The organism is Kitasatospora sp. NPDC002543 (assembly GCF_053594915.1).
On the sequence record NZ_JBSFWR010000002.1, the window covers coordinates 1 to 57,671 of the forward strand.

44 protein-coding genes and 2 pseudogenes (1 of these 46 running past the window's edge) are annotated in these 57,671 nt (G+C 71.9%); 29 read left to right on the forward strand and 17 right to left on the reverse strand.

Going from position 1 to position 57,671, the window contains the following annotated elements; all coding sequences use genetic code 11:
- Positions 1-329 precede the first annotated feature (329 nt).
- The gene (locus ACWD4P_RS01110) at positions 330-1,835 is read left to right on the forward strand and encodes an AI-2E family transporter (protein WP_449778158.1); all 1,506 of its coding nucleotides are present in this window, start codon (positions 330-332) and stop codon (positions 1,833-1,835) included.
- 127 nt (positions 1,836-1,962) lie between these two features.
- On the opposite strand, the gene ACWD4P_RS01115 is transcribed toward ACWD4P_RS01110, so the two are convergent.
- Both ACWD4P_RS01115 and ACWD4P_RS01120 read right to left on the reverse strand, forming a co-directional pair.
- Positions 1,963-2,499 carry an alkyl hydroperoxide reductase gene (locus ACWD4P_RS01115; protein ID WP_359824174.1) on the reverse strand — a complete coding sequence of 179 codons (537 nt, stop codon included), beginning with the start codon at positions 2,497-2,499 and terminating at the stop codon, positions 1,963-1,965.
- A 3-nt stretch (positions 2,500-2,502) separates the two neighbouring features.
- Positions 2,503-3,054, reverse strand: a complete 552-nt coding sequence (locus tag ACWD4P_RS01120; protein WP_359824171.1) for a peroxiredoxin — start codon at positions 3,052-3,054, stop codon at positions 2,503-2,505.
- A 191-nt stretch (positions 3,055-3,245) separates the two neighbouring features.
- Between ACWD4P_RS01120 and ACWD4P_RS01125 the strand changes: the two genes are divergently transcribed.
- On the forward strand, positions 3,246-4,196 hold the full coding sequence (locus ACWD4P_RS01125; protein WP_449778159.1) for a LysR substrate-binding domain-containing protein: 951 nt from the start codon (positions 3,246-3,248) through the stop codon (positions 4,194-4,196).
- Between the two features lie 34 nt (positions 4,197-4,230).
- Here the strand turns inward: ACWD4P_RS01125 and ACWD4P_RS01130 are convergent, their stop codons facing one another.
- On the reverse strand, positions 4,231-4,854 hold the full coding sequence (locus ACWD4P_RS01130; RefSeq protein ID WP_359824166.1) for a TetR/AcrR family transcriptional regulator: 624 nt from the start codon (positions 4,852-4,854) through the stop codon (positions 4,231-4,233).
- Between the two features lie 124 nt (positions 4,855-4,978).
- Here ACWD4P_RS01130 and ACWD4P_RS01135 point away from each other — a divergent pair, with 124 nt between their 5' ends.
- Positions 4,979-7,165 (forward strand): MMPL family transporter, encoded by a 2,187-nt coding sequence (locus tag ACWD4P_RS01135; protein ID WP_449778160.1) that lies wholly within the window; start codon positions 4,979-4,981, stop codon positions 7,163-7,165.
- A 137-nt stretch (positions 7,166-7,302) separates the two neighbouring features.
- Here the strand turns inward: ACWD4P_RS01135 and ACWD4P_RS01140 are convergent, their stop codons facing one another.
- From ACWD4P_RS01140 to ACWD4P_RS01150, 3 genes are all read right to left on the reverse strand, one after another.
- Positions 7,303-9,027: an ATP-binding SpoIIE family protein phosphatase gene (locus ACWD4P_RS01140; protein WP_449778246.1), complete on the reverse strand. Its 1,725-nt coding sequence runs from the start codon at positions 9,025-9,027 to the stop codon at positions 7,303-7,305.
- Between the two features lie 260 nt (positions 9,028-9,287).
- Positions 9,288-9,959, reverse strand: a complete 672-nt coding sequence (locus ACWD4P_RS01145) for a class I SAM-dependent methyltransferase (protein ID WP_449778247.1) — start codon at positions 9,957-9,959, stop codon at positions 9,288-9,290.
- Positions 9,960-10,533: 574 nt separating this feature from the next.
- Positions 10,534-13,488: a BTAD domain-containing putative transcriptional regulator gene (locus tag ACWD4P_RS01150; protein ID WP_449778161.1), complete on the reverse strand. Its 2,955-nt coding sequence runs from the start codon at positions 13,486-13,488 to the stop codon at positions 10,534-10,536.
- A 213-nt stretch (positions 13,489-13,701) separates the two neighbouring features.
- On the opposite strand from ACWD4P_RS01150, the gene ACWD4P_RS01155 reads away from it, so the two are divergent.
- Positions 13,702-13,986 carry a hypothetical protein gene (locus ACWD4P_RS01155; protein ID WP_449778162.1) on the forward strand — a complete coding sequence of 95 codons (285 nt, stop codon included), beginning with the start codon at positions 13,702-13,704 and terminating at the stop codon, positions 13,984-13,986.
- A 183-nt stretch (positions 13,987-14,169) separates the two neighbouring features.
- Here ACWD4P_RS01155 and ACWD4P_RS01160 read toward each other — a convergent pair whose 3' ends face one another.
- Positions 14,170-14,445 carry a hypothetical protein gene (locus ACWD4P_RS01160; protein WP_449778163.1) on the reverse strand — a complete coding sequence of 92 codons (276 nt, stop codon included), beginning with the start codon at positions 14,443-14,445 and terminating at the stop codon, positions 14,170-14,172.
- 137 nt (positions 14,446-14,582) lie between these two features.
- Here ACWD4P_RS01160 and ACWD4P_RS01165 point away from each other — a divergent pair, with 137 nt between their 5' ends.
- Positions 14,583-15,341: a GntR family transcriptional regulator gene (locus tag ACWD4P_RS01165; RefSeq protein ID WP_359824149.1), complete on the forward strand. Its 759-nt coding sequence runs from the start codon at positions 14,583-14,585 to the stop codon at positions 15,339-15,341.
- Positions 15,342-15,407: 66 nt separating this feature from the next.
- On the opposite strand, the gene ACWD4P_RS01170 is transcribed toward ACWD4P_RS01165, so the two are convergent.
- Complete coding sequence (locus tag ACWD4P_RS01170) at positions 15,408-17,075, reverse strand: fumarate hydratase (protein ID WP_359824146.1); 1,668 nt, start codon at positions 17,073-17,075, stop codon at positions 15,408-15,410.
- Between the two features lie 147 nt (positions 17,076-17,222).
- Here ACWD4P_RS01170 and ACWD4P_RS01175 point away from each other — a divergent pair, with 147 nt between their 5' ends.
- Together ACWD4P_RS01175 and ACWD4P_RS01180 are read left to right on the forward strand one after the other, a co-directional pair.
- A complete protein-coding gene (locus ACWD4P_RS01175) occupies positions 17,223-17,987 on the forward strand; it encodes a DUF1707 SHOCT-like domain-containing protein (protein ID WP_359824143.1) in 765 nt (254 codons plus the stop codon).
- 263 nt (positions 17,988-18,250) lie between these two features.
- Entirely contained in the window at positions 18,251-18,679 is a 429-nt protein-coding gene (locus tag ACWD4P_RS01180) for a WhiB family transcriptional regulator (protein WP_359824140.1), read from the forward strand.
- A gap of 87 nt (positions 18,680-18,766) precedes the next feature.
- On the opposite strand, the gene glpX is transcribed toward ACWD4P_RS01180, so the two are convergent.
- A complete protein-coding gene (gene glpX / locus ACWD4P_RS01185) occupies positions 18,767-19,807 on the reverse strand; it encodes a class II fructose-bisphosphatase (RefSeq protein WP_359824138.1) in 1,041 nt (346 codons plus the stop codon).
- Positions 19,808-20,022: 215 nt separating this feature from the next.
- On the opposite strand from glpX, the gene ACWD4P_RS01190 reads away from it, so the two are divergent.
- Positions 20,023-20,559 (forward strand): DUF4245 domain-containing protein, encoded by a 537-nt coding sequence (locus ACWD4P_RS01190; RefSeq protein ID WP_449778164.1) that lies wholly within the window; start codon positions 20,023-20,025, stop codon positions 20,557-20,559.
- Between the two features lie 100 nt (positions 20,560-20,659).
- Here ACWD4P_RS01190 and ACWD4P_RS01195 read toward each other — a convergent pair whose 3' ends face one another.
- From ACWD4P_RS01195 to ACWD4P_RS01210, 4 genes are all read right to left on the reverse strand, one after another.
- The gene (locus ACWD4P_RS01195) at positions 20,660-21,259 is read right to left on the reverse strand and encodes a malonic semialdehyde reductase (RefSeq protein WP_359824133.1); all 600 of its coding nucleotides are present in this window, start codon (positions 21,257-21,259) and stop codon (positions 20,660-20,662) included.
- 111 nt (positions 21,260-21,370) lie between these two features.
- Complete coding sequence (locus tag ACWD4P_RS01200; RefSeq protein ID WP_359824131.1) at positions 21,371-21,634, reverse strand: exodeoxyribonuclease VII small subunit; 264 nt, start codon at positions 21,632-21,634, stop codon at positions 21,371-21,373.
- Between the two features lie 36 nt (positions 21,635-21,670).
- Entirely contained in the window at positions 21,671-22,945 is a 1,275-nt protein-coding gene (xseA, locus tag ACWD4P_RS01205) for an exodeoxyribonuclease VII large subunit (RefSeq protein ID WP_359824129.1), read from the reverse strand.
- A gap of 60 nt (positions 22,946-23,005) precedes the next feature.
- Entirely contained in the window at positions 23,006-24,382 is a 1,377-nt protein-coding gene (locus ACWD4P_RS01210; RefSeq protein ID WP_359824127.1) for an APC family permease, read from the reverse strand.
- Positions 24,383-24,492: 110 nt separating this feature from the next.
- Between ACWD4P_RS01210 and ACWD4P_RS01215 the strand changes: the two genes are divergently transcribed.
- A complete protein-coding gene (locus ACWD4P_RS01215; protein ID WP_359824124.1) occupies positions 24,493-25,467 on the forward strand; it encodes a 4-hydroxy-3-methylbut-2-enyl diphosphate reductase in 975 nt (324 codons plus the stop codon).
- A gap of 151 nt (positions 25,468-25,618) precedes the next feature.
- Positions 25,619-26,365, forward strand: coding sequence for a polyphosphate--glucose phosphotransferase (gene ppgK, locus ACWD4P_RS01220; protein ID WP_449778165.1), 747 nt, complete (start codon positions 25,619-25,621; stop codon positions 26,363-26,365).
- Between the two features lie 82 nt (positions 26,366-26,447).
- On the opposite strand, the gene ACWD4P_RS01225 is transcribed toward ppgK, so the two are convergent.
- On the reverse strand, positions 26,448-27,086 hold the full coding sequence (locus ACWD4P_RS01225; RefSeq protein ID WP_449778166.1) for a DUF6542 domain-containing protein: 639 nt from the start codon (positions 27,084-27,086) through the stop codon (positions 26,448-26,450).
- Between the two features lie 175 nt (positions 27,087-27,261).
- On the opposite strand from ACWD4P_RS01225, the gene ACWD4P_RS01230 reads away from it, so the two are divergent.
- The 3 genes from ACWD4P_RS01230 (at position 27,262) to ACWD4P_RS01240 (ending at position 30,915) form a co-directional block, all read left to right on the forward strand.
- Positions 27,262-27,651, forward strand: coding sequence for a VOC family protein (locus ACWD4P_RS01230; protein ID WP_449778167.1), 390 nt, complete (start codon positions 27,262-27,264; stop codon positions 27,649-27,651).
- An 84-nt stretch (positions 27,652-27,735) separates the two neighbouring features.
- Complete coding sequence (ychF, locus tag ACWD4P_RS01235; RefSeq protein ID WP_359830649.1) at positions 27,736-28,809, forward strand: redox-regulated ATPase YchF; 1,074 nt, start codon at positions 27,736-27,738, stop codon at positions 28,807-28,809.
- Between the two features lie 285 nt (positions 28,810-29,094).
- Positions 29,095-30,915 carry a DUF262 domain-containing protein gene (locus ACWD4P_RS01240; RefSeq protein WP_449778168.1) on the forward strand — a complete coding sequence of 607 codons (1,821 nt, stop codon included), beginning with the start codon at positions 29,095-29,097 and terminating at the stop codon, positions 30,913-30,915.
- A gap of 330 nt (positions 30,916-31,245) precedes the next feature.
- On the opposite strand, the pseudogene ACWD4P_RS01245 reads toward ACWD4P_RS01240, so the two are convergent.
- The 3 genes and pseudogenes from ACWD4P_RS01245 to ACWD4P_RS01255 all read right to left on the reverse strand — a co-directional run bounded on the left by ACWD4P_RS01245 (position 31,246) and on the right by ACWD4P_RS01255 (position 34,559).
- Positions 31,246-32,220 (reverse strand): annotated as a pseudogene (locus ACWD4P_RS01245) (IS5 family transposase).
- Between the two features lie 460 nt (positions 32,221-32,680).
- A complete protein-coding gene (locus tag ACWD4P_RS01250) occupies positions 32,681-33,343 on the reverse strand; it encodes an HAD-IA family hydrolase (protein WP_359830653.1) in 663 nt (220 codons plus the stop codon).
- A 74-nt stretch (positions 33,344-33,417) separates the two neighbouring features.
- Positions 33,418-34,559: pseudogene (locus tag ACWD4P_RS01255) on the reverse strand (dihydrofolate reductase family protein).
- 165 nt (positions 34,560-34,724) lie between these two features.
- On the opposite strand from ACWD4P_RS01255, the gene ACWD4P_RS01260 reads away from it, so the two are divergent.
- The 16 genes from ACWD4P_RS01260 to ACWD4P_RS01335 all read left to right on the forward strand — a co-directional run.
- Positions 34,725-35,543 (forward strand): methyltransferase domain-containing protein, encoded by an 819-nt coding sequence (locus ACWD4P_RS01260; protein ID WP_449778169.1) that lies wholly within the window; start codon positions 34,725-34,727, stop codon positions 35,541-35,543.
- A gap of 371 nt (positions 35,544-35,914) precedes the next feature.
- Positions 35,915-37,276 carry a DUF4190 domain-containing protein gene (locus ACWD4P_RS01265; RefSeq protein WP_449778170.1) on the forward strand — a complete coding sequence of 454 codons (1,362 nt, stop codon included), beginning with the start codon at positions 35,915-35,917 and terminating at the stop codon, positions 37,274-37,276.
- A 239-nt stretch (positions 37,277-37,515) separates the two neighbouring features.
- Positions 37,516-37,710 carry an SPOR domain-containing protein gene (locus ACWD4P_RS01270; protein ID WP_449778171.1) on the forward strand — a complete coding sequence of 65 codons (195 nt, stop codon included), beginning with the start codon at positions 37,516-37,518 and terminating at the stop codon, positions 37,708-37,710.
- A 20-nt stretch (positions 37,711-37,730) separates the two neighbouring features.
- On the forward strand, positions 37,731-38,243 hold the full coding sequence (locus ACWD4P_RS01275; RefSeq protein ID WP_449778172.1) for an NUDIX domain-containing protein: 513 nt from the start codon (positions 37,731-37,733) through the stop codon (positions 38,241-38,243).
- 139 nt (positions 38,244-38,382) lie between these two features.
- Positions 38,383-41,163: a SpoIIE family protein phosphatase gene (locus tag ACWD4P_RS01280; protein WP_449778173.1), complete on the forward strand. Its 2,781-nt coding sequence runs from the start codon at positions 38,383-38,385 to the stop codon at positions 41,161-41,163.
- A gap of 228 nt (positions 41,164-41,391) precedes the next feature.
- On the forward strand, positions 41,392-43,986 hold the full coding sequence (locus ACWD4P_RS01285; protein ID WP_449778174.1) for a SpoIIE family protein phosphatase: 2,595 nt from the start codon (positions 41,392-41,394) through the stop codon (positions 43,984-43,986).
- 94 nt (positions 43,987-44,080) lie between these two features.
- Positions 44,081-45,898: an ABC transporter family substrate-binding protein gene (locus ACWD4P_RS01290; protein ID WP_449778175.1), complete on the forward strand. Its 1,818-nt coding sequence runs from the start codon at positions 44,081-44,083 to the stop codon at positions 45,896-45,898.
- A gap of 271 nt (positions 45,899-46,169) precedes the next feature.
- Positions 46,170-48,077, forward strand: coding sequence for a translational GTPase TypA (gene typA, locus ACWD4P_RS01295; protein ID WP_359823916.1), 1,908 nt, complete (start codon positions 46,170-46,172; stop codon positions 48,075-48,077).
- 431 nt (positions 48,078-48,508) lie between these two features.
- The gene (locus tag ACWD4P_RS01300) at positions 48,509-50,146 is read left to right on the forward strand and encodes a peptide ABC transporter substrate-binding protein (RefSeq protein WP_359823919.1); all 1,638 of its coding nucleotides are present in this window, start codon (positions 48,509-48,511) and stop codon (positions 50,144-50,146) included.
- Positions 50,147-50,286: 140 nt separating this feature from the next.
- On the forward strand, positions 50,287-51,213 hold the full coding sequence (locus tag ACWD4P_RS01305; protein WP_359823921.1) for an ABC transporter permease: 927 nt from the start codon (positions 50,287-50,289) through the stop codon (positions 51,211-51,213).
- On the forward strand, positions 51,206-52,150 hold the full coding sequence (locus tag ACWD4P_RS01310; protein ID WP_359823923.1) for an ABC transporter permease: 945 nt from the start codon (positions 51,206-51,208) through the stop codon (positions 52,148-52,150). Before ACWD4P_RS01305 ends, ACWD4P_RS01310 begins: the two co-directional genes overlap by 8 nt.
- A 19-nt stretch (positions 52,151-52,169) precedes the next feature.
- Complete coding sequence (locus tag ACWD4P_RS01315) at positions 52,170-53,219, forward strand: ABC transporter ATP-binding protein (RefSeq protein ID WP_449778176.1); 1,050 nt, start codon at positions 52,170-52,172, stop codon at positions 53,217-53,219.
- The gene (locus tag ACWD4P_RS01320) at positions 53,212-54,228 is read left to right on the forward strand and encodes an ABC transporter ATP-binding protein (RefSeq protein WP_359823929.1); all 1,017 of its coding nucleotides are present in this window, start codon (positions 53,212-53,214) and stop codon (positions 54,226-54,228) included. The genes ACWD4P_RS01315 and ACWD4P_RS01320 overlap by 8 nt, the downstream gene beginning before the upstream one ends.
- A gap of 241 nt (positions 54,229-54,469) precedes the next feature.
- Positions 54,470-56,095, forward strand: coding sequence for a peptide ABC transporter substrate-binding protein (locus tag ACWD4P_RS01325; protein ID WP_359823932.1), 1,626 nt, complete (start codon positions 54,470-54,472; stop codon positions 56,093-56,095).
- Positions 56,096-56,221: 126 nt separating this feature from the next.
- Positions 56,222-57,148: an ABC transporter permease gene (locus ACWD4P_RS01330; RefSeq protein ID WP_359823934.1), complete on the forward strand. Its 927-nt coding sequence runs from the start codon at positions 56,222-56,224 to the stop codon at positions 57,146-57,148.
- A 76-nt stretch (positions 57,149-57,224) separates the two neighbouring features.
- Positions 57,225-57,671, forward strand: partial view of an ABC transporter permease gene (locus ACWD4P_RS01335; protein ID WP_359823949.1) — the start only. The gene runs 468 nt beyond the window's last position; only the first 447 of its 915 coding nucleotides appear in the window; its start codon is at positions 57,225-57,227; the stop codon falls past the right edge of the window.

Here is a 57,671-nt window from a genome sequence, read left to right on the forward strand (position 1 = left end):
GAGTACGGCGGCCAGTGGCTGCGCGCCGCCGGCGAGGAGCCTCGGCTGCTGCGCCGCCACCGGGACTGGTACCTGGGCGTCGCCACCTGGGGCGACCTCGGTGGTTCGGCCCCGGGGTCTCGTCCCGACTCCTCCCCCGCGATCCGCGTCCGAAACCGGATGGAACCTGGCGTTTTGTCCGGTTCATCGGGATGGGACGTTCGAATCGAACGGGTCGGCGGCCGGACTCGCCGCGCCCTCGGCGGGTAGCGTCTCCCTGACGGCCGCGGCAGGACCCGCGGCGTACCGCCGGGCACGGCGGATTCGGCAGGGGAGTGGTGGTAGCGAGGATGGCGCGGGGCGGAAAGGCCTTCAAGGCCGTGGCCAAGGGCATGGCCGTGGTGGCGAGCGCGGCCGCCGTGATCGAACGGCGCCGGCGTGCCGCGATGGCGGCCGACCCGCACGAGCCGGCCCTGCCGGCGCCGGCCGACGGGCAGGGGCCCGCGCTGGTGGGCGGGCACGTCCCGGCGCTCGCCGAGGCACCCGGCCCGGTGCCGGTCCCGCGGTCCGACCCGGCCCCGGCGGCCGGGACGGCCCCGCCGTCCGCCGCGGCGGCTCCGGCCGCGCCGCCCGCGCCGGCCGCGCACGCCGGGCTCGGGCGGGAGTACCACCCCGGCCGCCCGGCCACCCCCGCCGAGGCGGTGCCGTGGGGGCTGCGGGTGGCCGCCGAGTCGACCTGGCGGCTGCTGCTGCTCGGTGCCGCGCTCTACGTCGTCTTCTACGTGGTCGACATGCTGCGGCTGGTCGCCTTCTCGGTGCTGGCCTCGCTGCTGATCACCGCGCTGCTGGAGCCCTCGGTCTCCTGGCTGCGCCGCCGCGGGGTGCCGCGTTCGCTGGCCGCCGGCGGGGTGTTCACCAGCGGCCTGGCCGGAATCGGGCTGGTCGGCTGGTTCGTGGTCTGGCAGGTGTCGACCAACCTCTCGGACGTCACCACCCAGGTGAAGACCGGCGTCAACCAGCTCCGGGACTGGATGGTCACCGGGCCGCTGCACCTGACCCAGCAGCAGATCACCGACTTCGCCAACCAGATCACCAAGGCCATCACGACCAACACCGATCAGCTCACCTCGGCCTCGATCACCGGCGCGCAGATCGCCGTCGAGGTGCTGACCGCGCTGCTGATGACCTTCTTCACCACCTTCTTCTTCCTCTACGACGGCGCGAAGATCTGGAACTGGGCACTGCGCGGCCTGCCCCGGCACTCCCGCTTCGCGATGGCGGGGGCCGGCCCGAAGGCCTGGGCGACGCTCACCGCGTACGTGCGGGGCACCGTCTGCGTGGCCTTCATCGACGCGCTCTGCATCGGCATCGGCGTCGACCTGCTGGGCGTGCCGCTGGCCCTGCCGCTGGCCGTGATCATCTTCCTGGGTGCCTTCGTCCCGCTGGTCGGAGCCCTGGTCACCGGGACCGTCGCGGTGCTGATCGCGCTGGTCACCCAGGGGCCGTGGACGGCGCTGATGGTGCTGGTGGTGCTGGTGGTGGTGATGCAGGTGGAGAGCCACATCCTGCAGCCGCTGATCCTCGGCCGGGCCGTCCGGGTCCACCCGCTCGGCGTGGTGCTCGGGGTCGCGGCCGGCGGCATCATCGGCGGCATCGGTGGCGCGGTGGTCGCCGTCCCGCTGATCGCCGTCACCAACACCGTGGTCACCCACCTGCGCCGCCGCAACGAGGCCGGCCAGGCCGTCTTCACCGCGCTCGAAGCCGCCCGTGAGGCCGCCGAACGGACGGCCGAACGCACCGTCGAGGGGACGGCCGACCGCACCGCCGCCCCGCAGGCCGCACCCGTCGCCGACTGATCCCCCCCCGGCCGGCCACCCCGCCACCGGCCGCCCCACCGGTCGGGGTGCCGCTCGGAGGGAGAACGACGACGGGCCCCGCACGGACACGAAGTCCGTACGGGGCCCGTCGGGGCACCGGGGTGCGTCAGGCGTCGGCGAGGGCGGCCTCGGAGTCGAGGACGCCGGCCACGGCCTGGAGGACGGCGGCGATCTTCATCGAGGCCTGGACGACCTCGCGCTCGACGCCGGCCTTGCGCAGCACGGCCTCGTGCGAGTCGAGGCACTGGCCGCAGCCGTTGATGGCCGAGACCGCGAAGCACCAGAGCTCGAAGTCGACCTTCTCGACGCCCGGGGTGCCGATGATGTTCATCCGCAGACCGGCCCGCATCGTGCTGTACTCCTTGTCGGAGAGCAGGTGCAGCGTCCGGTAGTAGACGTTGTTCATCCCCATGATCGCGGCCGCGCCCTTGGCGGCGGTGTACGCCTCCGGGGAGAGGTTGGCCTTGGCCTCGGGCTCCAGCTCGCGCAGCAGACCGGGGCTGCGGGTGGCCATCGCGCAGGACAGCACGGTGCCCCAGAGCTGCTGGGCGGGGAGGTCGGAGTTGCCGATGACCGAGCCCAGGTTGAGCTTGAGGTCCTTGGCGTAGTCCGGGAGGGCGGCCTTCAGGTCGTCGAGAGCCATGGGTCAGCCCGCCAGCAGGGCCTGGGCGTCGAGGGTGTCCTCGCCCTTGCTCCAGTTGCACGGGCACAGCTCGTCGGTCTGCAGGGCGTCCAGCACCCGCAGGACCTCCTTGGGGTTACGGCCGACGGAGCCGGCGGTGACCATGACGAACTGGATCTCGTTGTTCGGGTCGACGATGAAGACGGCGCGCTGGGCGGTGCCGTCCGCGTTCTCGACGCCGCAGTCGCGCATCAGGTCGTGCTTGATGTCGGCCAGCATCGGGAAGGGCAGGTCGCGCAGGTCCTTGTGGTCCTTGCGCCAGGCGTGGTGCACGAACTCGGAGTCGCCGGAGACGCCGAGGATCTGGGCGTCGCGGTCGGCGAACTCGTCGTTCAGCTTGCCGAACGCGGCGATCTCGGTCGGGCAGACGAAGGTGAAGTCCATCGGCCAGAAGAAGACGACCTTCCACTTGCCCTCGTAGGACTTGTGGTTGATGTCGGCGAAGGCGCTCGCGGCGTCCAGGTCGACACAGGCCTTGAGGTCGAACTCGGGGAACTTGTCACCGATCGTGAGCACGTTCGCTTCTCCTGAAGTGAGATGAGGGGAGCTTTGTCCGGAATCCGGACACCACTCACGATTCCACATCGTGGACTGATCAGGGAAATAGCTACACTGGATGTGTCTGATCGGAGATTGTTATCAGTACCGAATCCCCCACGTCGCGGCCGGGTCCCCGCCGGAACGGCGGCACCAGGACGGAGCCGACTGTGGCGAGCGCCACAGTGCGCGGCCCGCGCACCCCGACCGTCGCCCAGCTGCGGGCCTTCGTCGCGGTGGCCGAGCACCGGCACTTCCGGGAGGCCGCCGCCGCCACCGGGACCAGCCAGCCCGCGCTGTCCGGGGCGGTCGCGGCGCTGGAGGAGTCGCTCGGGGCGCAACTGGTCGAGCGTACGACGCGCAAGGTGATCGTCACCCCACTGGGGGAGCGGGTGCACCGGCACGCCCGCACCGTGCTCGCCTCGCTGCAGGCCCTCACCGAGGAGGTGGAGGCCGCCCGCCGCCCGTTCACCGGGCCGCTGCACCTCGGTGTCATCCCGACCGTCGCGCCCTACCTGCTGCCCACCGTGCTGCGGCTGGTCCGCGACCGCTTCCCGGACCTGGAGCTGCACGTCCACGAGGAGCGCACCCCCTCGCTGCTGGAGGGCCTGGCCGCCGGGCGGCTGGACGTCCTGCTGCTCGCGCTGCCGGCCGGCGGGGCCTCGCCGACCAGGGACATCCCGCTGTTCGACGAGGACTTCGTCCTGCTCACCCCGCCCGGCCACCCGCTCGCCGGGCGGATCGACGTGCCGCGCGACGTGCTGCTCGACCTGGACGTGCTGCTGCTGGAGGAGGGGCACTGCCTGCGCGACCAGGCGCTGGACATCTGCCGCGAGGTCGGCGCCGACCCGACGGGCTCGACCACCCGCGCGGCCGGCCTGTCCACCCTGGTCCAGCTGGTCGCCGGCGGGCTCGGGGTGACCCTGCTGCCCGCCACCGCGCTGGACGTCGAGGCCGGCCGCACCGACCGGCTGGCCGCCGTCCGCTTCGCCGCCCCGGCCCCCGGCCGCCGGATCGGGCTGGCCGTCCGGCCGGGCTCGGCCCGCAGCGCCGAGTACGAGCGCTTCGCGGCCGCGCTGCGCGAGGTGCTGGCCGAGCTGCCGGTCCGGATCGTGTCCTAGAGGCCGGGATCCGGGGCCTGGGGCCGCCGGGCCCCTAGCTCTCCGCCGGGGTGCCCAGGCAGAGCCCGACCGTGGTGGCGACCAGCAGTTCCAGGGCCTCCAGGGTGTCCTGGTCGGGCCGGTCGCCGCCCTGGCGCAGGGTGAGGTGGCGGGCCGTCAGGCCGTCGAAGCCGCTGAGGAAGTGGACGGCGATCCGGCGGGCGGGCAGCGCCAGGGTCAGGCCGTGGGCGGCCGCGAGGGCGCTGAGCATCTCGCCGGCGGTGCCCTCGATGTCGTGCTGGAGCCCGAGCATGATCTCCTGCATGTCCGGGTCCCGCATGGCCAGCGCCCCGAACTCGCTCAGCAGCACGCAGCGCCCGTGCTCGCCGGTGGCGGCCTCCCAGAGCGCGTGCACCAGGGTGCGGACCTGCTCGCCGAACGCGCCGTCGCCGGGGGAGGCGGCCCGCACCTCGCCGACGAAGTCGGACTTCAGCTGCTCCACGACGGCCCGGTAGAGGTCCTTCTTGGTGCCGAAGGTGTAGTGCACCGTCGCCTGTGCCACGCCCAGCTCGGCCGCGATCGCACGGGTGCTGCCGGCCGCGATTCCCTCCCGGGTCATCAGGTCGATCGCGGCCTGGATCAGTTGCGGTCGGCGTTCGGAGGCGGGGACATGAGCCATCCAGTCAGGGTAGCGCCATGGGCGGGCAACTGCGTCGACCAATCTTGTCGATCAACTTTGTCACTCGACAAAGTTCGGTCTACGGTAGGACCCGACCTGCCCTGACCGACCCGAGGGACCGCCGATGGCCACGTACCTGTACCGATTGGGCCGATTCTGCTTCCGGCGACGACGGGCCGTCGTCGCAGCCTGGATCGCCCTGCTCATCGCCGTCGGCGGGGCCGCGGGCGCGTTCGCCGGCAAGACCACCGACGAGTTCAAGGTCCCGGGCACCGAGGCGCAGGCCACCCTGGACCGGATCAAGGACACCTTCCCGGAGCAGGGCCACGGTTCGGCGCAGGTCGTCTTCGCCGCCGGCGCGCCCGGCGGCATCACGGCGCCCGAGGTGGGCAAGGCGGTCGGCGAGGCCGTCGCCCGGATCGCCGGGGTGCCGGGCGTGGCCGCGGTGCCCGACCCGTACGCCACCGGCGCGCTCTCGCCGGACGGGAAGGTCGCGATCGCGCTGGTCTCCTTCGACCACAAGCTCGCCGACGTCACGGACCGGCAGCGCGAGGCCGTCAAGGCCGCCGCCGAGCCGGCCCGCGCGGCCGGGCTGGACGTGGCCTTCGGCGGCGACGCCTACAACACGATGGCCCAGATCGAGGGCGGCAGCGAGGCGATCGGCCTGGTGGTGGCCGGAGTGGTCCTGGTGGTCACCCTCGGCACGCTGGTCGCCGCCGGGCTGCCGCTGCTGACCGCGCTGGTCGGCGTCGCGGTGACGATGGCCGCCCTGCTGGCGCTCACCGGCTCATTCGAGATCATCACCACCGCGCCGGTGCTCGCCCTGATGGTCGGCCTCGCGGTCGGCATCGACTACGCGCTGTTCATCCTGTTCCGGCACCGCCGGCACCTGGACGAGGGCCTGGAACCGGAGGAGGCCGCCGCCCGGGCCACCGCGACCGCCGGCAGCGCCGTCGTCTTCGCCGGCCTGACCGTGGTGGTCGCGCTCGCCGGACTCGCCGTCGCGGGCGTCCCCTTCCTGACCGTGATGGGCCTGGCCGCCTCCGGGGCCGTCGTGGTGGCCGTCCTGGTCGCGATCACGCTGCTGCCCGCCGTCCTGGGCTTCACCGGCCGGGCCATCGACCGGCTGCCGATCTGGAAGCGGGCCCTGACCGCCAACGGCCGCACCACCATGGGCGAGCGCTGGGGCCGCTTCGTGGTCCGCCGCCCGCTGCCCGTGCTGCTGGTCGGACTGGCCGGGCTGGGCGCCCTGGCGGTGCCCGCCGCGAGCCTGAACCTCGGCCTGCCGGGCGGCGGTTCACAGGCCGCCGGGACGGACGCGCGCAAGGCGTACGACCTGGTGAGCGAGAGCTTCGGGCCGGGCTTCAACGCCCCGCTGGTGGTCGTGGTGGACGCCCACGGCGCACCGCAGCCGGAGCAGGCGGTGCGGGGCGTGGCCGCGAAGCTCCAGACCCTCGACGGCGTCGGGACGCTGCTGCCGCCGGCCGTCGATCCGGCGAGCGGCACCGCGCTGGTGACGGTCATCCCGCGGACCGGCCCCGACCACGAGGACACCAAGGCGCTGGTCAACGAGATCCGCGGCCAGAAGGCGGAGCTCAGGTCGGCGACCGGGGCGGACATCGCCGTCACCGGCACCACGGCCGCCAACATCGACGTCTCCACCAAGCTCGGCCAGGCGCTGCCGCCGTTCCTCGCGGTGATCGTCGGGATCGCGGTGGTGCTGCTGGCCCTGGCGTTCCGCTCGGTGCTCGTCCCGCTCAAGGCGGTGGCCGGCTTCCTGCTCAGCGTCACCGCCTCGCTCGGCGCGGTCGTCGCGGTCTACCAGTGGGGCTGGCTGGACGGGCTGATCGACGTGCCGAAGGTCGGCCCGGTGGTGAGCTTCGTGCCGATCCTGCTGATCGGCGTGCTGTTCGGACTGGCGATGGACTACGAGCTCTTCCTGGTCTCCGGGATGAAGGAGCAGTACGTCCACGGGGCGGCGCCGCGCGAGGCCGTGGTGGCCGGTGTGCGGAACGGGGCCCGGGTGGTCACCGCGGCCGCGCTGATCATGGTGGCGGTGTTCGGCTCGTTCGTCTTCGGCCACGACCCGATCGTCCAGCCGATCGGCTTCGCCCTCGCGGTGGGCGTGCTGGTGGACGCCTTCGTGGTGCGGATGGCGCTGGTGCCGGCCGCGATGGCGCTGTTCGGCAGGGCGGCCTGGTGGTTCCCGAAGCGGCTGGAGAAGGTCGTGCCGCGGGTGGACATGGAGGGCGAGCAGCTGATCGCCCGGCTCGCGGAGCAGACCGAGCGGACCGAGCAGGCGGCGCCGTAGCCCCCGCGGGAGCCGGCCCGGGGCTGACGGCCGTACGGCCGGTACCGCGCGCCCGGTGGGACCCGTTCCCGCCGGGCGCGTCCGCGTCCCCGCGTCCGCGTCCCCGCGTTCACGCCCGTACGTTCACGTCCGCGCGTTCACATCCCGGCGGGCAGCCGCTGCTCGAACCAGACCACCTTGCCGGTGCCCAGCCTGGTCGCGCCCCAGCGGTCCGCGCACCGGGCCACTATCTGCAGCCCGCGCCCCCGTTCGTCCTCCGGCCCGGTGCGGCGCGGGCGCGGCAGCAGCGGGCTGTCGTCGCCGACCTCGCAGCGCAGCCGGGTGGTGCGCACCAGGCTCAGGGTGACCGGCCGGGTCGCGTGCTGGACGGCGTTGGTCACCAGCTCGCTGACCATCAGCTCGGTCGCCTCGCTGAGATCGTCCAGCCCCCAGCGGCGCAGTGTGTGCGCGGCCAGCCGGCGGGCCCGGCCGGGGGTCTCGTTGCGCGGCTGGAGGTACCAGTGCGCGACGTCCCCGGCCGGGATGCCGTCGAAGCAGGCGCCGAGCAGCGCGATGTCGTCGCCGCGGTCGCCGGGCGGCAGGATGCGCAGCGCCTCCTGGCAGAGCTGTTCCGGGGACTGCCAGCGGGCGGCGGCGATCCGGGCGCGCAGCAGCTCCAGGCCGTCGCTGATCGGGCGGGTGCGGGTCTCCACCAGGCCGTCGGTGAACAGCAGCAGCGCGGAGCCGGGCGGCGCGGGCAGTTCGACGGAGTTGAAGTCGACCCCGCCGACGCCGATCGGCGCCCCGGAGTCCAGTTCGACCAGCTCCGCGGTGCCGTCCGGGCGGACCAGCACCGGTGGGACGTGCCCGGCGTTGGCCATCACCACCCGGTTGGCGATCGGGTCGTAGACCGCGTAGACGCAGGTGGCCAGGTGCTGTTCGCGCCCGAGCCGCTGGGCCTGCTCGTCCAGATGGTAGAGCACCTCGTGGGGCGGCAGGTCGAGGGCGGCGAGGGTCTGGGCGCTGGTGCGCAGCTGGCCCATGATGGCGGCCGAGGTGAGGGAGTGGCCCATCACGTCGCCGACGATCAGGGCGACCCGGTTGCCGGGCAGCGGGACGGCGTCGTACCAGTCCCCGCCGACCTGCGCGCCGCGCTCACCGGGCAGGTAGCGCTGGGCGATCCGGACGCCGTGCGACTGCGGCAGGCGCAGCGGCAGCATGCTGCGCTGGAGCTCGTTGGCGATCTCCCACTCGCGGGCGTAGCGCAGCGCGGTGTCCACGGCCAGCCCGGCCTGGGTGGCGAGGTGCGCCGCAGTCGCGGTGTCCGCGGCGTCGAAGACCGGACGGCCGGTGCGTTCGGGAGGGCGGCGGATCAGTATCAGCAGCCCGAGCACGGCCTTGCGGCCGCGCAGCGGCAGGGCGAGGACGGAGGTGCCGGCGGCCAGCCGGGCCACCCCGCGGGTGCCGTACAGCTCGCGCAGCAGGGTCTCGGCGCGTTCGGCGGAGGGGGTGCCGAGGACGGCGGGGTCGGCGGGGCGGCGGCTCAGCAGGGCGTGGGCGAGCGCTCCGCCGCGGGTCACCGGGGTGGCCGGTCCGCCGTCGGCGGTCGAGCGGGCGCCGTAGCGGGAGCGGCGCCGGTCGTCCAGGCCGCTCGGGCGGCCGCGGCGGCCGATCCGGGTGCCGGTGCTGTGGTGTATCCGCAGCTCCTCGGGGAAGCCGGGTTCGCGTTCGACGTTGGGCAGCGGGTCGCGCAGGTGGACGACGGCGGCGTCGGCGAGCGTCGGGACCAGCACCCGGCCGATGTTGCGCAGCGTCGCGGCGAGGTCGAGGGCGCTGTTGATCCGCCGGGTCGCCGAGTCGAGGTAGGCCAGGCGGTCCGCCATCTCGGTGCGCTCGGGCCGCGCGCCCGTCCGTCGCGCCGGGGCGGCCGCGGGTGGTGCCGGGGCCGCGGGCGGCGCCGTCGGGGCCGAGGTCGGGGCCGGTGCGGCGGCCGGGACCTGGCGGCGCTGACCCGGGACGGCGGGCGGCTGCTCCGCCTCGGTCTTGAGCTGGTCGCGCACGGCTGCCTGTCCTGGATTCGGTGTGGTCGGTGAGCTGTTCTGTTGCGCCGGCCGCGGGTGCGGCAGGTCCTGTCCTGGTGCGGTCAGCCGACGCGTCGACAGCACAGGAACAGCTGTTCCTCCGGCGGCAGCGAGGTACTGGCCGGTGCGTACGGATGCCCCGAGCACTCCTCGACGGCGAAGCCCGCCGAGACCAGAACCCGCTCCAGATCCTCCCTCAGATACCCACTGATCCGCAGCTCTCTGCCAAGGAACGGAAGCGGAACGTGATCCAGGTCCGCCTCGACCATACCGAGCGCCAGCAGTCCGCCCGGACGCAGGAGTTCGCGCAGCTGCCCCAGGACGGTCGGGATCTCGTCCTGCGGCAGCAGGATCAGTGAGAAGAACGCGGTGATCGCGGCGAAGCCGCCCCGGCCGTCCGGCCCCAGCCCGGGGGCGTTCCAGACCCGGTCGGCACGCTCGGTGGCCAGATCGTACAGGTCGATCCGATGGAACACCGGCGCGAACACACCTGGGAAGGCGGTCCGCCGGGCCAGTGCGAGCATCCCGTCGGAGAGGTCCACGCCGGTCACCCGCAGGCCGGCCGTGGCCAGCTGGCGGACGGTCGGGTCGCCGGTGCCGCAGCCCACGTCCAGCACCCGCGCGCCGGGTTCGAGCTCGGCGAGCAGCCGCCGGCCGCAGGCCAGCTGTCCGTCCTTGGCCGGGAAGGCCTCGCCGTACCCGGTGCCGATGGTGTCGAAGGCGACCGCCTGCAGTGCCCGGGCCGCCCGCCGCCGCCGGACCTCGGGTTCGTCGTCGCCGGCGTCCTCGCCGACGGGGAACGGGTCGGATATCTGTCCGGTCGTCACGTTGCGAGGCACCCTTCCACCCGTGGCCTCCGGTGGCTCCTCCGCGGCCTGGCGGGCCGCTGCCGGTGGCGGTACATCACGCTCTCCGCACCACACGGACGGACTGCACCCCGATGCGGTCCCGGCAGACACTCGTGTGCGTACTGGCATCTGAGAATATGCGTGATCACTGTGTCGTGGGGTCCGTTTCCGGCCAACTCGCCGTGCTTGGGCCGTTGTGGCCCGGGTTGCGGAAGCACGAGGGTGCGGGCGGGGTTGTGCGCGAGGCACCGCGCGCCGGAGGATGCGCCAGCACCAGGTCGATGACCTGCGGTTTCTCCGATCCGCAGGCTGACTATCGGACGTTTATCGAACGTCAATCGGTCCGGTGCAGAGTGGAGTCCAGCGCCGGGGAAGCGTTGAGGACGCTCCCGCAGCCGGGGGGCTGCGGGAGCGTCAGCGCGCGGAACGGGGGGAGGCCACCCGTGGGGGAGCGGAGGCCTTACGGCGCGGGGGGAGGGAAGGGCTCGGTGTGCTGCTGGGAGATGAGGTCCGCCACGGGGGAGGCCTCTGGCACACCGAGCCGCGTGAAGATCGCATGGGCCTCCTGGAGGCAGGCGAGTCCACGAGCCGGCTGGGCGAGTGCCAACAGGGCCTCGCCGAGCGCGGCGTTCGCCAGGCCCTGGCAGTAGGCGGAGTCCAGTTCCTGCCCGATCGCCAGCGACTCGCCGGCGGCCGAAGCCGCCTCGGCGTGCTGGTCGGCGACCAGCAGGGCGGAGGCCAGCCGGGCCAGGGTGTAGCCCTCCCAGAGCGGGTTCTGCTGCGACTGGTAGAGACGGTGCGCCTCCCGCAGGTGCGGGACGGCCTCGCTGCCGGAGAGCACCACGCCCAGCTGGTAGAGGGTCTGGGCGAGCAGCGGGCCGTTCTTGGACTCGCGCGCGGCGGCGACGCCCTCGCCGGCCGAGCGGATCGCCGTCTCGGTCATGCCCAGCCGGTGCTGCACCCGGGCGATGTTGCCGATCAGCCTGGCCTCGCCGATCGACGTCCCGATGCGCCGGTTGATGGCGAGGGCCTGCTCCAGGAACGGCAGGGCCTCGGCCGGCCGGTTGCCGACGCTCAGGATCACGCCCAGGGTGTTGGACGTGGCCAGCAGGACGACGGACGGCTCGTCCGGCGTCTGGTGGTCGAGGCCGCGGCGCAGCGAGTGCTCGGCGCCCTGGAAGTCGCTGGTGACGGACTGGAGGGTGCCGAGGGCGAAGTACGTCCGGGCGAGCAGGGCTGCGTCGCCGCGGCCCTCGGCGTTCCGGGCGACGGTCTCCAGGACCCGGCAGCCCCGGGGGCCGCGGGTCGGGTCCGGGTCGATGCTGAACAGCAGGTTCAGCAGGTCGACCACGGCGCGCTGCAGGGCGCCGGGGCCGTCCGCGCCGGCCTCGACGGCACTGAGCAGCAGGGCGTTCTCGGTCCGGAGCCAGTCCTGCGCCGCACCGCTGGTCGGCAGCCCGATCCCGGGGGAGGAGGGCACGGTCAGGAGTTCCGGCTGTGCCTCGTCCGGCTCGATGGCCTCGGCCGCGTTGCGCACGGTCGGGATCAGGAGGTCGAGCAGCCGTCGGACCGCCTGCTCCTGCACCTCGGCGTCGCCGATGCGTTCGTTCTGCCGCTGGGCGTAGAGGCGCAGCAGGTCGTGGTACCGGTAGCGGCCCGGCGTGAAGCACTCCAGCATGTTCGCCTCGACCAGCGCCTCGACGAGGTCCTCGGCGGTGTACTCGTCCACCCCGAGCAGGGCGGCGGCCGCCGCCAGCGGGATGTCGGGGGAGTCGATCAGGGCGAGCAGCCGAAAGGCGCGGGCCTCGTCCACGGACAGCTGTCCGTAGCCGAGGCCGATGGTGGTCTCCACGGCGAGGTTGCCGAGCTGGAGTTCGTCCAGCCGCCGGCGCTGGTCGGCTAACCGACGGGCCAGGTCGGAGACGCTCCAGCGCGGACGGCTGGCCAGTCGGGCGGCGGCGATGCGGACGGCCAGCGGCAGGAAGCCGCAGGCGGTGACCACGGCCATGGCCGCCTCCGGCTCGGCGGCGACCCGCTGCTCCCCGACGATGGCCGAGAACAGTGCCAAGGCCTCCTGCGGGGTCAGTTCCTCGACGTCGAACAGCTGGGCGCCGGGGATGCCGGCGAGCCGGGAGCGACTGGTGGCGAGTACCGCGCAGCCGGAGACGCCAGGGATCAGCGGCCGGATCTGATCGGCGTCCCGCGCGTTGTCCAGCAGGATGAGCATCCGGCGGTTGGCGAGCAGCGAGCGGTAGAGCGCCGCGCGCTGCTCCAGCGATTCGGGGTTCTCGGCGACGCCGAGCGCGTGCAGGAAGTCGCCGAGGACGACGACCGGGTCGGCCGGCGAGACGCCCGCGCCCCGCAGGTCCACGTACAGCTGTCCGTCCGGGAACTCGGCCCGGACCCGGTGGGCGACGTGGACCGCGAGGGTGGTCTTGCCGACGCCGCCGATGCCGGCCAGCGAGGTGACCACCACGGCCTGGCCGGTGGCGTTCATCAGGACCGTCGAGAGGTCGCCCACCAGCTCGGTGCGGCCGCTGAAGTCCGAGACGTCGGCCGGGAGTTGGGCGGGAGCGGGAGGAGTGGCCGGGCCGTCCTCGCGGACCGGTCCGCCGGTCGCGGCGGGCAGGGTCAGGGTCGGGTCCGCCGCCAGGATGCGGGAGTGCATGGCGGACAGGCCGGCGCCCGGCTCGACCCCGAGTTCGTCGATGAGCAGCTTGCGGGTGTCGGTGTAGACGCCGAGCGCCTCCGCCTGGCGACCGCACCGGTAGAGCGCCAGCATCAGCAGTTCGCGCAGCCGCTCCCGCAGCGGGTGCTCGGCGGTGAGCGAGTTGAGTTCGCCGACGATCTCGGCGTGCAGACCGATGTCCAGGGCGGCGGCGCACAGGTCCTCGGAGGCCGCGGCCTGGCGTTCGGCCAGCCGCAGCCGCTGGGCCTCGGCGTACGGCCCGGGGATGCCGGTGAGCGGGCGGCCGCTGAACAGGGCCAGCGCCTCGGCCAGCAGCCGGTGGGCCTCGCGCCGGTCGCCGGCCGTCCGGGCGGCGGCGGCCTCGGCGGAGAGCCGCTCGAAGTCCGTGAGGTCGAGGGAGCCGCCGGGGATCCGCAGGGCGTAGCCGTCGGCGACCGAGACCAGCAGTTCGGCGGGCGCGCGGACCTCGCGGCGCGGCTCGATGACGGAGCGCAGCCGGGAGACGTAGGTCCGCAGGGCGGCGACCGCCTGGGCCGGGGGGCGCTCGCCCCACAGGGCGTCGACCAGGTCCTGGGTGGCGACCGGGCGGCCGGAGTGCAGCAGGAGGGCGCTCAGGACGGCCTGTTGCTGGGGGGAGCCGAGGGAGACGGGCTTCCCGTCGAGCCAGGCCTGCACCGGACCGAGGACTTGGAAGCGCAGCGAGGGCGGCGTCTCCTGAAACTCCATGAAGTCCCCCGATGGCCTGTGGTGTCGATTTCGTGAAAGGGCGCTCGGCGGTCCGCCGTGGTGGCTCAGCTTAGGCGGACGGCCGACTCTGCCGGACGACCCCGTAAGCCGCACGATGTTTATCGGACATTTAATCAACCCTACGATACTGTCCCCGCGCCCGCGCCAAGCCGGTCGGGCTGACGACATTTGATGACCGAAAGGCGGCCGCCAATGGCCAACGACCAGAGCGAGACCCCGGTGCCGTCGACGCCCGAGAACCAGGCGAAGACCCCGGCTCCGGACGTCGCTGTGGAGGCCGGCCAGGCTGTCGAGGGCGCCGTCGCCGCGGCCTCGAACCCGACCGAGTACACCGAGCCGAGTGCCGACCAGAAGAACGCGATCGAGAACGACCTCTTCGGCGACGAGGCCGACCACGTGCTGGAGCCGGCCGAGCCGGCCACCGGCGAGCCGGGCAAGAGGTACGAGCCCGAGAACGTGATCGCCGGCCACCCGTAAGCGGCCCCCACCCGGTGCCCCCGTCGCCCCCGTCCGGGCGCGGGGGCGCCGGCGGTTATGGGCACGCCAATTCCCCGTCGGTGTCAACCGGGTGGCCGAAACGTGCCCATGGTGCACTCATGGTGACCGGCGATATCCGTAACGTGCCCGACGGCGGGCGCGCGGTGTTCCGGAATTCCGGATTCACCCCGGGGTATTGCGGTGGTCGAAATGTTGCAGTTTGCCTGCGTTTTGCTGAAATTGGCGAGGAAGATCGTATTCGGCTGAATCGTCGGCCCTGGGGGCGGGTGCGACGTGGTGCGGTTCGGCGGCCCATTCCCGGCCGCCGCCCTCGGGGCGCAGGTAGTGCTCGCCGCCGATGGTGTCCATGTAGATGCCGGTGCGTCCGGTCCTCCGGTCGAGGACGAGTTCACCCACGTGGGGCCGGTAGGCCGGGGCTTTGCGCTGTCGGGTGCTCACCGTGCTGCTCCTCGCTCTGGTCGGCGACTGGCCAGCATCTCTAGAGAAGCTAATATCTCTAGAGATGTCAACGGTCGTATCTCCTTACCGGCGACCGCGGGCGCGCCTACGATTTCTCCGAGGCAGAGGGAGCAGCGATGACCGGCGGCAATGGCGACAAGCAGCCCAAGTACCAGCGGATCGCCGAGGCGCTGAAGGCGGCCATCGACACCGGCCGGTACCGCGCGGGCGACCGGCTGCCCGGCGAGAACGACCTCATGGACGAGTACGGCGTGGCCCGGATGACCGCCCGCCAGGCGCTCGGCGTGCTGCGGAGCGAGGGCATCGCCGAGGCGCGCCGCGGCGCCGGGGTGTTCGTCCGGGACTTCCGGCCGCTGCGCCGGCGCGGCATCCAGCGGCTGGCGCAGGGTCAGTGGGGGTCCGGCCGGTCGATATGGTCGGCGGACATCGACAACCGCAGCCTGGTCGTCGACCAGGTGTCCGTCACCGAGCGGAGCGCGCCCGAGCACGTGGCCCGGGTGCTCGGGGTCGACCCGGACTCCCCGATGTGCGTGCGGCACCGCCGCTTCGTCCTGGACGGCAAGCCGGTGCTGCTCTCGACCTCCTACCTGCCGGCCGTGCTGGTCGCGGGCACCGCCATCACCCGTGAGGACACCGGCCCCGGCGGCACCTACGCCCGGCTCGCCGAGATCGGCGCCAAGCCCGTGCACTTCCGCGAGGAGGTCCGCTCCCGGATGCCCAGCGGGGAGGAGTCCGCCCGCCTGGAGCTGTCCGCGGGCACCCCGGTCATCCTGATCTGCCGCACCGCCTTCGCCGACGAGGGCCAGGTCGTCGAGCTCAACGAGATGATCCTGGACGCCGCCTCCTACGTCCTGGAGTACGACTTCGACGCCTGAGCCGCGCGCGGGGACACCACCGCCCCGGCCGCAGGGGCGACCGGGGCGGTGCGGGGCCGGTGGCGGCTACTCCTTGGAGCGGACGCGCAGGTTGGTGATCAGCGGGCCCTCGGTGGTCTCGCGGAAGAAGTCGTTGCCCTTGTCGTCGACGACGATGAAGGCCGGGAAGTCCTCGACCTCGATGCGCCAGACCGCCTCCATGCCGAGCTCGGCGTACTCCAGCACCTCGACCTTCTTGATGCAGTCCTGGGCGAGACGGGCGGCCGGGCCGCCGATCGAGCCGAGGTAGAAGCCGCCGTGCGCGGCGCAGGCGTCGGTGACCTGCTTGCTGCGGTTGCCCTTGGCGAGCATGACCATCGAGCCGCCGGCCGCCTGGAACTGGTCGACGTAGGAGTCCATCCGGCCGGCCGTGGTCGGGCCGAAGGAGCCGGAGGCGTAGCCCTCGGGGGTCTTGGCCGGGCCCGCGTAGTAGACCGGGTGGTCCTGGAGGTACTTGGGCATGCCCTCGCCGGCGTCCAGGCGCTCCTTGATCTTGGCGTGGGCGATGTCGCGGGCCACCACCAGGGTGCCGGTGAGCGAGAGCCGGGTCTTCACCGGGTACTTGGACAGCTCGGCGCGGATCGCGGACATCGGCTGGTCGAGGTCGACGCGCACCACGTCGTCGTCGAGGTGCTCGTCCGTGGTGTCCGGCAGGTACTTCGCCGGGTCGGTCTCCAGCTGCTCCAGGAACACGCCCTCGGCGGTGATCTTGCCGAGCGCCTGGCGGTCGGCGGAGCAGGAGACCGCCATCGCGACCGGCAGCGAGGCGCCGTGCCGCGGCAGGCGCACCACGCGCACGTCGTGGCAGAAGTACTTGCCGCCGAACTGGGCGCCGATGCCGATCTTCTGGGTCAGCTCGGTGACCTTGGCCTCCAGCTCCAGGTCGCGGAAGCCGTGGCCGGTCCTGGCGTCGCCCGAGGTCGGCAGGTTGTCCAGGTAGTGCGCCGAGGCGTACTTGGCGGTCTTCAGCGCGAACTCGGCGCTGGTGCCGCCGATCACGATGGCCAGGTGGTACGGCGGGCAGGCCGCGGTGCCCAGCGAGCGGATCTTCTGCTCCAGGAACGAGAGCATGCTCGCCTCGTTCAGGATGGCCTTGGTCTCCTGGTACAGGTACGACTTGTTGGCGGAGCCGCCGCCCTTGGCCATGAACAGGAACTTGTACGCGTCACCGTCGGTGGCGTACAGCTCGATCTGGGCCGGCAGGTTGTTGCCGGTGTTCTTCTCGTCCCACATGGTCACCGGGGCCATCTGGGAGTACCGCAGGTTGAGCTTGGTGTACGCGTCGAACACGCCGCGCGCGATGGCGGACTCGTCGCCGCCCTCGGTCAGCACGTTCTGGCCGCGCTTGCCCATGACGATCGCGGTGCCGGTGTCCTGGCACATCGGGAGGATGCCGCCGGCCGAGATGTTGACGTTCTTCAGCAGGTCGAGCGCGACGAAGCGGTCGTTGGGGCTGGCCTCCGGGTCGTCCAGGATGCGGCGCAGCTGGGCGAGGTGGGCCGGGCGCAGGTAGTGCGAGATGTCGTGCATCGCCTCGGCCGTGAGCAGCCGCAGCGCCTCGGGCTCGACCTGGAGGAAGGTACGACCGCCGGCCTCGAAGGTGGAGACACCCTCGGAGGTGAGCTTGCGGTAGGGGGTCGGGTCAGCGCCCAGGGGGAGCAGGTCGCTGTACTCGAAGTCTGGCGTGGGAGCCATGGGGGCGGTCCTTAGCTGTCCAGTTGGTCCGGCTGCGTCGGCGAAGCACCATCCAGGGTAGGACCAGGCGGAAGTCGGCATGCGGACAGGGCAGCCTTGCGTGACCGGGCTCACTCGCGCAGGAGTGCGACCCACTAGGCTGACCCCGTGGACAACTCGCCGTCGCACGACGACTCGGGGCAGCCGCCGGTGCCGGCGCCCGTACCGCTGACCAAGCCCGAACCCCAACCCGAACTCAGGCCCGACACCAGGCCGGAGGCCGCGCCGCGGCCGCACGCACCGGTCGCGGAGGCGGAGCTGCGCGTCTCCGACGCCGACCGCGAGAAGGTCGCGGAGCTGCTGCGGGACGCCTACGCCGAGGGCCGCCTGGACGCGGACGAGCACGCGGACCGGATCGAGGCCGCCTACGCCGCGAAGACCTTCGGCGACCTCGTGCCGCTGACCCGCGACCTGCCGGCCCGCCCGCTGTCCTTCGAGAAGCAGCCGCTGGACGCCCCGCGGCCGGCGCGGCCGCAGCCGCCCGCGCGCCAGGAGTCGCCGACGGTGGTGGCGATCTTCGGCGGCGCGTCCCGCAAGGGCCGCTGGCGGGTCGGCTCGCACCTGAGCGCCTTCGCCGCGTTCGGCGGGGTGGAGATCGACCTGACCGACGCCGTGTTCGAGTCCCCCGAGGTGGAGATCACCGTCACGGCGATCTTCGGCGGGATCGAGGTGCGCGTGCCGGAGAACGTCACCCTGCAGGGCTCCGGTGTCGGCATCTTCGGCGGCTTCGACGTTCGGGAGCAGACCGCCGCGGACCCGTACGCTCCGGTTGTGCGGATCAAGGGCCTTGCCCTGTTCGGTGGTTGCGAGGCCAAGCCGCGCCGGGGCAAGAAGCTGAAGGAATGGGTGCGCCGCCAACTCGGCACCGACTGACCACCATTGACCTGCGCAGTGCCCGACCGGGAATCAACTCCCGGTCGGGCACTCGGCGTTGCGGCCAGTGCGCTGCGTAGTCGATTGCGTGCAGTGTGCATGAATCGGGGCCGGCCGGGGTAGTTCCTTCCGCACATCGCTTCTTGGACGGCTGCGCACCGGAGGCGGCCGAGCGGCCGTGCCGGGGGTTGGACAGCGGGGGCTCGCAGCCGACGGGGAGCGAGGGGTCCCCCGTGTCCGAGAGCCTCGTCAGGAGTACGGCCGTGCTGCATCCGATCGAGTCCCGCACCACCTCGCCAGTCGCCGCGCAGGTCCTGGAACGCCGCCCCGGCGCCCGGCCGCAGCCGCAGCCCCCGGGCGGCCCGGCGGGGTCCCCCGCGGGCGAGGACAACCCCTGGCACACCGGTGCCGCGTGTCGGCGGGACGAGGTGGGGCTGTTCTTCGCGCCCTCCAAGGAGCCGACGGCGGCCCGGCTGTCGCGCGAGGAGCAGGCCAAGCAGGTATGCGCCCGCTGCCCGGTGCTGCTGGAGTGCCGCGAGCACGCGCTGGCCCAGCCGGAGCCGTACGGGGTCTGGGGCGGGCTGACGGCCGCCGAGCGGCGGGTGGTGCTGACCCGGCGTCGCCGCCGGGAGGCCGAGCTGCGCGAGGCGGCCCGGGTGACGGCGGTCCCGCGGCGCCGGATGGCCGGGTGACGGCGGGCCCGAGAACGGGCGGACGGTACGCCGAGGCCCCGGCGGAGGGGGATTCCGCCGGGGCCGTCGAGCGTGCCCGGGTGGGGCTCAGTTGGCGCGGTCGAAGTCGATCGCGCTGTACGCCCGCAGCTTCGAGAGCTTGTGGGTGGAGTTGATCTCGCGGATGGTGCCGCTCTTGGAGCGCATCACCAGCGAGCTGGTGGTGGCGGTCTCGGAGCGGTAGTGCACGCCGCGCAGCAGCTCGCCGTCGGTGATGCCGGTGGCGACGAAGAACACGTTCTCGCCGCTGACCAGGTCGTCGGTGGTGAGCACCCGGTCCAGGTCGTGGCCGGCGTCCAGGGCCTTCTGCCGCTCGGCGTCGTCCTTGGGCCACAGCCGGCCCTGGATCACGCCGCCCATGCACTTCATCGCGCAGGCCGCGATGATGCCCTCCGGGGTGCCGCCGATGCCCATCAGCAGGTCGACGCCGGTGCCCTCGCGGGCGGCCATGATGGCGCCGGCCACGTCGCCGTCCGAGATGAACTTGATCCGGGCGCCCGCCTCGCGGATCTCCCGGACCAGGCCGTCGTGGCGGGGGCGGTCGAGCACGACGACGGTGACGTCCTCGACGGCGCTGCCCTTGGCCTTGGCGACCCGGCGGATGTTGACCGCCGCCGGGGCGGTGATGTCGACGAACTCGGCCGCCTCGGGGCCGGCCACCAGCTTGTCCATGTAGAACACGGCGCTGGGGTCGAACATGGTGCCGCGGTCGGCGACGGCCAGCACGGCCACCGCGTTGTTCATGCCCTTGGCGGTCAGCGTGGTGCCGTCCACCGGGTCGACCGCGACGTCGCACTCGGCGCCGGTGCCGTCGCCGACCCGCTCGCCGTTGTAGAGCATCGGGGCTTCGTCCTTCTCGCCCTCGCCGATGACGACGACGCCGTTCATCGACACGGTCGAGACGAGGGTGCGCATCGCCTTCACGGCTGCGCCGTCCGCGCCGTTCTTGTCGCCACGTCCGACCCAACGGCCGGCGGCCATCGCGGCGGCCTCGGTGACCCGGACGAGCTCGAGCGCGAGGTTCCGGTCCGGAGCCTCGGGCGCGACCTCCAGGGCACTGGGAAGGTGGTGCGGGTACTGCGCGGTCATCGTCGTTACCTCTCTGTACGCGACGGCCAGTGAGCGCCCGACTACTGCCTGGTCGAACGCCGTGGTGAGGGTATTGCGATCGTATCTGCCCACGAGATGACTGTCTGTGGCGCGGGTCGCTGCTCTGTGCTGGAAACGGCCGGTTCGTCCCGGTTCACCCGTTCGTGAACACCCCTGGTGGCCGCCCCCGGATATGGATGAGTCACCATGTGGGGGTGGCAGCAGACAGCAAGGGCATGAGGGGCCGACAGACCGTACGGGACATGGTCCTGTCGATGCTGGCGGTCGGTTTCGTCGTCGGGATCGGGTACCTGTTCATCCCGCACGGCAGCGGCGGCGACCCGGTGCGCCAGGTCGGGTACAAGGTGGAGGCGGCCTCCGCCCGGCGCGCCGCGCCGTACCAGCTGCTCGCCCCGGAGGGGCTGCCGGACAAGTGGCGGGCCACCTCGGTCGGCTACCGTCCGGCCGACCAGAACAACGGCAAGGGCAACGCCTGGCACCTGGGCTTCGTGACCCCCTCCGGCCAGTACGCGGCGATCGAGCAGAGCGACGTGCCGCGCGACTCCCTGCTGGCCGACCACGTCAAGGGCGCCAAGGAGGACGGCACCTCCGAGGTGGCCGGCCGCACCTGGGACCGGCTGCAGGGCGAGAAGGACCGCGCGCTGGCCGTGCAGACCGGCCCCGGGACCACCCTGCTCACCGGCACCGCCTCCTACGAGGAGCTGGCCGAGCTGGCGCAGGCGCTCAAGTAGCCCCGTCGGGCTCCGCCGCCCCGGCCCGCGCCGGGGCCCGCGCACGCCGAAGGGCCCCGCACCGGACGAACCGGTGCGGGGCCCTTTCGCGCGGGGCGGATCAGACCGTGGTGACGACCTCGTCGTAGGCCAGGCGCGGGCCACGCGGGAACCAGGCGTCGTCGCCCGGCTTGCCGATGTTGACCACGGCCAGCACCGAGTGGTCGCCGTCGAAGAACTCCTTCTCGATGGCGGCACCGTCGAAGCCGGTCATCGGGCCGGCGGCGAGGCCGGCGGCGCGCACGCCGATGATGAAGTAGGCGGCCTGCAGGGCGCCGTTCAGCGTGGCGGAGCGCTCGCGGACGGTGCGCTCCGAGAAGAACGCGTCCTTGGCCTGCGGGAAGTGCGGGAACTGGGTCGGCAGCTCCTCGTGGAACTCGTTGTCCACGGCCAGGACGGCGACCAGCGGGGCGGTGGCGGTCTTGGCCTTGTTGCCGTCGGCCATGTGCTGGACGAGGCGCTCGCGGCCCTCCGCGGAGCGGACCAGGACGACGCGCAGCGGCTGCTGGTTGAAGGCGGTCGGACCGAACTTGACCAGCTCGTAGATGGCCTGGATCTGCTCCTCGGAGACGGGCTCGTCGGTGAAGGTGTTCGCGGTGCGGGCCTCGCGGAACAGCAGGTCCTGGGCGGCGGCGTCGAGTGCCAGGGCGTCGGTGGTCATGCTTCGTACCTCTTGCGGAAGGGGGGGCTCGTCGGTGTGACCGGCCGCGGCCGGTCACTTCCACCAACATAGGTGAATATTCAACGATTCCCCAAGCGGATGTGACCCGCCTCACTCGCCGCCCGGCGCCGCGCCCTCCTCGGCGGCCAGCGCCGCGTCCAGCCGGGCCCGGGCGCCGTCCAGCCAGCGCTGGCACACCTTCGCCAGCTGCTCGCCGCGCTCCCACAGGGCCAGGGACTCCTCCAGCGACGTCCCGCCGTTCTCCAGCTGCCGGACGACCTCCAGCAGCGCGTCCCGGGCGTGCTCGTAGCCCAGCGCGTCGTCCGGGTTGGGCGCCGCGGCCGCCGTGTCCTGCTGTTCCTGCTGCTCTGCCATGCGTGCCAGCGTAGGGGCTGCGGGCGACAGCGCGGCCTACTCCCCGCCGCCCGCGGTGGCGCCGGCGCCCGGGGCCCCGGTGGAGCCGGTGCCCGCGGTGGAGCCGGTGCCCGCGGTGACGTCGAAGCCGCCGCCCGCCACCCGGGCGTGCAGGGCCTCGCCGGACGCGACCTGCGCCGGGTCGGTCACCACCGTGCCGTCCGTCCGCTGGAGCACCGCGTAGCCGCGCTCCAGGGTGGCCGAGGGCGAGAGCGCCACCACCCGGGCCAGGGTGTGCCCGAGATCGCTCTGCGCGTGGTCGAGCCGGTGCCGCAGGGTGCGCCGGGCCCGCTCCAGCAGGCCGTCCACCTCCTGCCCGCGCCCGTCCAGCATCCGGTGCGGGGCGGCCAGCGAGGGGCGGCTGCGCACCCCGTCCAGCCCGTGCTGCTCGCGCTCCACCCGGGACAGCACGTGCCGGCGGGCGCGGTCGCGCAGCTGGCGGACCTTGGCCAGCTCCTCGCCGACGTCCGGGACCACCCGTTTGGCCGCATCGGTCGGGGTGGAGGCCCGCAGGTCGGCCACGAAGTCCAGCAGCGGCTGGTCCGGCTCGTGGCCGATCGCGCTCACCACCGGCGTCCGGGCGGCCGCGACCAGCCGCACCAGCCCCTCGTCCGAGAACGGCAGCAGGTCCTCCACGCTGCCGCCGCCGCGGGCCACGACGATCACGTCCACCTCGGGGTGCTCGTCCAGCTCCCGCACCGCCGCGCTCACCCGCTCCACCGCGCTGACCCCCTGCACCGGGACGTTGCGCACCTCGAAGCGGACGGCCGGCCAGCGCCGCCGGGCGTTCTCCAGGACGTCCCGCTCGGCCGCCGAGCCGCGCCCCGTGACCAGCCCGACGCACTGCGGCAGGAACGGCAGCGGCCTCTTGCGCTCGGCCGCGAACAGGCCCTCGCCGGCGAGTCGCCGCTTCAGCTGCTCCAGCCGGGCCAGCAGCTCGCCGAGGCCCACCGGGCGGATCTCCGAGGCGCGCAGCGACAGCTGGCCGCGCGCCGCGTACCACTCCGGCTTGGCGTGCACGACGACCCGCGCGCCCTCCTGCACCACGTCCGCGACCGCGTCGAAGACCGAGCGGAAGCAGGTCACCGTGAGCGACACGTCGGCCTGCGGGTCGCGCAGGGTCAGGAACACCACGCCCGCGCCGGGGCGCCGGCTGAGCTGGGTGATCTGCCCCTCCACCCAGACGGTGCCGAGCCGGTCGATCCAGCCGCCGATCAGCGCGGAGACCTTGCCGACCGGGAGCGGCGTTTCGGGGGAGCTGGTGTTGGCCATGCCCACGAGGCTAGCGGCGCCGGCGGACACGGCCGGGGCCGTGGGCGCCGTCCGGTCCGGTCACGGCTGCCGCCGCCCGCCCACCCGGCCGGGGCCGCCCCGGCCGGCCGCGCCCTGGACGGCGAGCACCACCAGGCCGACCGCCAGCCAGACCAGCCCGACGACCTGCGCGGTGGTCGAGGCCTCGTACACCACCGCCGCGATCACCGCGATGCCCAGCACCGGCACGACCACGTGCGGGATCCACCGCCGCGAGCCGTGCCGCACGGCGTACCAGCCGACCACCGAGGCGTGCAGCAGCGCGAAGGCGGTCAGCGCGCCCACGTTCACCACCGAGGTGAGCTGGTCCAGCCCGTCGTCCCGGGAGGCCGCCCACACCGCCGCCGCCATGGTGATCACTGCGGCCGCCAGCAGCGCCCGGCGCGGCACCGCGCTGGCCGGGTCGACCGAACCGAGCACGCGCGGCAGCCGGCCGTCCCGGCCCATCGCGAAGACCAGCCGTCCGGCCGCGGCCTGCCCGGCCAGGGCCGCGAACGCCGCGCCGATCGCCTTGCTGGCCGCCACCAGCACGTGCAGCCAGTGCCCGACCCCGCTCTCCACGGTGTCGTAGAAGGCCGAGCCCTGCGCCGCCGGGTCGGCGGCCAGCTGCTCGGGGCCGGTCGGCTCCAGCAGCGCCGCCAGGTAGGTCTGGGCGACGAACAGCACCCCGGCCAGCGCCAGGCACCAGAGCACCGCCCGGGCCACCGCCGCCGAGGCGCCGACCGCCTCCTCCACGAAGGTGGCGATCGCGTCGAAGCCCAGGTAGGAGAGGACCGCGACGGACACCGCCGAGATCACCGCGGACAGCGAGAAGCCCCCCACGGCGGTGAACGGGGTGTCCCAGCCCCGCCGGGCGCCGTCCTGGACCAGCGCCACCACGGCCGCGGCCATGAACACCACCAGCACCGCGATCTCCATCGCGAGCACCGCGAAGCCGACCGCCGCCGCGGTCCGCACCCCGACCAGGTTGAGCGCGGTGGTCACCACCACCGCGAGCGCCGTCCAGACCCAGCGCGAGACGTCCGGCACCAGGGAGTTCAGCGCGATCCCGGAGAACAGGTAGGCCACCGCGGGGATCAGCAGGTAGTCGAGCATCGCCATCCACCCGGCGACGAAGCCGGGGCCCTCGCCGAGCCCGGCGCGGGCGTAGGCGAACACCGAGCCGGTCTGCGGCACCGCGCGCACCATCTGGGCGTACGAGAAGGCGGTGAAGCCCATCGCCACCGTCGCGGCCAGGTACACGGTGGCGACGGCGCCGTGGCTCTTGGCGTCCAGTACGCCGAACACGCCGACCGGGGCCATCGGGGCGATGAACAGCAGTCCGTAGACCATCAGATCGCGGACGCCCAGGCTGCGGCGCAGGCCGCTCGGCGTCGCCTGCTCGCTCACAGAGCTCATAGACACCATATTTTGACCGCTGTTGACCGGGTCTGCATGGAAAGCGCCCGCCATCGGCGCGGCTTCCCGCCCGGGGCGGCACCACCGGCGGCCGCCCGTACGATGGAGCCATGTCCAAGACCGCGCAGCGCCGTGTCCTGCTCGCCGCCCCCCGGGGCTACTGCGCGGGAGTCGACCGCGCCGTGATCGCCGTGGAGAAGGCCCTGGAGCAGTACGGGGCGCCCATCTACGTCCGCAAGCAGATCGTCCACAACAAGTACGTGGTGCAGACCCTGGAGAAGAAGGGCGCGATCTTCGTCGACGAGACGGAGGAGGTGCCCGAGGGCTCGATCGTCGTCTTCTCCGCGCACGGCGTCGCCCCGTCCGTCCACGACGAGGCGCGGGCCGGCCGGCTGGCCACCATCGACGCGACCTGCCCGCTGGTCACCAAGGTCCACAAGGAGGCCGTGCGCTTCGCCGACGAGGGCTTCGACATCCTGCTGGTGGGCCACGAGGGCCACGAGGAGGTCATCGGCACCATGGGCGAGGCCCCGGACCGGATCCACCTGGTGGACGGTGCCGAGGACGTCGCCAACGTGCGGGTCCGGGACGAGTCCAAGGTCGTCTGGCTGTCCCAGACCACCCTGTCCGTGGACGAGACCATGTCCACCGTCGGCGAGCTGAAGAAGCGCTTCCCGGAGCTGGTCAGCCCGCCCAGCGACGACATCTGCTACGCCACCCAGAACCGCCAGGTCGCCGTGAAGCAGCTGGCACCGGAGACCGACCTGCTGATCGTGGTCGGCTCCAAGAACTCCTCCAACTCCGTCCGCCTGGTCGAGGTCGGCCTGGAGTACGGCGCCAAGGCCGCCCACCTGGTGGACTTCGCCGAGGAGATCCGCGAGGAGTGGCTGGAGGGCGTCACCACGGTCGGCCTGACCAGCGGCGCCTCGGTGCCGGAGATCCTGGTCGACGGCGTGCTGGAGTTCCTGGCCGGGCGCGGTTACGACACGGTCGAGACGGTCAAGACCGCCGAGGAGCACCTGACCTTCTCGCTGCCCAAGGAACTGCGCCGCGACCTGCGCGCCGAGGCGGCGGGCAAGCTCTGATCCCTCCCGGAAGGCCCGGTGTCCCGCGCGGGGCGCCGGGCCTTCCGCTGTGCGGGCCCCGGCCCGCTCTCGTAACTTTGTGCACAGGCTGTGGACGACTCACCGGCCGCGGACCGGCCAGGTCGGCGGCCGACGGCGGAGGGTGGACGTGATGACGGCGGTATTCGGCGTGGACATCGGCGGCTCGGGGATCAAGGGCGCGCCCGTCGACCTCGCCCGGGGCGCGCTCGCCGAGGAGCGCCACAAGGTGCTCACCCCGCAGCCCTCCGCCCCCGAGGCCGTGGTCGCCGCCGTCTGCGAGGTGGTCCGCCACTTCGACCACCAGGGCCCGGTCGGGCTGACCTTCCCCGGCGTGGTGGTCGACGGCCGCACCAGGACGGCGGCCAACGTGGACAAGGGCTGGATCGGCCTGGACGCGGCGGGCCTCTTCAGCCAGGCGCTGGGGATGCCCGCGACCGTCCTGAACGACGCGGACGCGGCCGGGCTGGCCGAGCTGACCCACGGCGCCGGGCGGGGCGAGTCGGGCGTGGTCCTGGTGCTCACCTTCGGCACCGGCATCGGGAGCGCCCTGTTCGTGGACGGCGTGCTGGTGCCCAACACCGAACTGGGGCACCTGGAGCTGCGCGGCAAGGACGCCGAGCGCCGGGCCTCCTCGGCCGCCAAGGAACGGCACGGGCTGAACTGGGAGCAGTGGGCCGGGCGGGTCGACGAGTACCTGGACCTGGTGGAGAGGCTGTTCTCGCCCCGGCTGGTCGTGATCGGCGGCGGGGTGAGCCGCAAGCACGAGAAGTTCCTGCCGCTGCTGAAGGAGCGCGAGGCGCGGGTGGTACCGGCCGAGCTGCGCAACGACGCGGGCATCGTCGGGGCCGCCATGGCGGCGGCCCGGGCGGAGGACTGACGGGGCGCTGCCCGCGGCCTCGGCCGCGTCCCGGGGCTCCGGCCCTTGCCTCCGGCCCTTGCCTCCGGCCCCGGCGGGGGCCTCAGCGGGAGCGGTGGATCCGGCGCTGGGCGACGAAGCGGGCGAGCACGATCAGCGCGGCCAGTCCGGTGCCGGAGAACAGCCAGCCGGCCCGCAGCGCCAGCCCGGTCGCCAGCGAGACCACCTGGGCGGTGACGCCCGGGGAGCTCACCGGTTCGAGCAGCAGCATCGCCAGGGCGAAGGCGATCGGCCCGCTGATCGGCGCGGCGAGCAGGTCGGCGTAGCGCACCCGGACGGCCAGCTGGAAGCAGACCGCCAGGTAGCCGAGGCCGAACAGCCAGCCCAGGCCGTCGAAGAGCAGCCGGTCCACGCCCGCCACCGCGAGCGTCGCCAGGACGGCGACCACCCCGGTGCCGACGGCCGTCAGCCGGGTCGGCCGACCGGTGCGCCGCCGCCCGTACGGCTGCTCGTCGTCACGCCCGCGCCCGCGCAGCGGCAGGCGCAGGCGCAGCCGGGGGCCGGCCGGGCGGGCGGCGGCGGACGGCCCGGCCACCGGGCGCAGCCGGGAGGCGGGGGCGGGTGCGGCGGGGGCCCCGGCGGTCTCGGGAGCCCGGCCTGGGCCGGGGACGGAGGCTGCGGCCGCGCCGGTCGGCGGACGGCGTCTGGGCCCTGGCGGCTGGGTACGGATGCTCTGCTCCACCCGCCCAACGTACGGTCCGATCATCGCCACACTGTGTAATGGACCGTTCAGGTCTTGCCCCGTGTCTCCGGACGGAGTAGTGATGTGATCGTCACTCAGGTCGGCTGACCTGCGGGCCGAGCCGACACTCGGCGATCACCGGGCCCGTCCGCGGGGCCCGTCACGGGGGAAGAACATGACCGATTTCACCTTCGAGCGGCTCGACCACGTCCAGCTCGACATCCCGGCCGGCGCCGAGGACGAGTGCCGCGCGTTCTGGTCCGGCGTGCTCGGCATGACCGAGCTGGCGAAGCCGCCGGTGCTGGCCGCCCGCGGCGGCTGCTGGTTCCGCGGCGGCGGGGTCGAGGTGCACCTGGGCGTGGCCCCGGACTTCCGCCCGACCCGCAAGGGGCACCCGGGCATCCTGGTCCGCTCCCTGGACGCGCTCGCCGACCGCCTCGCCGCCCACGGCCACCCGGTGACCTGGGACGACAACCTGCCCGGCCACCGGCGCTTCTACGCCGACGACAAGCTGGGCAACCGGCTGGAGTTCCTGGAGCCCCGGACGGCGGCGACCGAGGAGTGAGGCGGAGCGGGGGCTGCCCGTAGACTTGGGGGTCGGCCCGTACGGTGCCGACCCAACTCCTCCAAGCCCACGGGACTGCGCTTCATGTCGCTCACGATCGGAATCGTCGGCCTGCCGAACGTCGGCAAGTCGACCCTGTTCAACGCCCTGACCAAGAACGACGTGCTGGCGGCCAACTACCCGTTTGCCACCATCGAGCCGAACGTCGGCGTGGTCGGTGTCCCGGACGAGCGGCTGGCCAAGCTCGCCGAGATCTTCGGCTCCCAGCGCATCCTCCCGGCCACCGTCGACTTCGTCGACATCGCCGGCATCGTGCGCGGCGCCAGCGAGGGCGAGGGCCTGGGCAACAAGTTCCTCGCCAACATCCGCGAGTCGGACGCGATCTGCCAGGTCGTGCGCGCCTTCACGGACCCGGACGTGGTGCACGTGGACGGCAAGGTGTCGCCCAAGGACGACATCGAGACCATCCACACCGAGCTGATCCTGGCCGACCTCCAGACCATCGAGAAGGTCCTGCCGCGGCTCCAGAAGGAGGCGCGCCTCAAGAAGGACACCGCCCCCGTGCTGGCCGCCGCCGAGGCGGCCCAGGCGATCCTGGAGACCGGCAAGACCCTCTTCGAGGCCGGCTTCGACACCGCCCCGATCCGCGAGCTGCACCTGCTGACCGCCAAGCCCTTCCTCTACGTCTTCAACGTGGACGAGGACGAGCTGGCCGACGAGGACTTCAAGAACGCCCAGCGCGAGCTGGTCGCCCCGGCCGAGGCGATCTTCCTGAACGCCAAGATCGAGTCCGAGCTGATCGAGCTGGACGACGCCGAGGCCCTGGAGCTCCTCCAGTCCATGGGCCAGGAGGAGCCCGGCCTGGCCACCCTCGCCCGGGTCGGCTTCGCCACCCTCGGCCTCCAGACCTACCTGACGGCCGGCCCCAAGGAAACCCGCGCCTGGACCATCAAGAAGGGCGCCACCGCCCCCGAGGCCGCCGGAGTCATCCACACCGACTTCCAGAAGGGCTTCATCAAGGCCGAGGTGATCTCCTTCGCCGACCTGGTCGAGACCGGCTCCATCGCCGACGCCCGCGCCAAGGGCAAGGCCCGCATCGAGGGCAAGGAATACGTCATGCAGGACGGCGACGTCGTGGAGTTCCGCTTCAACGTCTAGTCGGTTCTTTACTGTATGTTGACTAATGTTGTCAAACATGCAGGTCGGAAGGGGTCAGGCTCTGTCGAGTCTGACCCCTTCCGCATTCCCGTGCTGACTCGGTCTCGACGTCTCACCTCGGAGCGGTGCGAGCTTGTTGAGGTCTGGGCAGACCTGGAAGGGCGCTGCCCTCGGAGATGGGGAGACCTTGCTCCACACTCTTTGTGACGTAACCAGGGCGCGGCCCCTTGAGCTTGCGCTACTGTTCGATTCGACGTAATTCGTAACGAGGCGTGGGGGTTGGGGATGTCTGAGGCCATCTCGAACAATGAGCTGATTCCGATCGAGAGTCAGACGAAGACTATACAGACGTGCTTCCAGCAGTGCCTGTATGAAGTTCCCAATTTTCAGCGCCCTTATAGCTGGTCCCAGGAACAGCTTTTGGATTTTTGGGATGACGTCATCTTGGCGAAGGGGGACTTCTTCTTCGGATCCACAGTCACATGGGTCAGCAAAAAAAGAGACCTCTTCAACGATACCTATTCGATAATCGATGGCCAGCAGAGGCTGACCACGAGTGCGATCCTTTTGTCCGTCGTTCGGGACGCGTTCAGCAGCGTAGCGGATAAGTATGGTGATGTCGATGGATTTGACGAGGCGGTAGCCGTTACCCAGGCAGCCACTACTCAGAAATATCTGATGGCCAAAGATGACGATGGGAAGACTTACCCCATCTTGCGAAGGTCTGAAGAGATGTTCTATGAGGTGATCCAAAATCCGAATGCCATTCCATCTGGAGTTAAGTGGAATGTGAGTTCTAAGCGGATCGGGGAGGCTCGAGGATTCTTTGAGGAGAAGATTCTTGCAGCCATTAAGGATTTGGCGCCAGGGGAGCAGGTTGAGCGCCTTAAGTCAATTCGGTCAAATGCCTTGAAAGCTCGCGTCATCCAGGTTGAGTTGGCATCCGAGGAAGACGGCTTTCTGGTCTTCGAGACGCTGAATACGCGTGGGGCGGACCTGCGGCTGGCCGACCTCGTCAAGAACCTGTTGATCCGCGGTGGCGCCACGGACGCCAGTGATCGGAAAGCTATCGCGGACCGATGGGATCGGCTCGTTGACCGTGTCCAGCTTGATCGCACAAGCACGGACCTTGTTGACAGGTTCATCTGGCAATCCTGGAATTCTCGGCGAGAGGCAGTGAAGGAGCCGGAACTTTTCAAGGAGATTAGCCGTTTGGTGGGTGGTAGCCCGGCTGCGCACCTCTCCTACCTGGCGGAGCTCGAGGGGGATGCGGAGACATATGAGTGGCTAGAGGTGGAGCACGTGCAGGTCCAGCAGAAAGCTGCTGGAGCGCGTAATGCCTTTGCGGTTCCGGAATTCGTTGACAGTGTTCGCGCGCTTGCAATCTTCAATGTCTCTGTAGCCAACTCGACCATCCTTGCGGTAGCTCGCAAGTATCGAGAAACGAGATTGATCAAGCAGGCTCAGGTTATTGAAGTTTTGAGGCTTGTTGAATCCTTCCATTTTCAATATACCGCACTGACGAATAGCGGTTCGACGGGTGGTACGCGAAGCCGGTACAATCGCTTTGCTGTCCGCCTGGAAGGTGCCAGCTCGGCCAAGGATGTTGCGGCGGCAATTGAGGACTTGAAGGTAAAGCTTCGCTCAAGTCTGCCCGCCCGCGCGAGGGCCCATCAGGCGTTCTGCTCCTTGTTCTATGCGCCCACGCTTCAGCTAAATCAGGCGCAGAAGCCCCGATCGCGCAAGATATTCATCGCTTACGTCCTGATGTCGTTCGCGAAGCGGGAAGGCTTGCTGCCTGCTGGTCAGAACCTCGCGACATGGTCGATCGAGCACATCAAGCCGCAATCGATGGCCTCTCCAGAATATAGCAATCCAGTCTACTCGATAGGAAATCTGACGCTCCTCACTGGTCGTCTCAATAGCTCCCTTGGGGACGCTCCTTTTTCGGTTAAGGCTGAGGCGTTTAAGAAGGGGAGGGCGTATTTTGATTCCGAACTCGCAGAGTGGGAGGTGGGCGCGGTAGACGCTCCGTCTGATTCCCAGATCGAGGCAAGGTCGAAGTTCCTGGCGGACGAGGCGTTGGACCGAGTGTGGAACCTGTGAGCACAGAGATAGAGGTGCTCGGGTAGTTGGATCGGGCCTGGCTCTGCGGGGTCCGACCCAACTTCGATCCCGTGTCGACCCGGTGCTGACTCTTCAGCTGCTTCGGGGTAGTGCGCGCTTTGGCGACGTCCAGGCCGCCCCTGAAGGGCATCGGGTGTTGGAGGGCAACCCACGGAACCCCAGTGGGTTCGCGCAGGTGCTGGTAGTTTCGTTGAGCTGATGTACCTGTAGCGTGTCTCTGCTGACTCGCGGAGCGATCGAGTTGGGTGGACTCGGGTGGCGCATCCTCGAGGCCGAGTGGTGCGTGCTAGGAGCTGTTCAAGGTTCGGATCATGTGGCTGAAGTCCCTGACTTCAGCCACATGATCGATCCGCGGAGGTGCAGGCCTGCCGCATAGTTTTCCGGGCCCTTGCCGTGTCGGGTCGTCAGGCCACGCCAGGTCTTGGTTCCCTGGAAGCACCGCTCGACGGTGTTGCGTCGCTTGTATCGGTCGGGATCGAAGGTGACGGGTCGGCCACCGGTGGAACCCTTCCGCTTTCGGTTCGCCGCCTGGTCCGCCTTCTCCGGGATCACTGCGGTGATTCCGCGTCTGCGCAGGTAGGCGCGGTTGGCCTTTGAGGAGTAGGCCTTGTAGGCGGACACTGCGGCCGGCCGGGTGCGTGGCCGGCCGACCCGGGCCGCGCACCCGGATCTTCTCGAGTACGGGACGGAAGTGGCGGCAGTCGGCGGCCTGGCTCGAGGTCAGGACGAACGCCAGCGGCAGGTCGGCAGAGTCGACCGCCGTATGGATCTTGCTGCTCAGGCCGCCTCGGGACCGGCCGAGTCCGGCTTTCGTGGCCCGGGCCCTGCGCCGACGGCGTGCCTGGGCACGAACCTGCGCGGAGTCGGCGACGGTGTCCGGCGCCGGCTCCGCATCACCCGCGGCACGGCCCGCTGTTGCGGCAGCGGAACCCCCTTTTCCTCGGTCAGGGCCTGTTCGAGCGCATCGAGGGTCTCCCCGGTGACCGCCAGTCCGGACGACTCGTAGTGGGCTCTCACGATCGTGGAGTCCACGCTGACCAGCGCCAGCCCGACCTTCCCGCTCGCGGCGGTCTCCGCGATCAACGCCTCCATCAGGCTCTCGAAGAACCCGGAGGCCACCCAGCCGCGGAACCGGGAGTAGGCGGTCGTCCAGGACCCGTAGCGCTCGGGGACGTCCCGCCAGTCGCTACCGGTGCGAAACCGCCACAACACCCCGTTGAACTGCTCCCGAACCCGCCGCGGCAACGGCCCGGTAGCCGCCACCGGCACATGCGGTTCGATCAAGGCCTACTCGGCATCCGTCACGTCAAAACGCGCAACGACCCCGAGTTCTACCAAACACGCCGGCCCGCCATCAGGCCAGGCCAAGATCTGAACCTTGAACAGCTCCTAGGTCGCCAAGCATCTCAAAGACGGGGCGTGGAGGTGCCAGAAGAAGAGTGGTCGCGTTCTGTCGAGGTGCTGAGCTGCCAGACTCGAGGCCTTAAATGTGGCCCTGGCACATCGAGGGCTTCGGCTCGGCGAGATCTGCGCTCCATCGGATCGACATGTGGCCCCGGGTGATGACGACGCTTGCGTGTGATGGAGGACCACGGCTCGTGCTGACTTGGCCCACTTGAATCTGTTTTTTTCTCAGGTCAGATCCCTGTGCTGAACGGTCGTTTCACGCCTGATCGGAGAGGTGTCGCCGGACCGTCCGGGCCCCGTGGTCGTCGCGGGCCCGGGCGGTCCGGTGTTTCCGGGGTCAGCCGATGGTGACGGTGAGGAGGCCGTCGGGGGTGGCGGTGACGGTGACGGGGGTGAGGGTGTCGGCGTGGGCGTCCGGGTGGTGGGACAGGGCGCGCGGGCCGATGCCGACGACGCGGACGCCGGCGGCCTTGGCGGCGGCGATGCCGGCGCCGGAGTCCTCGAAGGCGAGGCAGTCGGCGGGGGCGAAGCCGAGGGCGGCGGCGCCCTTGAGGAAGCCCTCGGGGTCGGGCTTGCTGGCGCCGACGGACTCGGCGGTGACCAGGACGGGCGGCAGCGGGAGGTCCGCGGCGGCCATCCGGACCCGGGCGAGCGGCTGGTCGGCGGAGGTGACCAGGGCGTGCGGGAGGCCGGCCAGCGAGGCGAGGAAGGCGGCGGCGCCGGGCACCGGGACGACGCCCTCGGTGTCGGCGCGCTCCTCGGCGAGCATCCGCTCGTTGTCGGCCAGGTTGAGCTCGACCGGGCGTTCGGGCAGCAGCGCGGCCATGGTCGAATGGCCCTGGCGGCCGTGCGCGACGGAGAGCACCTCGGCCGGGTCCAGGCCGTGCCGCTCGGCCCAGCGGTTCCAGCAGCGCTCGATCACGGCGTCGGAGTCGACCAGGGTGCCGTCCATGTCCAGGAGGACGGCGCGGGCGGTCAGCCGGACGGGGGTGGCGGGCATGGGGCGGCTCCTCGGGGTGTGCCGGCGGGAGAGCCGGAGAATGCGAGCTCTTTGTTTCTAGATGATACAAAAGATCAATCGAGCAGGTGGGCGTTGACCGCGCGGGCCTCCTCGGCCAGCTCGGCCAGCTCCACCACCTCGACCCCGGCCGCCGCCAGCAGCGCGGTGCCCTGGCAGTCGGTGACGAACAGGTCCGGCTCGCGCCAGGCCACCACCACCCGCGGCACGCCCGCCGCGACGAGCAGCCGGGCGCACGGCACCGGCCGCGAGGCGCGCTGCCCGCAGGGCTCCAGCGAGCTGTAGACGGTGGCCCCGCGCAGCCGCGGGTCGTCCGCCGGGAGCTTGGCCAGTGCGGCCTCCTCGGCGTGGTCGTGCGGGTCCGCCTCCCGGCTGTAGCCCTCGGCCAGCACCGTGCCGTCGGCGCCGACGACCACCGCGCCGACCGAGAAGGCCGTTTCGGACGGCGGGCAGCGGCGGGAGAGTTCGACGGCCCGGCGCAGGTGGTCGAGGTCGGTGGACGCGGACTGGGTCACGGCGCGGGCTCCTTCGGGGCGTACCTGAGCAGGACGACGTCGCCCACGGTACGTGCCTCCAGCAGTCGCATCCGCCGGGTCGGGCCGCCCGGGAACGCGGCCGGGCGGACGAAGCGGGGTGCCTCGGCCTGGCCCACCAGCAGGGGGGCGACGGCGAGTTGGAGCTCGTCCGCCAGGCCCAGGGCCAGGAACTGGGTGTGCACGGCGCCGCCGCCCTCGACCATCAGCCGGCGCACCCCGCGGGCGCCGAGGTCGTCCAGCACCGCGCCGAGGTCCACCGTCCCGCCCAGCGCGACCACGTCGGCCCGCCCGTCCAGCCGGGGGCGCAGCACCGCCGCCCCGGCGTCCGTGGTGTAGGCGAGCCGGGCGCCGCCGGTGTGCCAGAACCGCAGGCCGGCGTCGAGATCGCCGCTCGCGCTGAGCGTCACCTTCAGCGGGTGCTCGGGCTTGCCGGCCGCCAGCCGGGCGGCCCGGCGCCCGGGGTCGTTGACCAGCAGCCGCGGGTTGTCGGTGCGCAGGGTGTTGCCGCCGACCAGGATCGCGTCGGCGGCGGCGCGCTCCTCGTCGACCCGGTCGAAGTCGGCGGCGTTGGAGAGCAGCAGCCGCTCGGGGGAGGCGTCGTCGAGGTGGCCGTCGAGCGAGACGGCGGCGCTCAGCAGGACGTGGGGGCGCGGGCCGGGCATGGGCGGAGACCGTTCTGTCGGGGGCGTCTCCACGGTACGGCGGCCGGGTCCGGCCGGGCTCCACCCGGATCGCATCCTGAGACAGATCTTCTCGTCATGCGGGACGGGGAGTAGCGTCGGAGGCGCCGCGGAGCACCGCGGCCGACCGCGCCCAGGGGGGACCCCATGACCGGACCGCAGCCCGCCGCCGTCTACACCCACGGCCACCAGGAGGCCGTACTGCGCTCGCACCGCTCCCGCACCGCCGCCGACTCTGCCGGCTACCTGCTGCCCGAACTGCGGCCCGGACAGGCCCTGTTGGACGTCGGCTGCGGCCCCGGCACGATCACCGCCGACCTGGCCGGGCTGGTCGGCCCGCAGGGGCGGGTGGTCGCGGTGGACACCTCCGCCGAGGTGCTGGAGCAGGCCGCCGGGCACGTCGCCGGGCGAGGCCTGTCCAACGTCGTCCTCGAGCGCGCCGATGTGCACCGACTGCCCTACCGGGACGGCGAGTTCGACGTGGTCCACGCCCACCAGGTGCTCCAGCACGTGGCCGATCCGGTGGCCGCGCTGCGCGAGCTGCGGCGGGTGACGGCGCCGGGCGGGGTGGTCGCGGTCCGCGACGTCGACTACGCCTCGATGACCTGGTTCCCCGAGGTGCCCGCGCTGGACCGCTGGCTGGAGCTGTACCGGCGGACCGCCCGCGCCAACGGCGGGGAACCGGACGCCGGCCGGCGGCTGCTGTCCTGGGCCCGCGCGGCGGGCTTCGCCGAGGTCACCGCGAGCGCCTCCACCTGGACGTTCGCGACGCCCGAGCAGCGCGCCTGGTGGGGCGGGATGTGGGCGGACCGGGTGACGGGCACCGCGCTGGGCCGGACGGCGGTCGAGCGGGGCTTCGCGGAGCGCGACGAGCTGGACCGGGTCGCGGACGGCTGGCGGGAGTGGAGCGCCGCCGGGGACGGCTGGTTCTCGATGTTGCACGGCGAGGTCCTGGCCCGGGGCTGAGCCCGGGGCTGAGCCCGCGACCGAGTCCGGGGCCCGGAGGCCGGGGACGGGCCGGGGAGGCCGGGCAGGTGTTCGGAAAGATCGGGTAAAGTCGCGCGACCGTTCAGATCGGGCCCGTTCGGGTCCGAGCCATGGTGCCGAGCGCCGAGCCGATGCCCGTTCCGGTGGGTTGGGGGAGTCCCGTGTCCAAGTCCGAGTCCGAGCCGTCCGTCCCGGGGCCGGAGTCGCCCGCGGCCGCGGGCGAGGGTGCGGACCCGGGCGTGGCCGAGGATCCGGGCACGGACGGGGGCCCGGGAGCGGACGGGGAGCGGGGCGTGACCGCGGCGGCAGCGCCCGCGGCCCCGGCGCCGACGGCCGGTCAGGATCCCCGGGTGGACTTCCGCAAGGACACCGCCGAGCCCGCGAGCCCGCCCGTGCCCGCGAGCCCCGCCGGATCCGCGAGCCCGCCCGCCCCCGCGGCCCCCGCCGACCCCTGGGCCGCCCCCGATCTCTCCGCCGGTCCGTCCGCCGCCCCGGCCCCGGCACCCCGGGCCGTCCCGCCGTCGGCCGCCCCGCCCCAGCCGCCGTACCCGCTGCCCGCCGGGGGCTGGGCCTCCGTCACCCCCGCCGCCCGGTCCGGCTTCCCGCCCGGTCACCCGTACGCCCAGCCCCCCGGTCAGGGCCCGGCCGCCGCCCCCTTCCCCGGGTTCGTGCCCGGCCCCGCCCCGACCAACGGCTTCGCCGTCGGCTCGCTGGTCACCGGTCTGCTCCTGGTGGCCCCGGTGGCCCTGGTGTTCGGCATCCTCGCGCTGGTCCAGATCAACCGCCGCAAGGAGCGCGGCTCCGGCATGGCGGTGACCGGTCTGGTGCTCGGCACGGTCGGCACGGTGCTGCTGGTCCTCGCGCTCGGCGCGGCCGACTTCGGTTCGGCGCGGGCCGGCCGCTTCGGCGGGGCCCCGAAGGCGCCGGCCGGCTCGGTGCACTGGTCCGACCTCAAGGCCGGCGACTGCTACGACTCCCCCGGGGGCGGTTCGACGTCCGACGGGAACGGCGACGAGACGGTGTACTGGGTGCACCGGGTGGCCTGCGCCGAGCCCCACAACGGCGAGGTGGCGGGCACCGCCGACCTGCCGGGCCGCGACGGCGGCTACCCGGGCGAGAGCGAGGTCCGCGATTCGGCGGGCCGGCTGTGCCGCCAGGTGCTGGACGGCTACGCGCTCGACCAGTGGGTCCTCCCGGACGGCATGGACGACGTCTACCTCTACCCGACCGCGAGGAACTGGGAGTCCGGCGCGCGGTACGTCACCTGCGCCTACGAGGACCGCGAGGAGCAGCACCGCGGGACGGTCCGGACCGACCGGAGCAGCCTGACCGCGCCCCAGCTGGCCTACCTGGAGGCCGTGCGGAGCTTCAACGACGTCTACCTGGACCCGCCGGCGGGCGCGGTCTCCGAATCCGAGGCCGAGTACCGGGCGTGGGCCCGTCGGATGGCCGCGGCCTCCCGCGCCCAGGCGGCCGCGCTGGGCGGACCGTCGGTGCCCTGGCCGGCCGACGTCCAGCCGAAGATCGTCAAGCTGGCCGAGGCCACCTCGCAGGCGGCCGCCGCCTGGGACGCCGCGGCCTCCGGCGGCGACGTGGCGGGCGACGTCCGCCGGGCCAGGGCGCTGGTGGCCAAGTCGGCGCCGACGGCGCTGGAGGTGCGCCGCGGGTTGGGGCTGTCCACCGGTGAGCAGGTGCCCGACCTACGGGTCTGAGCGCCGCGCACCCGGTTACCGGCCGTTGACCGGGCCAAAACCCGGCGGTTACCCGGCGGCCCTACGGTCGTGGACACGTCCCCGGCCCGACCCCCACGCGAGCCGGGGACCGGCCCGTCCGACCAGGGCGGGACGGTCGGGGCCCGACAGCCGGCAACGGACCGGTCGGCAACGGCCCGCGACGGACCGCGACGGCAGGGAGCGGGACGGCCCGAGGGCGCCCCCGGTACCCTCCCGCCATGGGGACCCACCGGGTGATGCGGCAGGACGACAACGGCAACCGCTTCCTGGTCGCCAAGAACCTCGATCCGGCCGAGGCCCGGCGGATGGCCGCCGAGTTCGAGGCCCGCGGCCACAAGCAGATGTACTGGGTCGAGGAGGACGGGGCGGCGGTGGGCCCCGAATCGGCGGACGGGTCGGTCCGCAACGCCTGAGCCCCCGTAGGGTCGCGGTCATGGACGCCTCCCACGCCCCCGGCCCCGCCCACCCAGCCTCCGACGCCCCCGCCGCTCCCCGGATCGTGGTCGGCGGCGCCCTGGTCCACCGTGGCCGGGTGCTCGCCGCCCGGCGCAGCGCGCCCGAGTCGGTGGCCGGCCGGTGGGAGTTCCCCGGCGGGAAGGCCGAGCCCGGGGAGACGGAGGCGCAGGCGCTGGAGCGGGAGCTGCTGGAGGAGCTCGGCGTCCGGGCGCGCGCGCTGACCCGGCTGCCGGGCGCGTGGGCCGTGCGCCCCGGCCTGGAACTGCGCTTCTGGGCCGCCGAATTGCTGGCCGGCGAGCCGCGCGCACTGGAGGACCACGACGCGCTGCGGTGGCTCGGCCCGGACGAGCTGGACGCCGTGGACTGGATCGATCACGACCGTGACGTGCTGCCGCACGTCGCCCGGCTGCTCGCGGGCCCCGGATCCGGTCCCGGAGCGGGTGCCGCGGACAGCGCGCCGACGGCGGGCGACGCGCAGTCCGCCGAGTAGGTCAATCGGACAAGACGACCCGGGGGCCGGGATAGCCTGGGTGCTGCTGGGTATGTCACTTTTCGGCACTATTCGTCACCATCGGTGAGCCGTCCCCAGCCGGCGACGCCGATCCCGACCAGAGCCGGAGGCCCCGTCGGTGTCGAGTACCGGGAACGGTGGCGGGGGAGAGCGGCGGGCAGGCTCCACGGGGAGCGCCGCCGCCCGCGCCCGACTGCGCCGCGCCGCCCGTCCGGCCGCCCCCCAGCCGCCGTCCGGCCGCCGCCTCGGGGCCACCGGCGCCGCGCGGTCCGCCCAGTCGGCGCCGGACCAGTCGCCGCCCGTCCGGCCGTCGGCCACCCGGCCGGTGCCGCCCCCGGCGGCGGCCGAACCGGGCGCCGGGCCGGCCCCGCGCAGCCGTCCCGGCCGGCCGTTCCCCGGCGGGCCCTCCGACACCCCGGGTGCCCCCGGCGCACCCGCCGGTGGCAGCCTGCTGGACATGCTCAAGGTCGCCATCGCGATCCTGGACACCGCGGGCCGGGTGGTGCTCTGGAGCCCGGCCGCCGAGGAACTGCTCGGCTGGCCGAACGAACTGCTGGTCGGCCGCCGGATCGAGGAGCTGATCCCCGACCGCGAGCAGGTCGCCCGGATCCGGGACGCGATCCAGGACACCCTGCGCCACGGCCGCTGGGCCGGCTACGCCGAGCTGCGCGACCGGGACGGCGAACCGATCGCCGTGGACGCCCGGATCTCCCTCCTGGTGGACGGCGACGGCACCCCGTTCCTCCAGGTCAACATGGCCGAGACGGCCGCCGTCCAGGCCGTCGAGCGGGACCTCGCGGTGCGCGACGCGCTGTTCGAGCAGTCCCCGCTGGGCATCGCCATCATGGACACCGACCTGCGCTACACCGCCGTCAACCGGACCCTCGCCGAGATGAACGGCGTCGCCCTGGACGACCACGTCGGCCGCACCACCGGCGAGACGCTGCCGGAGCGGGCCGCCGACGAGATCACCGCCATCCAGCGCCAGGTGCTGGCCACCGGCGAGCCGGTCATCGACGTCACCCTGGCCTCCCCGGTCACCACCCGGGCCGGCTACCGCTCGATCTCCTACAGCCGGATGACCGACCGCTCCGGCCGGGTGCTCGGCATCTCCGGCACCGTGATGGACGTGACCGAGCGCTACCGGGCGGTCGCCAAGGTCGAGCACGCCCGGCGCCGGCTCTCGCTGCTCAACGAGTTCGGCTCCCGGGTCGGTGACCTGCTGGACGCCTCCCGGATCGCCCAGGAGCTGGCCGGCTCGGTCGTCCCCCGGCTGACCGACCACTCGGCGGTGATCCTGCTCCAGGCCGTCGCGCACGGTGACGACCTGCCCCGGCACGGCCACGACCGCCGCACCTCGCTGCTCCAGCTCGGCACCGCCTCCGTCCAGGACGGCCCCGAGGTGGACGTGATGCTCCGCCGCGGCGCCCGGATCACCTTCGCCGAGGACTCGGTCTGCGGCCGGGTGCTGCGCACCGGAGTGCCCGAGCTGCTGTCCGGCGCCGAGCAGCTGGACGACGTCACCTACCCCGGGGACCCGAAGATGCAGGCCGCCCGGGACCTCGGCGTGCACTCGATGCTGGTGGTGCCGCTGCGTGCCCGCGGCATCGTGATCGGCCTGCTGCTGGTCAGCCGGGCCGGCTACCGCGAGGGCTTCGACCGGGACGACCTGGCCTTCACCGTCGAGCTGGCCGACCGGGCCGGCAGCTCGCTGGACAACGCCCGCCTCTACGCCCGCGAGCGCACCGCCGCGCTCACCCTCCAGCGCACCCTGCTGCCGCAGCAGGTCCCGCAGCCCACCGGCGTCGAGGTCGCCTACCGGTACGTGCCCGGCAGCAGCGGCACCGAGGTCGGCGGCGACTGGTTCGACGTCATCCCGCTGCCGGGGGACCGCACCGCGCTGGTGGTCGGCGACGTGATGGGCCACGGCCTGCGGGCCGCCGCCACGATGGGACGGCTGCGCACCGCAGTCCGGGTGCTGGCCGCCCTGGACCTGCCGCCGGACGTCCTGCTGCGGCACGTCCACGAGCTGGCCGACGACCTCGCCCAGGGCCCGGACGAGGCGCTGCTGGCCACCTGCGTCTACGCGGTCTTCGACCCGGCGACGGCCCGGCTCACCGTCGCCAAGGCCGGGCACATCCCGCCGGTGCTGGTGGTGCCGGGCGGGGACGCCGCGGAGCCGACCCGCACCGGCGGCCCGCTGCCCGGTGGCGCGGGCCGGATCCTCGACCTGCCGTCCGGCGCCCCGCTCGGGGTGGGCGGAGTCCCGTTCGAATCGGTCGAACTGAAGATCCCCGAGGGCAGCCTGCTGGCGCTGTGCACCGACGGCCTGGTCGAGTCCCGGGACAAGGACCTGGACGTCGGCCTCGGCCGGCTGGTCACCGTGCTCCAGGGGCCGCACGCCTCCATCCAGGCCGCCTGCGAGGCGGTGCTGGCCACCATGGAGCAGGGCCGGGAGCCGGACGACGTCGCGCTGCTGCTGGCCCGGCTCGGCCACGGCCAGGCCGGCACCCCGACGGCGGGCTGGACCCTGCCCGCCGAGCCCACCGCCGTCTCCCGGGCCCGCCGGCTGGTCCGCGCCACGCTCGTCGAGTGGGGCGTCGAGGAGCTCACCGACACCGCCGAGCTGCTGGTCAGCGAGCTGGTCACGAACGCCGTCCGGTACGCCAGCGCCCCCATCGGGGTGCGGCTGACGCTCGGCGAGACGCTGCTGGTCGAGATCTCCGACCCGCTGCCCGACCCGCCCCGGGAACGGCACGCGGCCGAGGCCGACGAGGGCGGCCGCGGGCTGGAGCTGGTCCACCGGCTGGCGCTGCGCTGGGGGGCCCGGGCCGAGGGCATCGGCAAGGTGGTCTGGTTCGAGCAGGCGCTCGCGGGTAGTGGAAGCGATGGATCGTGAGCGGAGCGAACAGGAGGCAGGCGGTGCCGCACGTACCGGCGGGCGCTCAGGGGGAGCGCGCACTCCGGAAGGGGGCGCGAGCGTGGCATTGTGGTTGCGCGGGCGGTAGGACAAAAACCTTCGCCCGATCTGATGTTGTGATGTTGAGGGCGTGTGATCGCACCCCTCGATGATGAATACTCGGTCTTCTCGACATCCGGACGGTCGCGGGTTGGAGGGGTCGGTCCGTTGAACAGCACTCCGGCGCGGAGCGCGTCGCCGAGCAGCAGCGGTCATGCCGCCGTACCCGGGCAGGCCGGTTCCGCGCACCTGCCCGTACGGGACGGCGCGGTCCGCGGGCGCCACCCCGTCCCGGTGGACCGGGCGGGGGCCACCGGTGACCCCGGCTCGATCTACGACTACATCCGGGTCGCCACCTTCGCGATCGGCCCCGACGGGCGGATCAGCCAGTGGAGCGAGCGCGCCGCCGAGTTCTTCGGCGTCCCGGCCGCCGAGGCCGTCGGGGCCGACCCGATCTCCACCTTCGTGCCCCGCGAGCTGTGGCAGCGCGGCCGGGCCCGGCTGGAGCGCACCCTGGCGGGCGAGGAGTGGGTCGGCACCACCCCGTACCGGGACGCCGACGGCGGCGAGGGCCTCGCCGAGCTCTACCTGATGCCCGACAGCTCCCTGCCCACCGCGGGCGCCACCTGCCTGGCCGTCGACCTCGGGCAGCTGCGCCGGATCGAGACCGACCTGGCCGCCTCCGAGGCCGTCTTCGGACAGACGCCCACCGGCTTCGTGCTGTTCGACGACCGGCTGCGGTTGCAGCGGGTCAACGACGCCTTCGCCTCCGGGATGGGCCTGGTCCCCACCGACCTGGAGGGCCTCACCCCGCACGACCTCTTCCCGCCGTCCGAGGCCGACCGGCTCACGGCCGCCCTGCGCAAGGTCCTGGCCACCGGCGAGCCGGTGTTCGACCTGCGCTTCCACGGCGCCGTCCCGACCCGCGAGGGCAACCGGCTCTGGGCCGTCTCGCTGTACCGCCTGAACGGCACCGCCGGGCAGACCATGGGCGTGGCCGGGCAGGTCTCCGACGTCACCAGCCGGCACGTCGCCGAGCGCGAGGCCGACGGCGTGCGCCGCAACCTGGCCCTGCTCAACGAGGCCAGCGCCCACATCGGCTCCACGCTCGACCTGGAGACCACCGCCAAGGAGCTGCTGGACGTCGTCGTCCCGCCGTTCTGCGACCTCGCCACCGTCGACCTCTACACCGCGCTGCTCTCCGGCGAGACGGTGCCCAGCGCCGGACGGCTCGGCGACACCGTGCTCACCGACGGCAGCGGCGAACTGCGCCGGGTCGCCGTCTCCAGCGTGGTCGGCGGGGCCTCCTCGGTGCTCGGCTCGGTCACCGGCCTGCCGATCGCCGAGGCCGGCGGCACCCTCTGTTACCCGCGCCGCTCCCCGCACGCCCGGGCGCTGCGCACCGGCCGCAGCGTCATCCCCGAGCCCGGGCCCGACCCGCTGCTGCGCTCCACCCTGATCGTCCCGCTGGTCGCCCGCGACCAGGTGCTCGGCCTCGTCCAGCTGTCCCGGGCGATCGGCAGCGAGCCCTTCGACGCCCGCGACGTCGCGATCGCCGAGGAACTGGTCGCCCGCGCCGCCGTCTGCATCGACAACGCCCGGCTCTACCGGCGCGAGCACGAGCGGGCGCTGATCCTCCAGCGCAGCCTGCTGCCCCCGGGCAACCCGGCCGCCAGCGGCCTGGAGATCGCCTGCCGCTACCTGCCCAGCAACAACAACACCGAGGTCGGCGGCGACTGGTTCGACGTCATCCCGCTGCCGGGCAACCGCACCGCGCTGGTCATCGGCGACGTGATGGGCCGCGGCCTGCGGGCCGCCGTCGCGATGGGCCAACTGCGCACCGCCGTCCGCACCCTGGCGATGCTCGACCTCGACCCCGCCGAGGTGCTCACCGCCCTGGACGAGATCGCCCGTGGCCTCGGCGACGACTCGGTGCCGGCCGGCCCGCCCACCCCGTACGGGCGGCTCACCTCGACGGCCGACGAGGAGGCCCGCGAGGTCTACCTGGCGACCTGCGTCTACGCGGTCTACGACGCCGTCACCCGCCGCTGCGTCTTCGCCAACGCCGGCCACCTGCCGCCCGTGCTGCTCAGCCCCGGCGAGGGCTCCCGGATGCTCGACGTGCCGCCCGGCCTGCCGCTCGGCGTCGGCGGAGAGCCCTTCGAGGAGGTCGAACTGACCCTCCCGGACGGCGCCGTGCTCGCCCTCTACACCGACGGCCTGGTGGAGAGCCGCAAGCACCAGCTGGACGAGGGCCTGCGGGCCTTCCGTTCCGCGCTCTCCGACGAGGGCAAGGGCCTGGAGGACCTCTGCGACCACGTGCTCGGCGAGCTCAACCCGCACCACGGCGAGGACGACATCGCCCTGCTGATGGCCAAGGTGCACGCGTTCCCGGACGACGCCGTCGGCAACTGGTTCCTGCCGCCCGAGCCCACCTCGGTGGCCAAGGCCCGCGAACTGGCGTGCAGCTGGCTGCTCGCCCGGGGGCTGGACGAGCTGGTCGACACCACCGAGCTGCTGGTCAGCGAGCTGGTCACCAACGCGCTCAAGCACGGGCGGGGCGAGATCCGGCTGCGGCTGCTGCGCGAGCGCGGCCTGGTCTGCGAGGTCTGGGACGACGGCTACGCCCAGCCCCGGCAGCGGCGCGCGCAGGAGACCGACGAGGGCGGCCGCGGGCTGCAACTGGTCAGCCTGCTGGCCGAGCGCTGGGGCAGCCGGCGCACGCCCAAGGGCAAGATCGTCTGGTTCGAGCTGGCGCTGTAGCCGCCCGCGAACGGTGGGCCGGACGGGTGCAGTCACCCGGCGGCCCGCCGTGTCGGCGCGGGCCCGGGGCCCGGGGCGGCGTTCCATGGCCGCCATGCGCGTCCGCCAGCTCACCGCCGCAGCCGTCGCGCTGCTGCTCGCCGCCGGTCTCGGCGGCTGCTCCGACGACCCGGGCCCCGCCCGCACCCCCGCCCCCGCCCCGGTCCTGCCCGAACCCACGGCCACCACCGGGGACGTCGGGCCCGTCGACCGCGCCGCCGTCCGGGACGGCGGCACGCTGCGCTGGGCGCTGGACGGCGTCCCGGCCACGCTGAACGTCTACCAGGGTGCGGCGAACACCGACTCGGCGCTGCTCGCCCACGCGCTGTACCCCTCGCTGTTCCGGCCCGACGAACACGGCCGGCTGCTGCCCGACCCGGACTACCTGGCGGGCGCCGAGTCCACCCCGCCCGGGCAGCTGCCGCAGGTGGTGACCTACCGGCTCAACCCGCGGGCCGTCTGGAGCGACGGCACCCCGGTCTCGGCCGCCGACCTCGACGCCCAGCGGACCGCGCTGTCCGGCCTGGACCCGGCCTACCGGGGCGGCAGGGCGGCCGGGTACGACGCCATCGACAGCGTCACCCCGGGCGCCGACCCGCACGAGGTGCGGGTGGTCTTCCGGCGGCCGTACGCGGAGTGGCGCTCGCTCTTCGGGCCGCTCTACCCGGCCGCCGTGACGGCCACCCCGGCCGCCTTCGAGCGGCCGCTGACCGACGGCGGCGGCCCGAGCGCCGGGCCGTACGCACTCTCCCGGTACGACGCCGGGGGCGGGGCGGTCACCGTGGTGCGCAGCCCGCTCTGGTGGGGCGAACCGCCGAAGGCCGACCGGATCGACTTCCTCGCCACGCCGCCCGAGCAGCGGCTGGACGCGCTGGACCAGGACCGGTTGGACGTCGCCCCGCTCACCGCGGCGGTGGACCGGGCGGTGCCGGCCCCGACCCCCGCCCCGGAGGCCGCCGACGCCACCGCTTCCGCCTCCCCGTCCGCCGCGCCGCCGCCCGTGGCCGTGCCCGAGGCGGCCGCACTGGCCCTGCGGCGGGCCGAGTCACTGCCCGGCGTCACCGTGCACCGGGCCGCCGCGGCCTCGCTCACCCAGCTCACCCTGAACGCCGCGCGCGGCCCGCTGACCGACCCGCTGGTGCGCCGCGCCCTCACCCGGGCCGTCGACCGGCAGCGGATCGCCGACGCCGCGCTCACCCCGCTCGGCCTGCCCGCCGCACCGCTCGGCAGCCACCTGCTCGCGGGCGACCAGGAGGGCTACCGGGACAACAGCGGTGCGGCCGGCCAGGGGGACCCGGCCAAGCTGCTGGACGAGGCCGGCTGGACGCGGCCCGCCGGCGGGGGCACCCGGGCCAAGGACGGCAAGCCGCTCGCCCTCTCGCTGCTCGTCCCGGCGGGTTCGGCGACCGCCGAGCGCACCGCCGACGCCCTCACCGCCGGCCTCGCGGACGTCGGGATCGCGGTGCAGCAGGTGCCCGTGCCCGCCGGGTCCTTCGTCGGGGAGCACCTGGCGGCCGGGGACTACGACCTCGCGCTGTTCTCCTGGCCGGCCGGCCCCAGCCCGGCGAGCGAGCAGCGCCCCGCCTACGCCAAGCCCCGGCCGGACCCGGACGGGGTGTCCGACCCGGGCGGCAACTTCGGCCGCAGCGGCACCGAGGAGATCGACCGGCTGTTCGACCGGGCGGCCGCCGAACCGGATCGGACCGTCCGGCTGGACCTGCTCCAGGAGGCGGACGTGCGGATCTGGCAGCTCGGGCACTCGGTGCCGCTCTACCAGCGGCCGGAACTGGTCGGGGTCCGGACCGGAGTCGTCGGCGCGGGCGCGTACGGCTTCGGGTGGCCGCGCTTCCAGGACGTGGGCTGGAGCCGCTAGGGCCCTCGGACCACGAACGACAGGCTGCCGAAGCCTGGCCGGCGGGTGAAGGGGGTGTGACCCATCTGTGATCTTGATCCCGCCGGACCAGCTCGTTTCCGCCCACCTCGGCCCTTCCCCGTACGATAGGAGGAAGCCGAGGCATGGCCATGTGCCCGGCGGGTGGACCGGTAGTAGCAGGCGGAACGGGCGGCGGCGATCGACAGGGATCGCAAGTGCGCGTCACGCAGCCGGGCGCCGCAACCCACGATTCCGGGAGAATCAGCAAGGCATGCCCACGCGCAACGACATCCGTAACGTCGCCATCGTCGCCCACGTCGACCACGGCAAGACCACGCTGGTCGACGCCATGCTCAAGCAGGCCGGCGCCTTCGCCGCCCACCAGCAGCTCGATGACCGGATGATGGACTCCAACGACCTGGAGCGCGAGAAGGGCATCACCATTCTCGCGAAGAACACCGCGGTCAAGTACCACCCCAAGGACGGTGGCGCGCCGATCACCATCAACATCATCGACACCCCGGGCCACGCCGACTTCGGTGGCGAGGTCGAGCGCGGTCTGTCGATGGTGGACGCCGTCGTCCTGCTGGTCGACGCCTCCGAGGGTCCGCTGCCGCAGACCCGCTTCGTGCTCCGCAAGGCGCTCGCCCAGCGGCTGCCCGTCATCCTCTGCATCAACAAGACCGACCGTCCGGACTCCCGGATCGACGAGGTCATCAACGAGACCTACGACCTGTTCCTGGACCTGGACGCGGACGAGGAGCAGATCGAGTTCCCTATCGTCTACGCCTGCGCCCGTGACGGCGTCGCCTCGCTGACCAAGCCGGAGAACGGCACCGTTCCCGCGGACAGCACCAACCTGGAGCCGTTCTTCTCCACCCTGCTGGAGCACGTCCCGGCCCCCAGCTACGACGAGGACGCCCCGCTCCAGGCCCACGTCACCAACCTGGACGCCGACAACTTCCTCGGCCGCATCGCGCTGCTCCGCGTCGAGCAGGGCGAGCTGCGCAAGGGCCAGACCGTGGCCTGGATCAAGCGCGACGGCACCATCTCGAACGTCCGCATCTCCGAGCTGCTGATGACCGAGGCGCTCACCCGCAAGCCGGCCGAGGTGGCGGGCCCCGGTGACATCTGCGCCGTCGCCGGCATCTCCGACATCATGATCGGCGAGACCCTGGCCGACCCGGAGAACCCGATCGCGCTGCCGCTGATCACGGTGGACGAGCCGGCCATCTCGATGACCATCGGCACCAACACCTCGCCGCTGGTCGGCCGCGGCGGCTCCGGCAAGGGCGCGGACGCCAAGTCCGGCGCGGGCAAGATCGACCGCAAGGTCACCGCCCGCCAGGTGAAGGACCGCCTGGACCGCGAGCTGATCGGTAACGTCTCGCTGCGCGTGCTGGACACCGAGCGTCCGGACGCCTGGGAGGTGCAGGGCCGCGGTGAGCTGGCGCTGGCCATCCTGATCGAGACCATGCGCCGCGAGGGCTTCGAGCTGACCGTCGGCAAGCCGCAGGTGGTCACCAAGGAGGTCAACGGCAAGACCCACGAGCCGGTCGAGCGCCTCACCGTGGACGTGCCCGAGGAGCACATGGGTGCCGTCACCCAGCTCATGGGCGTCCGCAAGGGCCGCATGGACAACATGTCCAACCACGGCTCGGGCTGGGTCCGGATGGAGTTCGTCGTGCCGTCGCGCGGTCTGATCGGCTTCCGCACGGAGTTCCTCACCAACACCCGCGGCACCGGCATCGCCCACTCGATCCACGAGGGCCACGAGCCGTGGTTCGGCCAGCTGACCACCCGCAACAACGGCTCGCTGGTCGCCGACCGCGCCGGTGTGGTCACCGCCTTCGCGATGACCAACCTCCAGGAGCGCGGCGTGCTCTTCTGCGACCCGGGCACCGAGGTGTACGAGGGCATGATCGTCGGTGAGAACTCGCGCTCCGACGACATGGACGTGAACATCACCAAGGAGAAGAAGCTCACCAACATGCGTTCCTCGAACGCGGACGTGGCCGAGTCGATCGTCCCGCCGCGCAAGCTCTCGCTGGAGCAGTCGCTGGAGTTCTGCCGCGAGGACGAGTGCATCGAGGTGACCCCGGAGACGGTTCGCATCCGTAAGGTCGTTCTCGACGCGAAGGACCGCGGACGCACCGCCTCGCGCGCCAAGAAGGCGTGATCCGGACGCACTGAACGGCCATTGGCCGGAATGATTCGCCCCCCTTTCCCATGGAGAGGGGGGCGAACTTTTTCAACTACTCCAAGTTGTCGGGGCCGCTATTAACGGAATAGCGCTCATCACACCCAGGTGTCCGCTGAGCGGACGTGACAGTTCGTCATCCGTGACGACTGTCCGTTTGGTGCCTGTCTGGCTATGTCTCAAATGTCCGGTTTTCGAAACTTACCGACTGTTCATGTGACCTAATTGAGATCGTCACTGGTCACTTTCGTGTCCGTGCGTGACGGATAGTGGGTGCAGTCAGGCTCGGGTCAAGGGTGAACGCGCAGGGGTGCGCGCCGAAACCACGAGCGCGGACGGCACAGCGGGTCCGGTCACCACCGTTCCGCAGTGCCCTCCTCGTTGCAACGTCGAATTCAGGAGGCACACCGATGCGCGGTGCGAGCCAGGCCAAGTGGGTTGTCGCAGCTGTTGCTGTCGCCCTCGCTGCGACTGCGTGCAGCAGCAGCGACTCCTCCGGGGGTAGCTCCGACAGCGCTGCGGTCGACCCCGGGGCCAGCTTCAGCTACCAGAGCGCGGAGCCGCAGCGCCCGCTCCAGCCGGCGAACGCCATGGAGAACCAGGGCGGCCGTATCGTCAAGCAGCTCTTCAAGGGCCTCGTCGACTACGACCCCGCGACCGGTGCCCTGCGCAACCAGGTGGCCGACAAGATCGAGACCACCGACGCCAAGAACTACACCGTCACGCTGAAGCCGGGCTGGACCTTCCACGACGGCACCCCGGTCACCTCCAAGTCCTTCGTGAGCTCCTGGAACTGGTCGGCCAACCCGAAGAACAACCAGATCAACTCGGACTGGTTCTCCGACATCGTCGGCTACGACGCCGTCCACCCGGAGAAGGGTGACCCGACCGCCACCGAGATGTCCGGTCTGAAGATCGTCGACGACACCCACTTCACGATCGAACTCTCCACCCCGGTCTCGTACTTCACGTACAAGCTCGGCTACTCGGCCTTCTTCCCGCTGCCCGAGGGCTTCTTCTCCGACCCGGCCGGCTACGGCCAGAAGCCGGTCGGCAACGGCCCCTACAAGTTCGTCTCGTGGGAGCACAACAAGGCCATCACGCTGTCCGCGTACGACAAGTACACGGGCATCGACAAGGCGAAGAACGGCGGTGTCATCTTCCGGAACTACACCGCCGGTGAGGCCGCGTACAAGGACCTGATGTCCGACACCCTGGACGTCCTGGACCAGGTCGACTCGACCGACCTGCCGAAGTACAAGGACGACCTGGGCAAGCGCGCGGTCGACCAGCCGCAGGGCGCCATCCAGAACATCTCCTTCGCGCTGTACCAGGGCGACTGGAACGCCCCGGGCAAGGACAAGGTCCGCCAGGGCCTCTCGATGGCGATCGACCGCGACACCATCACCAAGACCGTGCTGAACGGCAACCGCATCCCCGCCGACTCCTTCGTGGCGCCCGGCGTCATGGGCTACAAGGCCGGCACCTGCGGCGACGCCTGCAAGTACAACCCGGAGAAGGCCAAGCAGCTCATCGCCGAGGGCGGCGGCGTCCCCGGCGGCAAGATCACCATCCTGTACAACTCCGACGGCAGCCACAAGGAGTGGGTGGACGCGGTCTGCAACTCGATCCGCCAGGCGACCGGCGTCGAGTGCCTCGGTGACCCGAAGCCGGACTTCAAGACCTCGCGTGACCTGGTCACCAGCAAGCAGGTCCAGAGCATGATGCGTACCGGCTGGGTGCAGGACTACCCGCTGAACGCCAACTTCCTGCGCGACGTCTACGGCACCGGTGCCGCCGCCAACGACGGCAGCTACTCCAGCCCCGAGTTCGACCGCCTGTCGAAGGAGGCGGACGCCGCCACCACGGTCGAGAAGACCGCGGAGCTCTACCAGCAGGCCGAGGCCGTTCTGGCCAAGGACATGCCGGCCATCCCGCTCTGGTACTACAAGACCAGCTCCGGCTACTCCAAGAACGTCCAGAACGTGAAGTTCAACTCCTTCGGCGACCCGGTCTACACCGACGTCGAGGTCAAGAAGAAGAAGTAATCGGTCGGCACCGCCTGACCCGGTGACAACGGCCGGTGCCCGTCCATCCCCACAAGGGCGAGGACTGGCACCGGCCGTTGGCACGCCGACTTATCTCTTGCCGGGTTGACGGGCCCGGCAGAGTCATACATGGAGGCACGATGGGGCGCTTTGTCGCGAGGCGACTGCTCCAGATGATCCCGGTGTTCCTCGGAACGACCGCACTCATCTTTTTCATGGTGCACTTGCTGCCCGGTGACCCGCTGGCAGCGCTGTGGGGCGACAAGGCGCCGGACCCGGTGCAGCTCGCCGCGCTGAAGCACCAGCAAGGCTTCGACAAGCCGCTGGTCCAGCAGTACCTCGACTACATGGGGAGGCTGTTCACCGGTGACTTCGGCACCGGTCTGGACGGACGCCCGGTGCTCGACAAGATCACCGAGGCGCTGCCGGTCACGGTCCAGCTGGCACTGTTCGCGTTCGCCATCGAGATCGTGCTGGGCATCGGCATCGGTCTGTACGCCGGTCTGCGCCGCGGCAAGCTGTTCGACAAGGGCGCCCTGGTCCTCACCCTGCTGCTGATCTCGATCCCGGTCCCGGTGCTGGGCTTCATCGTCCAGACGGTCTTCGGGCAGAACCTGAAGTGGGTCACCCCGACCGTCCAGGACAGCAACGACATCACCCAGATGGTGCTGCCGGCCGTCGTGCTCGGCTCGCTCTCGCTGGCCTACGTCGCGCGCCTCACCCGCACCTCCATAGCCGAGAACATCAAGGCCGACTACGTCCGCACCGCGGTGGCCAAGGGCCTGCCGCGGCGCAAGGTGATCGGCACCCACCTGCTCCGCAACTCGATGATCCCGGTGGTCACCTTCCTCGGCACCGACCTCGGCGCCCTGATGGGCGGCGCCATCGTCACCGAGGGCATCTTCAACGTCCAGGGTGTGGGCCACGCGCTCTACCAAGCGATCAACATGAAGGAGGGCGCGACGGTCTCCGGCTTCGTGGCCTTCCTCGTGATCGTCTACCTGGCCGCCGGCCTGATCGTCGACCTGCTTTACGCGGTCCTGGACCCGAGGATCCGTTATGCCTGACCTGACCGAGAAGAAGACCGCCGGGGAGATCCCGGCCCAGGGCGGCGCCGCCACCGCGGTCGCCAAGCCCGAGAAGCCCCGCAGCCTCGGTTCCGACGCCTGGCACGACCTGCGCCGCAAGCCGATCTTCGTGATCTCCGCGCTGCTGATCCTGCTGCTGGTCGTCATCGCGATCGCCCCCGGGCTGTTCACCTCGGTGGACCCGCGGGCCGGCGACCTGCGCAACCACTACCTGACGAAGCCGAACTACAGCCACTTCTTCCAGGCGGACTGGTTCGGCTACGACCTCCAGGGCCGCAGCATCTACGCCCGCGTCGTCTACGGCGCCCGCGCCTCGATCATCGTCGGGATCTGCGTCACCGCCGGCGTGACCATCATCGGCGGCCTCACCGGCATGCTGGCCGGCTACTTCGGCGGCTGGGTCGACACGATCATCTCCCGGGTCACCGACATCTTCTTCGGCATCCCGCTGCTGCTCGGCTCGCTGGTGGTCCTCAACGCCTTCACCTCGCGCACCGTCTGGAGCGTGGTCTTCGCGCTGGTCGCCCTGGGCTGGACCCAGATGACCCGTGTCATGCGCGGTTCGGTGATCACGGTCAAGCAGGCCGACTTCGTGACGGCCGCCAAGGCGCTCGGCGCCGGCACCGGCCGGATCATGTTCAAGCACATCCTGCCGAACGCGGTCGCCCCGGTGATCGTCGTCGCCACCATCGCGCTCGGCGGCTACATCGCCGCCGAGGCGACGCTGAGCTTCCTCGGCATCGGTCTGCAGGACCCGACCATCTCCTGGGGCATCGACATCAGCTCGGCCCAGAAGGTGATCCGGACGGCGCCGTTCGCCCTGTTCTTCCCCGCCGGAATGCTGAGCCTTACCGTGCTGGCGTTCATCATGCTCGGCGACGCGGTGCGCGACGCCCTCGACCCGAAGCTCCGCTGAGAGAAGAGGTGACGACCCGATGACCACCGTGATCGAGAACAACCAGAAGAACGAGCGGCTCGAAGTGGGCACGCCTCTCCTCGAGGTGAAGGACCTCCACGTCGAGTTCCACACCCGGGACGGCGTCGCCAAGGCCGTCAACGGGGTCAACTACTCCGTCGCGGCCGGCGAGACGCTCGCCGTCCTCGGCGAGTCCGGCTCCGGCAAGTCCGTGACGGCGCAGACCATCATGGGCATCCTGGACATGCCCCCGGGCAAGGTGACCCAGGGCCAGATCCTGTACCGCGGCCAGGACATGCTCACGATGAGCAACGAGGAGCGGCGCAAGATCCGGGGCCAGAAGATCGCGATGATCTTCCAGGACGCGCTCTCCGCCCTGAACCCGGTGCTCAGCGTCGGCTACCAGCTCGGCGAGATGTTCCGCGTGCACCAGGGCGCCTCCAAGAAGGAGGCGAAGGAGAAGGCCATCGAGCTGATGGACCGGGTGCGCATCCCCGCCGCCCGGCAGCGGGTGAACGACTACCCGCACCAGTTCTCCGGCGGTATGCGCCAGCGCATCATGATCGCCATGGCGCTGTCGCTCCAGCCCGACCTGATCATCGCCGACGAGCCCACCACCGCCCTGGACGTGACCGTCCAGGCCCAGGTGATGGACCTGCTCGCGGAGCTGCAGGCCGAGTACAACATGGGCCTGATCCTGATCACCCACGACCTCGGCGTGGTCGCCGACGTCGCGGACAAGATCGCCGTGATGTACGCGGGCCGGATCGTCGAGACCGCCCCGGTGCACGACCTGTACGCGAACCCCGCGCACCCGTACACCAAGGGCCTGCTCCGCTCCATCCCGCGCCTGGACCAGAAGGGCCAGGAGCTGTACGCGATCAAGGGCCTGCCCCCGAACCTGCTGAAGGTTCCGACCGGCTGCGCGTTCAACCCCCGCTGCGACGTCGCCACCGACCTGTGCCGCACCGAGATCCCGGCGCTGCACCACGTGACGGACAAGGACGGCAAGGAGCTCACCGGCCGCCGCAGCGCGTGCCACCTCTGGAAGGAGACCCTCCATGGCTGAGAACATCCTGGAGGTCAAGGACCTGGTCAAGCACTACCCGCTGAGCCAGGGCATCCTCTTCAAGAAGCAGGTCGGCGCGGTCAAGGCGGTCGACGGCATCTCGTTCGACCTGAAGAAGGGCGAGACGCTCGGCATCGTCGGCGAGTCCGGCTGTGGCAAGTCCACGCTGGCCAAGGTGCTGATGAACCTGGAGCGGGCCACCTCCGGCCAGGTGCTGTTCAAGGGCGAGGACATCTCCACCCTGCAGGGCGCGGCGCTGAAGGCCGTCCGCCGGAACATCCAGATGGTGTTCCAGGACCCCTACACCTCGCTCAACCCGCGCATGACGGTCGGCGACATCATCGGTGAGCCGTTCGAGATCCACCCCGAGGTGGCGCCGAAGGGCGACCGCCGCAAGGCCGTCCAGGACCTGCTGGACGTCGTGGGTCTGAACCCGGAGTACATCAACCGGTACCCGCACCAGTTCTCCGGCGGCCAGCGCCAGCGCATCGGCATCGCCCGCGGCCTCGCGCTCAAGCCCGAGATCATCATCTGCGACGAGCCGGTCTCCGCGCTGGACGTGTCCGTCCAGGCGCAGGTGATCAACCTGCTGGAGCAGCTGCAGGGCGAGTTCGGCCTCTCCTACATGTTCATCGCGCACGACCTCTCCATCGTCCGGCACATCTCCGACCGCGTCGGCGTGATGTACCTGGGCAAGATGGTCGAGATCGGCTCGGACGAGGAGATCTACGAGAACGCCACCCACCCGTACACCCAGGCGCTGCTCTCCGCGGTGCCGGTGCCGGACCCGACGGCGCGCGAGTCCCGCGAGCGGATCATCCTCAGCGGGGACATCCCCTCGCCGGCCAACCCGCCGTCCGGCTGCCGCTTCCGCACCCGCTGCTGGAAGGCGGAGGAGCGGTGCTCCGAGGAGGTGCCGCTGCTCGCGGTCCCCTCGCTGCTGAAGGGCCCGGCCGCACACGAGTCGGCCTGCCACTTCCCCGAGGTCCGGGAGCAGGCCGCGGCCTGATCCACCGGTGGTTCCCAGGAAGGGCCCGCGGCGTTCGCGCCGCGGGCCCTTCCGGCGTTCCGGCCCTTCCGGCGTTCCGGCCCTTCCGGCGTTCCGGCCCTTCCGGCGTGACGGCCGGTCCGGCGCCGCGTCAACTGGGCGGGCGGTCACCGCACCCGTCCGGGTGCACCCGACGCGCGCCGTCGCCGGGGCGCGCTTCTCATGGGGTGTGATGCGACACACACACTGAGGAGGGACCTCCATGCCCGTAGCCGCCCGCGCTCGTTGGGTCCTCGCCGCTGCGACGTCCGTGGCCCTGGTGGCCAGCGGGTGCAGCAGTAACGACAGCGGAGGAGGCAGCGGCTCGTCGGACGCCGGCAAGTCCTTCAGCTACCAGAGCAACGAGCCGCAGAACCCGTTGCAGCCGGCCAACGCGAACGAGGTCGGCGGCGGTCGCATCATCCAGAACCTCTTCAAGGGGCTGGTCGACTACGACCCCGCCAACGCCAAGATCCGGATGCAGGTGGCCGACAAGATCGACACCAGCGACTCGCAGACCTTCGACGTCACGCTGAAGGACGGCTGGAAGTTCCACGACGGCACCCCGGTGCACGCCCAGAACTTCGTCGACGCCTGGAACTGGGGCGCCAACCCCGCCAACAACCAGATCAACAGCTCCTGGTTCTCCGACATCGAGGGCTACCAGGACGTCCACCCGGCCTCCGGCCAGCCCACCTCGGAGAAGATGTCCGGGCTGACCGTCACCGACGACCTGCACTTCACCGTGAAGCTGAGCCACAAGGTCTCGTACTTCGAGTACAAGCTCGGCTACATCGCCTTCTCCCCGCTGCCCGAGGGCTTCTACAAGGACCCGGCCGGGTACGGTCAGAAGCCGGTGGGCAACGGCCCGTACCAGTTCGTCAGTTGGTCGCACAACAACAGCGTGGTGACCAAGACCTTCCCGGACTACCAGGGCGTGGACAAGCCGAAGAACGGCGGCATCGTCTTCAAGATGTACACCACGTCCGAGGCCGCCTACGCCGACCTCCAGTCCAACAACCTGGACGTGATGGACCAGGTGCCGCCGTCCGCGCTGGCCACGTACAAGGGCGACCTCGGCGACCGCGCCGTGGACGCGCCGCAGGGCGCCATCCAGAACATCGGCTTCACGCTCTACCAGGCCGACTGGTCCTCGCCCGACAAGGCGAAGGTGCGCCAGGGCCTGTCGATGGCGATCGACCGCGACACCATCACCAAGACGGTGCTGCAGGGCTCCCGCAAGCCCGCCACCGCCTGGGTGGCCGAGGGCGTCGAGGGCTACAAGGACGGCACCTGCGGCGACTTCTGCAAGTTCGACCCGGCCAAGGCCAAGCAGCTGATCCAGGAGGGCGGCGGCGTCCCCGGCAACAAGCTGCTGATCACCTACAACGCGGACGGCGGCCACAAGGAGTGGGTCGACGCGGTCTGCAACTCGATCCGGCAGAACACCGGGGTCGACTGCCTGGGCGACCCGAAGCCCGACTTCAAGACCGCGCGGGCCGCGATCACCGGGCACACGCTCAACGGCGCCTTCCGCACCGGCTGGGTGCAGGACTACCCGCTGAACGCCAACTTCCTGGCCGACGTGTACCGCACCGGCGCCGCGTCCAACGACTTCGGCTACAGCAGCCCCCAGTTCGACGAGGCGGCCACCAAGGCGGACGAGGCCGGCAGCGTCGCCGACACGGTGACCGGCTACCAGCAGGCCGAGGCGGTGCTGCCGAGCGGGATGCCCGCCGTCCCGCTCTGGTACTACCGCACCAACTCGGGCTACTCGACCAAGGTGCAGAACGTGAAGTTCGACTCCTTCGGCAACCCGGCCTGGACCCAGGTCGAGGTCAAGGGCTGAGCCCCCGTCCGTGCGCCGGCCCCGCCCTCCCCGCGCGGAGGGCGGGGCGCGGTCTCTCGGCCGACCGGACCGGGTGGCCGGACACCCCGTCGGACATCCGGTCGGACACCTAGGAAGGAGGCTCGGATGGGCAGTTACGTGCTGCGGCGGGTGCTGCAGATGATCCCGGTGTTCTTCGGCGCCACGCTGCTGATCTTCCTGATGGTCTACACGCTGCCGGGCGACCCGGTCTCGGCGCTGTTCGGCGAGAAGGCCGCCGACCCGGCCGTGGTCGCCAGCATCAAGCACACCTACTACCTGGACCAGCCGCTCTGGAAGCAGTACCTGCACTACATGGGGAACCTCTTCCAGGGGGACTTCGGCACCAGCTTCACCGGGCGGCCGGTCACCGACATCATGGCGGACGCCTTCCCGGTGACCATCCGGCTCGCCCTGATGGCCTTCGTCTTCGAGATGATCGCGGGCCTCGCCCTCGGCGTGCTCTCGGGCCTGCGGCGCGGCAGCGTCGCGGACACCTTGGTGCTGGTCCTGACCCTGGTGGTGATCTCGATCCCGGTCTTCGTGCTGGCCTACATCGCGCAGACGGTGTTCGCCACCAACCTGGGCTGGGTCACCCCGACGGTGCAGGACAGCTACGACCTGACCCAGCTGGTGCTGCCGGCCGTCGTGCTGGGCTCGCTCTCGCTCGCGTACGTCGCCCGGCTCACCCGGACGTCGATCGGCGAGAACCTGCGGGCCGACTACATGCGCACCGCGGTGGCCAAGGGCCTGCCGCGGCGCACCGTCATCTCCCGGCACCTGCTGCGCAACTCGCTGATCCCGGTGGTCACCTTCCTCGGTACCGACCTCGGCGCGCTGATGGGCGGGGCGATCGTCACCGAGGGCATCTTCAACGTGCAGGGCATCGGCAACGTCCTGTACCGGGCGATCAACCAGAAGGAGGGCCCCACCGTGGTCGGCATCGTGACCGTCCTGGTGATCGTCTACCTGGTCGCCAGCCTGCTCGTCGACCTGCTCTACGCGGTCCTGGACCCGAGGATCCGCTATGCCTGACATCCACGACGAGAACTCCTACGAGCCGCACCCCAAGCCGGGGGTCTCGCACCTCGACTACGCCGGCGAACAGGGCATGGCGGTCGAGCAGGAGACTTTAGTCGAACCCGACGTGGAGAAGCGGGAGGAAGCCCGCAGCCTGTGGGGCGACGCCTGGCGGGACCTGCGCCGACGGCCGATCTTCCTGATCTCGGCGGTGCTGATCCTGCTGCTGGTGGTCATGGCGGTCTTCCCCTACGCGTTCACCGACGCGGACCCGCGCAAGGCCGACCTGGTGAACGACTACCTCAGGCGGCCGAACTGGGGCGACGTCTTCGGAGCCGGCTGGTTCGGCTACGACGCGCAGGGCCGGTCCATCTTCGCCCGGGTGGTGTACGGGGCCAGGGCCTCGATCACCGTCGGCATCTTCACCACCGCCGCCGTCACCCTCCTCGGCGGGCTGACCGGCATGGTGGCCGGCTACTTCGGCGGCTGGATCGACGCGGTGCTCTCCCGGATCACCGACATCTTCTTCGGCATCCCG

Excerpts from the sequence above, each read along its gene's own strand:
- ACWD4P_RS01260 (WP_449778169.1), top strand. The coding sequence starts at position 34,725 with ATGACCGGACCGCAGCCCGCCGCCGTCTACACCCACGGCCACCAGGAG.
- ACWD4P_RS01170 (WP_359824146.1), bottom strand. The coding sequence starts at position 17,075 with ATGGCTCCCACGCCAGACTTCGAGTACAGCGACCTGCTCCCCCTGGGC.
- ACWD4P_RS01315 (WP_449778176.1), top strand. The coding sequence starts at position 52,170 with ATGACCACCGTGATCGAGAACAACCAGAAGAACGAGCGGCTCGAAGTG.
- ACWD4P_RS01290 (WP_449778175.1), top strand. The coding sequence starts at position 44,081 with ATGCGCGTCCGCCAGCTCACCGCCGCAGCCGTCGCGCTGCTGCTCGCC.
- ACWD4P_RS01130 (WP_359824166.1), bottom strand. The coding sequence starts at position 4,854 with ATGGCTCATGTCCCCGCCTCCGAACGCCGACCGCAACTGATCCAGGCC.
- ACWD4P_RS01110 (WP_449778158.1), top strand. The coding sequence starts at position 330 with ATGGCGCGGGGCGGAAAGGCCTTCAAGGCCGTGGCCAAGGGCATGGCC.
- ACWD4P_RS01165 (WP_359824149.1), top strand. The coding sequence starts at position 14,583 with ATGACCGGCGGCAATGGCGACAAGCAGCCCAAGTACCAGCGGATCGCC.
- typA (WP_359823916.1), top strand. The coding sequence starts at position 46,170 with ATGCCCACGCGCAACGACATCCGTAACGTCGCCATCGTCGCCCACGTC.
- ACWD4P_RS01195 (WP_359824133.1), bottom strand. The coding sequence starts at position 21,259 with ATGACCACCGACGCCCTGGCACTCGACGCCGCCGCCCAGGACCTGCTG.
- ACWD4P_RS01150 (WP_449778161.1), bottom strand. The coding sequence starts at position 13,488 with ATGGAGTTTCAGGAGACGCCGCCCTCGCTGCGCTTCCAAGTCCTCGGT.
- xseA (WP_359824129.1), bottom strand. The coding sequence starts at position 22,945 with ATGGCCAACACCAGCTCCCCCGAAACGCCGCTCCCGGTCGGCAAGGTC.
- ychF (WP_359830649.1), top strand. The coding sequence starts at position 27,736 with ATGTCGCTCACGATCGGAATCGTCGGCCTGCCGAACGTCGGCAAGTCG.
- ACWD4P_RS01240 (WP_449778168.1), top strand. The coding sequence starts at position 29,095 with ATGTCTGAGGCCATCTCGAACAATGAGCTGATTCCGATCGAGAGTCAG.
- glpX (WP_359824138.1), bottom strand. The coding sequence starts at position 19,807 with ATGACCGCGCAGTACCCGCACCACCTTCCCAGTGCCCTGGAGGTCGCG.
- ACWD4P_RS01275 (WP_449778172.1), top strand. The coding sequence starts at position 37,731 with ATGGACGCCTCCCACGCCCCCGGCCCCGCCCACCCAGCCTCCGACGCC.
- ACWD4P_RS01115 (WP_359824174.1), bottom strand. The coding sequence starts at position 2,499 with ATGGCTCTCGACGACCTGAAGGCCGCCCTCCCGGACTACGCCAAGGAC.
- ACWD4P_RS01320 (WP_359823929.1), top strand. The coding sequence starts at position 53,212 with ATGGCTGAGAACATCCTGGAGGTCAAGGACCTGGTCAAGCACTACCCG.
- ACWD4P_RS01250 (WP_359830653.1), bottom strand. The coding sequence starts at position 33,343 with ATGCCCGCCACCCCCGTCCGGCTGACCGCCCGCGCCGTCCTCCTGGAC.
- ACWD4P_RS01310 (WP_359823923.1), top strand. The coding sequence starts at position 51,206 with ATGCCTGACCTGACCGAGAAGAAGACCGCCGGGGAGATCCCGGCCCAG.
- ppgK (WP_449778165.1), top strand. The coding sequence starts at position 25,619 with ATGACGGCGGTATTCGGCGTGGACATCGGCGGCTCGGGGATCAAGGGC.
- ACWD4P_RS01230 (WP_449778167.1), top strand. The coding sequence starts at position 27,262 with ATGACCGATTTCACCTTCGAGCGGCTCGACCACGTCCAGCTCGACATC.
- ACWD4P_RS01200 (WP_359824131.1), bottom strand. The coding sequence starts at position 21,634 with ATGGCAGAGCAGCAGGAACAGCAGGACACGGCGGCCGCGGCGCCCAAC.
- ACWD4P_RS01305 (WP_359823921.1), top strand. The coding sequence starts at position 50,287 with ATGGGGCGCTTTGTCGCGAGGCGACTGCTCCAGATGATCCCGGTGTTC.
- ACWD4P_RS01215 (WP_359824124.1), top strand. The coding sequence starts at position 24,493 with ATGTCCAAGACCGCGCAGCGCCGTGTCCTGCTCGCCGCCCCCCGGGGC.
- ACWD4P_RS01140 (WP_449778246.1), bottom strand. The coding sequence starts at position 9,027 with ATGGCGGACCGCCTGGCCTACCTCGACTCGGCGACCCGGCGGATCAAC.
- ACWD4P_RS01210 (WP_359824127.1), bottom strand. The coding sequence starts at position 24,382 with ATGAGCTCTGTGAGCGAGCAGGCGACGCCGAGCGGCCTGCGCCGCAGC.
- ACWD4P_RS01325 (WP_359823932.1), top strand. The coding sequence starts at position 54,470 with ATGCCCGTAGCCGCCCGCGCTCGTTGGGTCCTCGCCGCTGCGACGTCC.
- ACWD4P_RS01300 (WP_359823919.1), top strand. The coding sequence starts at position 48,509 with ATGCGCGGTGCGAGCCAGGCCAAGTGGGTTGTCGCAGCTGTTGCTGTC.
- ACWD4P_RS01270 (WP_449778171.1), top strand. The coding sequence starts at position 37,516 with ATGGGGACCCACCGGGTGATGCGGCAGGACGACAACGGCAACCGCTTC.
- ACWD4P_RS01330 (WP_359823934.1), top strand. The coding sequence starts at position 56,222 with ATGGGCAGTTACGTGCTGCGGCGGGTGCTGCAGATGATCCCGGTGTTC.
- ACWD4P_RS01155 (WP_449778162.1), top strand. The coding sequence starts at position 13,702 with ATGGCCAACGACCAGAGCGAGACCCCGGTGCCGTCGACGCCCGAGAAC.
- ACWD4P_RS01135 (WP_449778160.1), top strand. The coding sequence starts at position 4,979 with ATGGCCACGTACCTGTACCGATTGGGCCGATTCTGCTTCCGGCGACGA.